Source organism: Psychrobacter sp. MES7-P7E (assembly GCF_002863645.1).
Taxonomy (GTDB): Bacteria; Pseudomonadota; Gammaproteobacteria; order Pseudomonadales; family Moraxellaceae; genus Psychrobacter.
In genome coordinates this window covers 1-53,677 of the sequence record NZ_PJBU01000098.1, presented here as the reverse complement: position 1 = coordinate 53,677, position 53,677 = coordinate 1, and the positions used below count along the sequence as shown (strand labels likewise).

General features: G+C 43.7%; 42 protein-coding genes and 2 pseudogenes. 21 read left to right on the top strand and 23 right to left on the bottom strand.

Going from position 1 to position 53,677, the window contains the following annotated elements:
• The first annotated feature begins 186 nt into the window (after positions 1-186).
• Positions 187-651, top strand: coding sequence for a YkvA family protein (locus CXF62_RS08245; RefSeq protein ID WP_102093821.1), 465 nt, complete (start codon positions 187-189; stop codon positions 649-651).
• A gap of 93 nt (positions 652-744) precedes the next feature.
• Here CXF62_RS08245 and CXF62_RS08240 read toward each other — a convergent pair whose 3' ends face one another.
• Both CXF62_RS08240 and CXF62_RS08235 read right to left on the bottom strand, forming a co-directional pair.
• Positions 745-1,050: a hypothetical protein gene (locus CXF62_RS08240; RefSeq protein ID WP_102093819.1), complete on the bottom strand. Its 306-nt coding sequence runs from the start codon at positions 1,048-1,050 to the stop codon at positions 745-747.
• Positions 1,051-1,142: 92 nt separating this feature from the next.
• Positions 1,143-1,688 carry a hypothetical protein gene (locus CXF62_RS08235; RefSeq protein ID WP_218870141.1) on the bottom strand — a complete coding sequence of 182 codons (546 nt, stop codon included), beginning with the start codon at positions 1,686-1,688 and terminating at the stop codon, positions 1,143-1,145.
• Between the two features lie 350 nt (positions 1,689-2,038).
• Here CXF62_RS08235 and dnaQ point away from each other — a divergent pair, with 350 nt between their 5' ends.
• The 8 genes from dnaQ to CXF62_RS08195 all read left to right on the top strand — a co-directional run bounded on the left by dnaQ (position 2,039) and on the right by CXF62_RS08195 (position 11,290).
• Positions 2,039-3,685, top strand: coding sequence for a DNA polymerase III subunit epsilon (gene dnaQ / locus CXF62_RS08230; protein ID WP_102093818.1), 1,647 nt, complete (start codon positions 2,039-2,041; stop codon positions 3,683-3,685).
• 147 nt (positions 3,686-3,832) lie between these two features.
• Entirely contained in the window at positions 3,833-5,515 is a 1,683-nt protein-coding gene (locus CXF62_RS08225; protein WP_102093816.1) for a hypothetical protein, read from the top strand.
• 259 nt (positions 5,516-5,774) lie between these two features.
• A complete protein-coding gene (gene nudC / locus CXF62_RS08220) occupies positions 5,775-6,713 on the top strand; it encodes an NAD(+) diphosphatase (protein ID WP_102093815.1) in 939 nt (312 codons plus the stop codon).
• A gap of 238 nt (positions 6,714-6,951) precedes the next feature.
• On the top strand, positions 6,952-7,797 hold the full coding sequence (locus tag CXF62_RS08215; protein ID WP_102093813.1) for an RnfABCDGE type electron transport complex subunit B: 846 nt from the start codon (positions 6,952-6,954) through the stop codon (positions 7,795-7,797).
• A 120-nt stretch (positions 7,798-7,917) separates the two neighbouring features.
• A complete protein-coding gene (gene nth, locus CXF62_RS08210) occupies positions 7,918-8,613 on the top strand; it encodes an endonuclease III (RefSeq protein WP_057760685.1) in 696 nt (231 codons plus the stop codon).
• A gap of 489 nt (positions 8,614-9,102) precedes the next feature.
• Complete coding sequence (metK, locus tag CXF62_RS08205) at positions 9,103-10,269, top strand: methionine adenosyltransferase (RefSeq protein WP_057760687.1); 1,167 nt, start codon at positions 9,103-9,105, stop codon at positions 10,267-10,269.
• A gap of 74 nt (positions 10,270-10,343) precedes the next feature.
• Positions 10,344-10,700 (top strand): DUF3144 domain-containing protein, encoded by a 357-nt coding sequence (locus tag CXF62_RS08200; RefSeq protein ID WP_102078350.1) that lies wholly within the window; start codon positions 10,344-10,346, stop codon positions 10,698-10,700.
• A gap of 233 nt (positions 10,701-10,933) precedes the next feature.
• Complete coding sequence (locus CXF62_RS08195; protein ID WP_228153201.1) at positions 10,934-11,290, top strand: hypothetical protein; 357 nt, start codon at positions 10,934-10,936, stop codon at positions 11,288-11,290.
• A gap of 103 nt (positions 11,291-11,393) precedes the next feature.
• On the opposite strand, the gene CXF62_RS08190 is transcribed toward CXF62_RS08195, so the two are convergent.
• The 8 genes from CXF62_RS08190 to CXF62_RS08155 form a co-directional block, all read right to left on the bottom strand.
• Complete coding sequence (locus CXF62_RS08190) at positions 11,394-13,046, bottom strand: BCCT family transporter (protein WP_057760694.1); 1,653 nt, start codon at positions 13,044-13,046, stop codon at positions 11,394-11,396.
• A gap of 242 nt (positions 13,047-13,288) precedes the next feature.
• Complete coding sequence (locus CXF62_RS08185; RefSeq protein ID WP_058025181.1) at positions 13,289-14,932, bottom strand: BCCT family transporter; 1,644 nt, start codon at positions 14,930-14,932, stop codon at positions 13,289-13,291.
• Between the two features lie 167 nt (positions 14,933-15,099).
• Entirely contained in the window at positions 15,100-16,377 is a 1,278-nt protein-coding gene (locus CXF62_RS08180; protein WP_102093812.1) for a PQQ-dependent sugar dehydrogenase, read from the bottom strand.
• Between the two features lie 207 nt (positions 16,378-16,584).
• Positions 16,585-19,182: an ATP-dependent chaperone ClpB gene (gene clpB, locus CXF62_RS08175; protein WP_102093810.1), complete on the bottom strand. Its 2,598-nt coding sequence runs from the start codon at positions 19,180-19,182 to the stop codon at positions 16,585-16,587.
• Between the two features lie 308 nt (positions 19,183-19,490).
• Positions 19,491-20,072, bottom strand: coding sequence for a L,D-transpeptidase family protein (locus tag CXF62_RS08170; protein ID WP_102093809.1), 582 nt, complete (start codon positions 20,070-20,072; stop codon positions 19,491-19,493).
• Positions 20,073-20,183: 111 nt separating this feature from the next.
• On the bottom strand, positions 20,184-20,975 hold the full coding sequence (locus CXF62_RS08165) for an SDR family NAD(P)-dependent oxidoreductase (protein ID WP_102093807.1): 792 nt from the start codon (positions 20,973-20,975) through the stop codon (positions 20,184-20,186).
• A gap of 72 nt (positions 20,976-21,047) precedes the next feature.
• Positions 21,048-22,763, bottom strand: coding sequence for an AMP-binding protein (locus CXF62_RS08160; RefSeq protein ID WP_102093805.1), 1,716 nt, complete (start codon positions 22,761-22,763; stop codon positions 21,048-21,050).
• Between the two features lie 304 nt (positions 22,764-23,067).
• Positions 23,068-24,198, bottom strand: coding sequence for a DNA topoisomerase IB (locus tag CXF62_RS08155; RefSeq protein ID WP_102093804.1), 1,131 nt, complete (start codon positions 24,196-24,198; stop codon positions 23,068-23,070).
• 182 nt (positions 24,199-24,380) lie between these two features.
• Here CXF62_RS08155 and CXF62_RS08150 point away from each other — a divergent pair, with 182 nt between their 5' ends.
• Positions 24,381-24,833, top strand: coding sequence for a GNAT family N-acetyltransferase (locus tag CXF62_RS08150; RefSeq protein ID WP_102093802.1), 453 nt, complete (start codon positions 24,381-24,383; stop codon positions 24,831-24,833).
• Positions 24,834-24,916: 83 nt separating this feature from the next.
• On the opposite strand, the gene CXF62_RS08145 is transcribed toward CXF62_RS08150, so the two are convergent.
• From CXF62_RS08145 to CXF62_RS08130, 4 genes are all read right to left on the bottom strand, one after another.
• Positions 24,917-25,201: a pyrimidine/purine nucleoside phosphorylase gene (locus CXF62_RS08145; protein WP_102093800.1), complete on the bottom strand. Its 285-nt coding sequence runs from the start codon at positions 25,199-25,201 to the stop codon at positions 24,917-24,919.
• Between the two features lie 77 nt (positions 25,202-25,278).
• Positions 25,279-26,374 (bottom strand): peptide chain release factor 2 gene (gene prfB, locus CXF62_RS08140; RefSeq protein ID WP_102078362.1). Its coding sequence is split into 2 segments (ribosomal slippage): positions 25,279-26,301 and positions 26,303-26,374, totalling 1,095 coding nucleotides; the frame shifts between segments, so codons are not numbered across the junction.
• A gap of 125 nt (positions 26,375-26,499) precedes the next feature.
• Positions 26,500-27,201, bottom strand: a complete 702-nt coding sequence (locus CXF62_RS08135) for an HAD family hydrolase (RefSeq protein WP_102091165.1) — start codon at positions 27,199-27,201, stop codon at positions 26,500-26,502.
• Between the two features lie 158 nt (positions 27,202-27,359).
• Positions 27,360-27,896 carry a gamma carbonic anhydrase family protein gene (locus CXF62_RS08130; RefSeq protein WP_102093799.1) on the bottom strand — a complete coding sequence of 179 codons (537 nt, stop codon included), beginning with the start codon at positions 27,894-27,896 and terminating at the stop codon, positions 27,360-27,362.
• Between the two features lie 502 nt (positions 27,897-28,398).
• Between CXF62_RS08130 and carA the strand changes: the two genes are divergently transcribed.
• From carA to CXF62_RS08110, 4 genes are all read left to right on the top strand, one after another.
• On the top strand, positions 28,399-29,640 hold the full coding sequence (gene carA / locus CXF62_RS08125; RefSeq protein WP_102093797.1) for a glutamine-hydrolyzing carbamoyl-phosphate synthase small subunit: 1,242 nt from the start codon (positions 28,399-28,401) through the stop codon (positions 29,638-29,640).
• Positions 29,641-29,793: 153 nt separating this feature from the next.
• A complete protein-coding gene (gene carB / locus CXF62_RS08120) occupies positions 29,794-33,057 on the top strand; it encodes a carbamoyl-phosphate synthase large subunit (RefSeq protein ID WP_102093796.1) in 3,264 nt (1,087 codons plus the stop codon).
• 330 nt (positions 33,058-33,387) lie between these two features.
• A complete protein-coding gene (greA, locus tag CXF62_RS08115; protein WP_057760725.1) occupies positions 33,388-33,864 on the top strand; it encodes a transcription elongation factor GreA in 477 nt (158 codons plus the stop codon).
• 471 nt (positions 33,865-34,335) lie between these two features.
• On the top strand, positions 34,336-35,229 hold the full coding sequence (locus tag CXF62_RS08110) for a hypothetical protein (protein WP_228153199.1): 894 nt from the start codon (positions 34,336-34,338) through the stop codon (positions 35,227-35,229).
• A gap of 189 nt (positions 35,230-35,418) precedes the next feature.
• On the opposite strand, the gene CXF62_RS08105 is transcribed toward CXF62_RS08110, so the two are convergent.
• Positions 35,419-35,970, bottom strand: a complete 552-nt coding sequence (locus tag CXF62_RS08105; protein ID WP_102093794.1) for a hypothetical protein — start codon at positions 35,968-35,970, stop codon at positions 35,419-35,421.
• Between the two features lie 245 nt (positions 35,971-36,215).
• On the opposite strand from CXF62_RS08105, the gene CXF62_RS08100 reads away from it, so the two are divergent.
• From CXF62_RS08100 to CXF62_RS08080, 5 genes and pseudogenes are all read left to right on the top strand, one after another.
• Positions 36,216-37,484, top strand: a complete 1,269-nt coding sequence (locus tag CXF62_RS08100; RefSeq protein ID WP_102093793.1) for a putative DNA modification/repair radical SAM protein — start codon at positions 36,216-36,218, stop codon at positions 37,482-37,484.
• Between the two features lie 75 nt (positions 37,485-37,559).
• A complete protein-coding gene (locus CXF62_RS08095) occupies positions 37,560-38,432 on the top strand; it encodes a TIGR03915 family putative DNA repair protein (protein WP_102093792.1) in 873 nt (290 codons plus the stop codon).
• A gap of 150 nt (positions 38,433-38,582) precedes the next feature.
• Positions 38,583-39,905, top strand: a complete 1,323-nt coding sequence (locus CXF62_RS08090) for a glycosyltransferase family 4 protein (protein WP_102093790.1) — start codon at positions 38,583-38,585, stop codon at positions 39,903-39,905.
• A gap of 53 nt (positions 39,906-39,958) precedes the next feature.
• Positions 39,959-40,150 (top strand): annotated as a pseudogene (locus CXF62_RS08085) (agmatine deiminase family protein); the annotation flags it as partial.
• Positions 40,151-40,294: 144 nt separating this feature from the next.
• Positions 40,295-41,668: an NAD-dependent succinate-semialdehyde dehydrogenase gene (locus tag CXF62_RS08080; RefSeq protein WP_102093789.1), complete on the top strand. Its 1,374-nt coding sequence runs from the start codon at positions 40,295-40,297 to the stop codon at positions 41,666-41,668.
• A gap of 78 nt (positions 41,669-41,746) precedes the next feature.
• Here CXF62_RS08080 and CXF62_RS08075 read toward each other — a convergent pair whose 3' ends face one another.
• From CXF62_RS08075 to CXF62_RS08065, 3 genes are all read right to left on the bottom strand, one after another.
• Complete coding sequence (locus CXF62_RS08075; RefSeq protein WP_102093787.1) at positions 41,747-43,189, bottom strand: APC family permease; 1,443 nt, start codon at positions 43,187-43,189, stop codon at positions 41,747-41,749.
• 325 nt (positions 43,190-43,514) lie between these two features.
• Positions 43,515-44,774, bottom strand: coding sequence for a 4-aminobutyrate--2-oxoglutarate transaminase (gene gabT / locus CXF62_RS08070; protein ID WP_102093786.1), 1,260 nt, complete (start codon positions 44,772-44,774; stop codon positions 43,515-43,517).
• A 201-nt stretch (positions 44,775-44,975) separates the two neighbouring features.
• Complete coding sequence (locus CXF62_RS08065) at positions 44,976-46,439, bottom strand: NAD-dependent succinate-semialdehyde dehydrogenase (protein ID WP_102093785.1); 1,464 nt, start codon at positions 46,437-46,439, stop codon at positions 44,976-44,978.
• Positions 46,440-46,659: 220 nt separating this feature from the next.
• Here CXF62_RS08065 and CXF62_RS08060 point away from each other — a divergent pair, with 220 nt between their 5' ends.
• Positions 46,660-47,430 (top strand): IclR family transcriptional regulator, encoded by a 771-nt coding sequence (locus CXF62_RS08060; RefSeq protein WP_102093784.1) that lies wholly within the window; start codon positions 46,660-46,662, stop codon positions 47,428-47,430.
• 53 nt (positions 47,431-47,483) lie between these two features.
• Here the strand turns inward: CXF62_RS08060 and CXF62_RS08055 are convergent, their stop codons facing one another.
• Positions 47,484-48,692 carry a CaiB/BaiF CoA transferase family protein gene (locus CXF62_RS08055; RefSeq protein WP_102093822.1) on the bottom strand — a complete coding sequence of 403 codons (1,209 nt, stop codon included), beginning with the start codon at positions 48,690-48,692 and terminating at the stop codon, positions 47,484-47,486.
• 205 nt (positions 48,693-48,897) lie between these two features.
• Positions 48,898-50,082: an acyl-CoA dehydrogenase gene (locus CXF62_RS08050; RefSeq protein ID WP_102091151.1), complete on the bottom strand. Its 1,185-nt coding sequence runs from the start codon at positions 50,080-50,082 to the stop codon at positions 48,898-48,900.
• 176 nt (positions 50,083-50,258) lie between these two features.
• Between CXF62_RS08050 and CXF62_RS08045 the strand changes: the two genes are divergently transcribed.
• Positions 50,259-51,086, top strand: a complete 828-nt coding sequence (locus tag CXF62_RS08045) for an IclR family transcriptional regulator (protein WP_102093782.1) — start codon at positions 50,259-50,261, stop codon at positions 51,084-51,086.
• 75 nt (positions 51,087-51,161) lie between these two features.
• On the opposite strand, the gene CXF62_RS08040 is transcribed toward CXF62_RS08045, so the two are convergent.
• The 3 genes and pseudogenes from CXF62_RS08040 to CXF62_RS08030 form a co-directional block, all read right to left on the bottom strand.
• Positions 51,162-52,148 carry a hypothetical protein gene (locus CXF62_RS08040; protein ID WP_102093781.1) on the bottom strand — a complete coding sequence of 329 codons (987 nt, stop codon included), beginning with the start codon at positions 52,146-52,148 and terminating at the stop codon, positions 51,162-51,164.
• Between the two features lie 19 nt (positions 52,149-52,167).
• Entirely contained in the window at positions 52,168-53,049 is an 882-nt protein-coding gene (locus CXF62_RS08035; protein WP_102093779.1) for an IS982 family transposase, read from the bottom strand.
• A 182-nt stretch (positions 53,050-53,231) separates the two neighbouring features.
• Positions 53,232-53,677 (bottom strand): annotated as a pseudogene (locus tag CXF62_RS08030) (hypothetical protein); the annotation flags it as partial.

The window sequence follows — 53,677 nt, the reverse complement described above, 5'->3', positions numbered from 1 at the left end:
TTGCTTTTATTTTTATGACTTGTGTTTTTAGACCTTGTGGCAGCATATTGTAGACGCTTTTCTGATGCTGATGGTTGCCTAATCTTTACCGATATTTACTTTTTCGCTACTGAGACACACAATATAGGTCGACTAGATTTGTTACTGTAAATACAAATTCATCGCAAAAAACAAAAGGTAATAATTATGTTTAATAAAAAAACCGATAAAAACAAGTCACTTGACTCTAATTTGGAATACTTGCTAGGTAAAGAAGATAAGCTGAAAGAAAAGTTAGAGGACAGCGGCTATCTTGAGCCGTTTAGTGATGATTTAATGCTATTTATGAGTCTTGTCAAAGATTATTACAAAGGTGACTACCGTAAGATTCCTTTTAAGACAATTTCAGCTGGCGTTATTGGTGCGCTCTATGTGCTAAATCCAATTGACCTCATTCCTGACTCTATTCCGTTCATCGGTCATATCGATGATGCGCTAGTACTTAAATTTTGTTTAAAGCAGGCCAGAAAAGATCTGCAAAAATACAAAGAGTGGAAGCAGGAACAATCAGCTACTAAGGATAAATTAGAAGATAAGAACGACACAGATAAGACTAGTAGTGATGAGAAAGATAGCGACGAGACTGGTACTAATCTGAAGAAAGCCTCATAAATATTAATACTTTCAGCTATTAAAAAAGCCACGACCGCGAATTAACATTTCGGTCGTGGCTTTTGTTATTTTTAGCTCATTCAATACTGTATTTTAATCAGGCACTTCATAATTAGCTTTTTCTGGATTAAGACCAAACGAGTAAACGAAGGTCGCAACAAGACTATTGACAATAATGAAAGGCAAATCAATCGCAGCATGACCAAGCGCATAGCGACCAAGCAGCCACGAGACGATCAACATGATAATAAAAAATGCACCCAAATATGCCAAAATTGCAGGATGTTTTAGATTATAAGGCTGCTCAGGTTTGGGTTGTTTTTCTAATACATATGTTCTTACCGCCCAACCAGCTGCATAAGAAAACCCGCCTAACACCACGTAACTAAAAAAATTCATATTGCTTAACTCTAATGGTATGACTGTTTATAACAAAATACTGTTTATACAAATATCATCGACCAACAATGATATTTATAGTCGATACTTATTTAAATACTATCATCAACATTATCGATAACAAGATTGGCATGTGGATTGGCTAAAATATCAGTATTCACCTCATCACATTCCACGCGATAGATCGTGTTGGCGCCTCGGTAAATGTACGACAAGTACTCACTGTCTAAGAGCGGATCAATATTTGCGTAAGCTGGTTTGACATGAGCCAACACAAGCACTCGATCAGGACGACCAATAACCGCATCGACATTGTCTGGATCGATAGAGAAGAACTGCGGTATGTCGCTATTTTCAATCACTTCTAACGGCTCTGGAGTATCCCAGACGCGCTTAGCAGTGACGGGTTCTTTCATCTGCATCACCCAAGTGTCGTCTTGCTGGCTGACCTTTATCTGAGCAGGCTCATCTTGACTCACCGTATAACAACCTTCAAAGACAGACAGATCTGCCGCAACTTCGGTATCTGCTTGAGGGCTGGTATCATTACAAGCGCTCAGAAAAATCGCGCTGCTAGCAGTCACACTGAGCATCAAATACGTCAGTCTCTTATTAAATAAATTCGAGCGTAAGGACATAATGGGGTTATCCTGCAATCATGCATTAAAAACTTTTATTAAGTGTACTATTATCAAAATGTCACTAGATAGCTGTATCAGAAAAATGCGCTTGGGCATCTTTGTAGCAAAGGCAGCTCTGTAACTAAAAACTAGAGCCTTTCAGAGAGCTTCGCTATTTTAACAGAAAACCAAGACGTTACTATTATGTTATAAGTTACCGTAAGAGTTTTCTGACTTTGTGCGTCACGACTGCCCATATTTATGATAGATTTGCTATACTCACAACGTCATCATCATCGTTCGAATAACGTAAACGAGATGCTCTAATACTACCCTATGCTTACCACTTATCAGGTCCATACTCCTTTATGTCAGACAACCGTAATTCAATGCCAAACACTCATAAAGACAACGCGATTGATCCATTGGCTGCTAAAACAAATACCACTGTGGCCTATACTGATGGTGCTTGCAAAGGCAATCCTGGCGCTGGCGGCTGGGGCGCACATCTTATATTTAGTGATGGCAGCACGCAAGATTTGTACGGCGGCGACAAAGAAACCACCAATAACCGTATGGAGCTAATGGGTGCAATACAAGCCCTGACCCATAGCCCGCATGAGCATACTCTTGAGATTTGGACTGACTCCAGTTATGTCAAAAAAGGCATCACTGAATGGATTGAAGGTTGGAAGAAAAAGGGCTGGAAAACTGCCAGTAAAAAGCCAGTCGCCAATCGAGACCTATGGCAACAATTGGATAAGCTCTGCCAACAGCGTGATGTTAGCTGGCATTGGGTCAAGGGTCACGCTGGACATGCTGGTAACGAAAAAGCAGATGAGCTGGCAAACTTAGGTGTCACATCAAACAGCAGCCATTCAGCTATAGTCAGTAAAGCAGATACGACTAAAAAAAAAGACCACATAGCGACTGATATTGATACTAATACTGACGCTAACACTGATACCTTGCAAAAATCGTCTAGCGCTGACTGGCTAAGTTTCGATCCATTGGGTCTAGATATGATGGACGATGAGTTTGATGAAGAGCTCTTAGAACCTGAGCCGCTAAAAGAAGATAGTCAGAGTACAGCTAACACCCTTAAGATGAATGAAGACATTGCTTTAGAATCTAACAGCTATCAAGACAATACATACAACCCGACGAGTACCAAAGCTATGCCCGATATTCAAACGCACCTAGATGATACCGTCGACAATGATATATTGCCAAGTGTAAAATCTGACGCCCCTAAGTTCGATGGGGATACTAGCCGTGCCAACCCACATTTCAAGCCGCTACTACCAAAGCCGATACACCGCCATGAAGCAGATCGCCAGCTTATCATGGATACAGAAACTACAGGGCTTGATGCACTAAAAGGCGATCGTATTATCGAGGTTGGTATTGTGGAGCTGGTCGGACGTAAGTTTACTGGTGAAAAGCTGCACGTTTATATCAATCCGCAGCGTGGTATGGATGATGAAGTCATTCGTATTCATGGTATCTCTGAAGCATTTTTGACCGACAAGCCGACCTTTGATCAAGTTGCTCAGTCTTTGTACGACTTTATGGATGGCGCTGAAATTATCGCTCATAACGCTACTTTTGATATGAACTTCTTAAACATGGAGTTTGCAAAAGTTGGTCTGAATGACTTTGCTAATCGAGTGCAAGTAACCGATTCACTGGCGATGGCCAAGCAGCAATACCCTGGGCAAAAAAACACGCTAGATGCCCTCGTGCGTCGCCTAGATGTTGGTAAGCAAGACCGTACTTTTCACGGGGCATTACTTGACTCAGAGATTTTAGCCGAAGTTTATTTGGCGATGACTGGTGGACAGGTCACGCTTGCCATCGAAGAGGATACAGATACCGATGGCGGACAAACCGCTCATGCAAGTTTCGCCAATTTAGCAAATTCATTGCTGGCATCAACGGTGGATGAAACTGCTGACCAAAGCTGGTATGCCGCTTTAGCAGAAGATTATCCTGCCCTAAAAGCTAGCATGTAATTGTCGTTCGAATTTTTATTGAACCGACATTTGTATAATTTAGTCTTGATTATTATGATAGAAAGCGTTAAAACATCACTAGCTAATACTTTCTGAATCAAATTTATAATATTGCTATTCTCATCAGTACATTATGGAAAAATACTTATGGACCAGTCTGCGCAAATGAAGCTAACCGCCCCAACGCTTAGTGTTACTGATTTTAACCTACCATCACTCCATTTACTGCATGATGAGGTTATAGCAACGCTTAAGGATACCGAGATTCATCTGGGTGAATTCAATGATGATAGTAGCCAAGCTCCTTTGTTGTCAGATTCTATCGAAGTATTAAAGCAGCTTTCTTGTATTTTTAAACTGATTTCTTTGGTCGGTGCAGAAGCATTGAATGATGCCATTGTTGGTGGTTTACAGAGACTTTATGACAATGGTGATAACAACGATACCGACTTGATCATGGATCTATCAGAAGCCATCATGACCTTAGATCGTTATGTCGAGTTTGTCCTCTTGACTGAATCGGTAGAGCCTACTCTACTCATACCTGTAATCAACAAGCTTAATGCGCATAGTCAAAAAGCTCCTATTACAGCAGACTATTTTGCAGCTTTTGGTAGTAGTAGTGTCATCATCGCCAATCCTGAACAAAACTTTGAATCTCTAAGCACGCTTAATCTAGACACAGAGCTGCTGACCAACGCATATCGTAGTGGCCTTGCGGTTGCACTACTCAATCAAGATGGCAACATTGACTCAGCAGACCAGCAAAAGTTGGATGCTATGAGCGCAGCCTGCGCATTAATTGCCTCAAATACTGATAGCTTATTTTGGCAAGCGGCGACTGCTGCCGTGGCTGATATCGCAGCAGTATTACCATTAAACTTGAGTCAAAAACACACACTTATCTATTTAGAGCAGCAATTTCAAAGCTATTTACCAGTCATGGATACCCGCTTTGCAGATTTAGTGAGCTTTGCCTGTCAACGTGATAACGAGCAAGCGCATCAACTACGTGAACAGTATGCCAGTAACCATTTAGAAGGTGCTCAGCTAGAACAAATGAAACGCTTTTTATTCGGTCCTAACCGCGAACTTACCGATACGTTAAACACAATTATTCAAAATCAGATCAATAATATTAAAGAACACGTCGATAGTTATGCACGTGGCGATTCAATCAACCCTATTGATATGCAGACCGCGCAAATTATCGAAGAGCTGACTGAGCTTAGTTCAGCATTACGTTTATTAGGTCTGTCCAACGCAGCCAATAGTCTTAGCGAAGCAGCAGAAGCTGTGAGCCATTGGCAAGCACCTTCCCCTGACGATTTTGATCATTTGCTACTAGCGTTGATGCATGCAGAGAACGCCGCCATTGCCATGGTAGAGATGCATACACCAGGGGCAATCTATCTGCCACTGAATAACCCGCATATCTCATTGCATCAGCTTAATACGGCTAATGATACCTTGATACAAGAAAGCCGAACTGCTATTGCTAGTGCCGAGCAAGCCATCAATGATTATTTGGCGGAGCCTGAGCGCGATATGCTCAATATCCAAAATATTCCTGGGATGATGCGTCAAGTAGCAGGCGCAGTACGCTTCTTACAACTGCCCACACCTGCCAGCATGCTGAGTCAGCTAGCCAACTACATTGAAAAGCGTATCGAAGGCGGACGACGTATCGAAGACAGTACGTTAGCCTGCATCGCTGATGTTATCATGGCGGTCGATCATCACTTAGATGGTTTTGAGAATAATCGCCCTGTCAGCAAACAAGCGCTTGATGTGGGGCAGCAAAGCTTAAGCCACCTACTTGCTGCTTAACTTTTCTTATTGTCATGGCATGGTTATTATCTCTTAGCCATGACATCTCATTTACGTATAAATAATTCAAGATAATGTAGGTACGAGTCAGGCACGTGAAAGCGCTACAGTCATTAGGTTGAACTAGCCTGGTCATGAGGCTGAACCAGCCTGACAACATATATGGGTATCTGGTTTACATAGAATTGATGATATTTTACTCTAAAACAGTCTGTGTCTACGTCGATGCGGACTTACTTTATAATGTTTGGAATTTTATATGGCCCATGCTTTTGTATTAAGTGATGACAGTATCTTATGCCGTCAAATGCCAGATGGTTGGTGGCCTTTGCAAGTTCAGCTATCGCCCGATAGTAATGACTTAAGCGAGCAAGCTTATCAGGTTGGTCACGTAACGCTGCACGAGAGCCTAGCACCAAATCATTGGTTATCAGACGACAGCACTGGTAACGATGCAGATGATACGGTTGATGCCAATATGGCTCATAGCTTTACTGCCCAAGCGACGAGCGCCATGACTTATGACTATGCAGTTGCTCATAACGTGACGCTACCAATTATTGCTGAAAGTAGTGGTAACACTTTTGTTCCTTATCGAAAACTGATGACTCATTTGCCAGTCGCCTTGTCAGATCAGATTAGCCAAGCAATACAACTATTAAGCTGGCAAGCAGATACGCAGTTTTGTAGTCGCTGTGCTAGTCCTACTGTACATGCTGACCAAGGCGAACGTGCCATGGTTTGTCCAGTATGTCGATTTCGCCAATACCCTCGCGTACAACCTTGCGTCATCACTGCTATTACTCGGTCAAATCCAGTGACGGGTGAGATGCAAATCTTACTGGCTCACCATCACCGTCATGGACAGCAAAACCTGCCGCCAATGTATGGTTTGATCGCAGGGTTTGTAGAAGTTGGAGAGAGTCTGGAGCATGCCGTAGTACGTGAAGTCGCAGAAGAGGTCAATATCAGCGTATCAGATATCCGCTATGTGAGCAGTCAGCCATGGCCATTCCCCTCTAATTTGATGCTTGGTTTTCGTGCATCGTATGCCAATGGCGATATTATCTTGCAAGAAGATGAGCTAGCACATGCTGATTTCTTTGATCTCTCAAACCTACCCAGAATTCCACCAAAGGGTAGTATCGCTCGCGATTTGATTGACCAAGTGGCTAAAGAACAAAATATAGATTTATAATCAGTCCTTATCTACAAATACCACATTACGCTATAGTATTGTATTTTCAATCTCATCTCTTTAAAATCGCTGCTTCTATGATAAACGTTTTACTTTAAACTTTATTTTTTAATAAGTAACACGCTAACCTGAGCAAGTGCTCTTATAAATACTGTTTTACAAAGACCGCTTTCTCAATACTTTATCTCTATTTATACTAATACCTATTCTTACGACTGGTATTAAGGTCCTTAATTAAATGCAAAGTAGCACCAATATACGCTTAGTCAATCTACCTATCTTATTCGATACATTACACATTGATACCTTGCCCGCTGACATACAGGCAAAAATTGCACGTGTGGATGCTTGTTTGCCACAGACGCAATGCGGACTATGTGAGCATCCAGATGGTTGCCTGCCATATGCCGCTGCAATTGTATTAAATGGCGAACCATATAATAAATGTGTACCTGGTGGTCAGCCAGTCACGGACGCGATTGCTCAGACTCTCGATATAGATACTCCTTACACTATGCTAACGGCGGTGCCTTCACAGTGGCCCATAGATGCCACCTCTGAACGTCCGACCGAGGTTCGTGCAGTTATTCGTGAAGATGACTGTATCGGCTGCACCAAATGTATTCCTGCTTGCCCAGTAGATGCTATCGTTGGTACTGGTAAGCATATGCATACGATTTTTACAGATTTGTGCACGGGCTGTGAGCTATGTATCGCGCCCTGCCCTGTTGATTGCATCGACTTAGTTACGATTGAGCGGGAAATATCTGAGCCTGAGCGAATAGCAGAGCAAGAGGATTTAAGACAACGCTACCACACTCATTTGAAACGTGTGACAGAACAGCTTGCTGATACGAGCAATAGTAGACCTGTCGTTAGTATGGTAGAGGCTAAGCTCAATAATGCAGCAAGCCAGTCTCTAAACATCAGTGAGTCGCAAGCGAAAAATACCATTGCGGCTGCCAAGCTCCGTACCAAAATCAAAAAACTGGAAAAGCAACTGAGTGTGCGTGCAAACGATAAGAAACAAGTAGAGCTCGAATCTTTACAAGCCGAGCTTGAGTCATTGCAAGTAGCGCTATAACGGTAATAGCTGATTACGCAATTAATGCGTTAATAAATTGATACTTTAATCATTAACATGAATGCTAACGCTAGCATATAATTTGGCACAATCATTCATCAAAATAATAGTCAAAATGCCATGAGTAAAACGGTCAAACATAAAACAGCTGACACGCCACCCTCTAGACGAATGCCCAATCGTGACGTGCGTCCATTCTTTGAAAAGCTAGCAGCGACTATTGATGAGCCTGTCACCGAACTTAATTATGATAGCAATTTTGAATTACTTATCGCGGTAATTCTGTCCGCACAAGCGACTGATGTCAGTGTCAATATTGCTACCAAGCAATTGTACCCAGTAGCTAACACACCTGAGGCAATACTAGCATTAGGCGAAGACGGTCTCAAATCCTATATCAAAAACATTGGTCTATATAATGCCAAAGCAAAAAACGTCATAAAAACTTGCCGTGATTTGATTGAGAAATTTGATAGCACTGTTCCTGATAACCGCAAAGATTTAGAGTCACTGGCAGGTGTCGGCCGTAAAACTGCCAACGTTGTATTAAATACTGCTTTTGGCCAGCCTACCATGGCCGTTGACACGCATATCTTTCGTGTGGGTAATCGTACTGGGCTTGCCACTGGTAAAACCGTACTTATCGTCGAAAAAAAGCTGGTTGAGCGCATCCCAGAAGACTTCATCGTAGACGCCCATCACTATCTTATCTTACACGGCCGCTATACTTGCCAGGCTCGTACACCCAAATGCGGCGCCTGTCCTGTCTATGAAGAATGCATGTTCAAAGATAAAGCTGCATTTTTAGAGTTGTAACGTATTGTTCATTTCAAGCAAACGCTACTGCTAGCTAATCACTCAGCTAGCTAAACCGCTATCCAGTAACCACCTTTGATTGCAGTGAACTGCTTGTTGAGCATTTCTTATAGTAGAGCAAGTGTTGCTCACTAGAGTTTTATAACGTTTCAAGGTAGAATAACCCTATTTTGCGTTAAGAGATTTTGGCCATTACCCTGCTTCTGATAAGGCAATCTGCACATTAGCGTTGTCTATTAGGGCAAGTACTGACTCAACTCATTACCGCCAAGACCATATTAGAGCGAGGCAGTATCATTTTATATATTGATTGAATGATAGTCAGCTCACCCTTTGGTCAAATTTATTAGCAAAGATTTTAGTCAAAACCGATTTTAAATTAAGAAATACCGATTATCTGCCGCGTAAATGCGTGGTCAAAATTAATTAGAGCAGCACCCAGATGTGCTGCTTTTCCTACCCTTATTGATTCAATTAAGCGATCCCATTATGCGTGAATACAACTTATTTACCTCAGAATCTGTGAGCGAAGGCCATCCTGACAAAATGGCTGACCAAATATCAGACGCTATCCTTGACGCTATCTTACGTGAAGATCTGCACGCACGTGTGGCATGCGAAACCTTAGTAAAAACAGGCGCAGTCATACTTGCAGGTGAAATCACTACAACGGCAAATATCGATTTAGAGCGTCTGGTTCGTGACACCGTAAATGGCATTGGCTATCACCATTCAGATTTAGGCTTTGATGGCGAGACTTGTGCAGTCATTAACATGTTGGGCAAACAATCTCCTGAAATCGCGCAAGGCGTCGATCGTAGCGACCCTGAAGAGCAAGGCGCAGGTGACCAAGGCTTGATGTTTGGTTATGCAAGTAATGAGACCGAAGTCCTGATGCCAGCGCCTATCGAGTATGCTCATCGTTTGATGGAGCGTCAGTCGGAGCTGCGCCGCGCAGGCGAGCTGCCATGGTTGCGTCCAGATGCCAAAGCGCAGGTAACCTTGAAGTATGACGGCAATCGTCCTGTCGCCATCGATGCTGTTGTATTATCAACACAGCATGATCCAAGCATCTCGCAGTCGGATCTACAAGAAGCCGTGATGGAATCTATCATCAAGCAAGTGCTACCAGCTGACTTATTGCACGCTGGCACACGCTATCATATCAACCCAACTGGCAAGTTTGTGATTGGTGGTCCTGTCGGTGATGCTGGTCTGACTGGTCGTAAAATTATTGTTGATACTTACGGCGGCATGGCACGTCATGGTGGCGGTGCGTTCAGTGGTAAAGATCCTTCAAAAGTCGATCGCAGTGCTGCTTACGCGGTACGTTATGTTGCCAAAAACATCGTAGCAGCAGGATTAGCTGAGCGCTGTGAAGTTCAGGTCAGCTACGCGATTGGTGTCGCTGAACCTACTTCTATTTCTGTCAATACCTTTGGTACTAGCAAAATCAGTAACGATGAGATCATTCGCTTGATTCGTACTCACTTTGACCTACGTCCTTACGGCATTACCCGTATGTTGAACTTACTACAACCAATGTATCAACAGACTGCTACCTTTGGACACTTTGGTCGTCCAGGTTCAGAGACTGCCTTTACGTGGGAAAAAACAGACAAAGCTGATATCTTAAAAGCAGACGCTGGTTTATAAGAGTCACTACTTTAAAACGTTTATCAACCATTTTTATACTAAAAACTACTGACACTTATTATTAGGAGTTGCTTATGTCTCAAGACAATATTCAAGACCAAAACGCTGATGCTAACATCGAAATCACCCCTGAAATGCAGGCATTCTATCAACGTGCTGACGCTATCATCGGTATCGCCAACAGTCAGCTAGGTCCTGAAGCACATTCAGGTCAAGTAGGTGCTTCTTTATTGTATGCTGCAGCACGCTATAGCGCATCAGTTGCCTCTATCGGCTTCGTCAAAGGCGATGATTTCGCCAAAGAAAAAGACGATATCGTCGAGTTTTATGTCAAACAGTATCGCCAAATGCTGAGCGACAATTTGACTGATTATGCTCAAAACTTTGACAAGTACGTGCAGCTAAACCAAGATGACAAACCAGCTGAATAAGCGAAGGTCGTCAGTCTAGATGTCTTTGATTTAGACATACTGTCATAAAATCAGTATTTGATGGCAGAAAACAAAACCCCAAACTCAATTGAGCTTGGGGTTTTTTGTATGGTGTTTAAGTAGATAGCTATTGATAAATGAGCTACCATAAATACTTAAGCGTTTGTCATCAGTAGGTAAATCCATCATCGATAACAGGACGCTATCGAATATTATGAATAAGGACATTTCTTATGAAACAAACTCTATCTACTTGTCGATTTTCCACAATTAATCAATCTTCGTTCAAACCGTCATTACTGATACTGACTTTAGCTTTAGCAGTAACTGGCTGTAGCTCTATGTTTAATGTAGGCACGTCTGGTCAAACATCTACCCCATCCAACCCTGATATCAGCCAGCCATTTGAAGGTGCTCTTACTCAATGCCCGCCCGCTAACCCTGCCAACAATATCTGTACGGCACAATATGAACCCGTCTGTGCAAAGACGAAAGTTGGATCAGTTTTTAGCTACCGAACGGCTAGCAATGCCTGCTCAGCCTGTAATATTCCTGCAGCTATTGGTTATGCAAAAGGTGAATGCCGTTAAGCTATGAAGCTATTTTATGACCAAATATGTTTTGAGCATCTATAAAAATACCCAGCTTATGACAAGCTGGGTATTTTTGTAGCTAAGAAATAAACTCTAAAGCTTAAGCATCTTTCTCAAGTGCTGGTGGGCCTTTTAGCAACTCTTCATCACGGAATTCATTGGCCGAGTTATGCTCTGCCGACTCTTCTGTGGTGAACCATTGCTGATTACGATACAGTATCAAACGATCTCGACTGAGACCGCGCAATAGAGAATACATCATCACGACGATCACAATAGCAAAAGGAAACCCTGAGACAATCGATGCCGCTTGTAATGCACTCAAACCACCTGCTGCCAATAATACAGCGGCGATAACACCTTCAGAACCTGCCCAAAATAAGCGCTGAATCTTTGGCGGATTGGTATCACCACCTGATGTCAGCATATCTATAACAAAACTGGCTGAATCTGACGAGGTAACAAACCATAATACAATCATCACCACGATGAGCAAGTTGACCGCACCTGTTAATGGATAAGATTCCATCAATTTAAAGATAGCGCTACCTGTATCGGCTTTGACCGCTTCGATCAGACCTGGGCTAACTATGTTAGGGTCTGCTGCTGCTACCAACTCCATATTTACCGCAGAACCACCAAAAGCAGTAAACCACAAAAACAAGATCGTAATAGGAATTAATAATACGCCTAATATAAACTCACGGATGGTACGGCCACGAGAGATACGTGCAACGAATACTCCAACGAATGGTGACCAGCTAATCCACCATGCCCAATAGAAAATCGTCCAAGAAGCTTGCCAATTTTCTTCGCCTCTATAAGACTCTGTCCATAGACCTAACGGCACGATTTGATGCAAATAGTTGCCGATGTTTTCTACGAAGCTGTTAAAGATAAACTGCGTAGGTCCAAAGATAATCACAAAACTTAGCAATATCACAGTGAACAATATATTGGTATCACTTAGACGCTTGATGCCTTTATCCAACCCCATAAACAGAGATAACCCTGCTAGCATGGTGATAAGGCCAATCAAAATAATCTGCACCGTAATATTATTGGGTATACCAAATAACGTCTCAAGGCCTGAGTTAATCTGCAAGACGCCAAGACCTAACGTGGTCACTACCCCAAACATCGTACCAAATACGGCAAGCGTATCTACCGTATGCCCCCAACCGCCGTAGATCTTTTTACCCAATATTGGATAAAGTGTCGAACGGATAGCCAGTGGTAAACCTACTCGATAATGAAAATATGCCAGCGATAGCGCAACCATGCCATATAGCGCCCATACATGTAGACCATAATGTAGGAACGAGATATTCATCGCTTGCTTGGCAGCGGCAACTGTCTCCGCCTCGCCTAATGGTGGTGCCATGAAGTGATACAACGGCTCAGCAGTGCCCCAATAAAGCAGCCCGATACCGATACCTGCTGAAAACAGCATACCAATCCAAGAAACCATATTGTACTCTGGCCTCTCATTCTGATGACCGAGTCTGATATCGCCGTAGCGGCTAAATATCATATAAATACTCATGACCAATGTTAAATTGACCACGACAATAAAGAACCAGCCAAAGCGCAAAGAGACAAATGCTTTTGCTTGGTTAAATACGACTTCTGCTTGTTCATTGAATAAAGCGCCAAAAATAATGAACGCTAGTATCAAGATTGCTGAAGTCAAAAATACAGGTTTACTTACCCGCGGAAAAGGGCCTAATCGGCCAACTTTTACATGATCCATAGGTATATCCCCAAAAAAGTGCGTAACCATACCAAGGTATGAACGAATTATCAAATATAACACCTTGTAAATACTGCCGAATGTATAGAAATGGTAGTAACATTTCGGTAATAATTTTCAGCAATCCGAATCTGTCCTGAATAAATTTAAGTATCTTCACCCAATAAAGAAGCCCCAATTTAAAAATAAATTGGGGCTTCTTCTGTTAAAAGCTTGAGTAGTTGTCTTACTTTCACCTGCTTTTAGTCACCTTTTACAATCTTAGGTGGCCCTTTTAGTAGATGCTCGTCAACAAACTCATCAGCTGAGTTATGATCTGCTGATTCATCTGTGATAAAGCTTTGCTGCGCTCGATATAGAATCAAACGGTCACGGCTAAGGCCCCGCAACAACGCATACATTATGACAAAAACCACTAAAGCAAATGGCAATCCTGCTACGATGGCAGCTGCCTGCAAAGCAGACAATCCACCAGCCGCTAACAATATGGCAGCGATAACGCCTTCTGTGGTTGCCCAAAACAAACGCTGAATCTTTGGTGGATTGGTATCACCACCAGCGGTCAACATGTCAATAACAAAACTGGCTGAATCTGACGAAGTTACAAACCAAAGCATAATCATGACAACAATCATTAACGTAATCGGTTTGGCTAGTGGGTAGTACTCAACCAGCTTAAAGATTGCGCTACCCGTGTCTGCTTGTACTGCTTCAACCAACCCTGGGCTAATACCTGTCACAGCAGAGGCAAGCTCCATGTGAATCGCTACGCCACCAAAGGTCGTGAACCAAAAGAACAAGATAAGCATAGGGATTAATAGCACCCCAAACGTAAACTCACGGATGGTACGGCCACGAGAGATACGGGCAATAAAGATACCAACGAATGGTGCCCAGCTCACCCACCATGCCCAATAAAATATCGTCCAAGCACTTTGCCAATCTGTTCCACTATAAGACTCGCCCCACGTACCCAAAGGCACGATCACGGTCAGATAGTTGCCGATATTTTCGATAAAGCTATCAAATATAAAGAGCGTTGGCCCTAAAGCAACCATGAATACCAATAAAACGATTGTAAAACCGATATTGATATCACTAAGGCGCTTAATACCTTTATCCAGACCCATCATAACGGAAGCGGCTGCAAGCGCTGTGATGAAAGCTATCAAACCGAACTGTACAGTGAGACTATTCGGCATGCCAAATAGTTTCTCAAGTCCCGCATTGATCTGCATCACTCCAAGCCCGAGTGAGGTGACCACACCAAACATCGTACCAAACACGGCCAAGATATCGACCGTATGCCCCCAGCGGCCATAGATTCTTTTGCCAAGTAAAGGATACAAGGTTGAGCGAATCGATAAAGGCAAACCGCGACGAAAATGAAAATACGCTAACGACAGTGCCACAATCGTATAGATGCCCCAAGCGTGTAGACCCCAATGCATAAATGAGATATTCATCGCTTGCTTTGCGGCTTCAACCGTTTCGGCCTCGCCCATTGGTGGTGCCATAAAGTGATACAACGGCTCCGCTGTACCCCAATAGACGAGACCAATACCAATACCCGCAGAGAACAACATGCCAATCCAAGAAAACAGATTGTACTGCGGTCGCTCCGTTTGATTGCCTAAACGAATATCACCATAGCGACTCATTCCTAAGTAAATGCAAAGCCCGAGCGCTGTATTCACTAAGATAATAAATAACCAACCGAACTTATCGGTAATAAAATTCTGTAAAAAACTAAAAACTGCCCCTGCTGTTTCAGTGAAAAGCGCACCGAAAATAATAAATCCAACGATCAACAGTGACGATGTAATAAACACAGGTTTACTCACCCGTGGAAAAGGTCCTAATCTGCCTACTTTTACTTCTTCCATGTGCAAGTCTCAAAATTTAAGGAATATTACCTTAACAAAATAGGCTTTAACTATCAATCAATTACAAAATAAAACTTGATAAAACCTTTAACTTATTCTAATAAGATTGATAGTTTTTTTTAAAATGTCTACATAAATACAGATGTAAAAGCAGCTTTATCATGATGTTACTTAGGCAATAATCTGAGTAATCGTCCACCATCACCATCTTCCAATGCCCAGACCTGCCCATCAACAGCCAGTACGCTGCGGACACGCTCACCCATGTCATAACGATAGCGTTCAGTAGCACTATCATCTTCATCGATACTTACGACAATAAGCGCTTTTGAAGATAAACCACTGATTAAAAAATCGCCTTGTAATGCTGGAAAGTCATTGTGGCTACCAGCCGTATATAGACTCAGTGATGACGGTGAAATAACGGGCGTCCATGTGATTTTGGGCATTTCAAAATCAGGACGAGTGTCGTGATCTGGGATTGGTGTGCCTGAATAATTACGACCATTTGATACAATCGGCCAGCCGTAGTTTTTGCCTTTTTTAATCAGATTAAATTCATCACCACCTTTTGGTCCCATTTCATGCGCCCAAAGCTGTCCACTATCGTCAAATGCCATACCAAGCACATTGCGATGTCCGATGGTCCAAAACTGTTTGGCCAACTCATTATCAGTAAATGGATTGTCTGTCGGAGTGTTACCATCAGGACTCAACCGTATTATCTTACCCAGATTGCCATTCATGTCTTGTGCTGGGTCTTTGTCTTGACGCTCGCCTGAGCTGATATATAGATAGCGCCCATCAGGCGAAAACAGCAAACGATGACTATAATGTCCCTGCCCTGTGACTTTCGGAGACTGTTGCCAAATAGGTGTGATATCTTGCAATATAGGTGTGGCTGTCTCTAATCCTGAAAGTATCGCTTTGATAACTTTAGCACCAAATTTATTGCTATCACCTCCTGTTCCTGCTTCTGCGTAGCTAAGATAAACGGTATTGGACGTCGCAAAATCTGGAGCCACGATGATGTCTCCTAAGCCGCCTTGACCACCGTAAGCGACTGTAGGCATGCCTTCGATTTTGGTCTTATTACCCGTCGCTGTATCTACGATAAATAGCTCACCTGTTTTTTGTGTTACTAGTAATTTTGGCGCTTTGCTATCTGTAATAGGTAACGCTGTCATAGCCCAAGGCTCATCAAAGGTAGCGATTGCTTTGGTCGTAAAGTCAGGCTTGCTAGTCTTTGTTTGTGTAGTGCTTTTTGTGGCGGTTTGAGTATCGTTATCTGAAGTAGAAATCTCTTTAGACTCTGTTGTGGTACTTTTATTATTACTAGTACTTACTGCTGAAGGATTGGAGCACGCAGCAGTGCTAAACAATAATGCTGCAATGATTAGTGGCGAAGTTAAAGGTATATTTATACGTTCAATATGGGCTGTCATCGTTCTGTTTCTCCATTCAGTTGATACTGATACTATTATTCATTGATTTAGTTATAGCATAGTCCTGAGACTCAAGGGATATCGAAATGGTAAAAAAACAGTAACGTAAAACGCGTCTTATAAATAAAAACCCCTTACCTACGATTGTAGATAAGGGGTTTGTTTTAAGCGTACAGTTGGGTTATAAAGATGTCAAGGATAAACTGATTAGCTCATTCTAAGCTTATCAAAAGTTAGCTTGTCATCGGCACCCACATCGACTTTGATAATATCACCAGCGACAAAATCACCTGCCAATAGCTTCAATGACAATGGGTTTTCGATCTCTTGTTGAATGGCACGCTTCAAAGGACGAGCACCATAAACAGGGTCATAGCCCACGGCAACCAATTTATTCATCGCATCTGCTGATAGCTCAATATCCATCTCACGCTCTTGGATACGCTGACGCAAACGATTCAATTGAATATCGGCAATACCTGCCATCTGCGACATACCAAGCGGATGGAATACTACGATTTCATCAATACGGTTGACGAACTCTGGACGGAAATGCTGCCCAACAGAATCCATTACTTCCGCTTTGATATCCTCGTAGCTCTCGCCAACCATTTCCTGAATCTTGTGCGAACCCAAGTTACTGGTCATGATAATGACGGTGTTTTTGAAATCTACCACCCGACCTTGCGAATCGGTTAAGCGACCATCGTCCAATACTTGTAGCAAGATGTTGAACACATCTGGATGCGCTTTTTCCACTTCATCGAACAATATGACGCTATATGGCTTACGGCGTACCGCTTCAGTCAACGTACCGCCTTCTTCGTAACCAACGTAACCTGGAGGTGCCCCTACAAGACGACTGACACTATGTTTTTCCATATATTCACTCATGTCGATACGTACGATTGCATCTTCAGAGTCAAATAAGAAGTTCGCTAGTGATTTGGTCAGCTCTGTCTTACCAACGCCTGTAGGTCCTAAGAATAAGAACGAGCCTGAAGGACGGTTGGGATCAGATAAGCCTGCACGGCTACGACGTACCGCATTGGCCACCGATTCGACCGCTTCGTTTTGACCGATAACACGCTCATGGAGCTTTTCTTCCATTGCGATCATCTTATCACGCTCGCCTTGCATCATTTTGCTGACTGGAATACCAGTCGCGGCCGCAACCACTTCGGCGATTTCGTTGTCTGTCACCTTATTACGTAGCAATTTGACACCGCTACCTTCACCTGTCTGCTCTTTTTGCTCAGCCAAGTCAGACTCATGAATACGGCGCTCAAGCTGCGGAATGGTCTCATATTGCAGCTTACTCATGGTCTCATAATCGCCTTCACGACTGGCTTTGTCATAAGCGATACGGGCTTTATCCAGCTCGTCTTTTAGCTGTTGACTGCCTTTGACCAACGCTTTCTCTGCCTGCCAAACTTCATTAAGATCAGCGTACTCTTTTTCCAATTCTGCTATTTGCGCATCGAGCACTTTACGCTCAGCTTGCGCGCCAGCATCTTCTTCGTTTTTGAGCACCTCACGCTGCATTTTTAGCTGAATGAGGCGACTATCGAGTTTACCTAATGATTCAGGCTTGCTGTCCATCTCCATACGCAAGCGGCTGGCTGCTTCGTCAATTAAATCAATCGCCTTATCTGGTAGCTTACGGTCAGTGATATAGCGATGGCTCATGCGCGCAGCAGCAATGATGGCGCTATCTTGAATATCGACGCCATGGTGCAACTCGTAACGCTCTTTTAAACCCCGTAATATCGCAATGGTATCTTCGACTGTTGGCTCATCGACCAAAACCTTTTGAAAACGACGTTCAAGCGCAGCGTCTTTTTCGATGTACTGGCGATACTCATCAAGGGTGGTCGCACCAACGCAGTGCAGCTCACCGCGTGCCAAAGCAGGTTTTAGCATATTACCCGCATCCATCGCACCTTCAGACTTGCCTGCACCAACCATCGTATGCAGCTCATCGATGAACAGAATGACATTGCCTTCTTGTTTGGCCAAGTCGCTCAATACGCTTTTGAGGCGTTCTTCAAACTCACCACGGAATTTTGCCCCTGCAATCAGCGCGCCTAAATCTAATGACAACACTTCTTTGCGGCGCAGACCTTCTGGTACGTCGCCATTGATGATTTTTTGTGCCAAGCCTTCGACAATCGCCGTTTTACCAACGCCCGGCTCACCGATGAGCACAGGGTTGTTTTTGGTACGGCGCGACAGTACCTGAATGGTACGGCGAATTTCTTCGTCACGGCCAATGACTGGATCTAGCTTGCCAAGCTCTGCTTGTTCAGTCAGATTAATCGTGTATTTGTTGAGTGCATCACGCTGATCTTCGGCGTTTTGGTTATTGACGGTATCATCACCGCGCAGCTGCTCAATGACCGCTTTTAGTTTGCTTGCCGTCACGCCTGCACTTTCAAATATTTTTTTGGTTTCGCCTTGTTCGGCGAGTGCCAACATCACCCATTCTGTTGCGATAAAATCATCGCCTTCTTTTTGCGCCTGACGATCTGCCAAATTCAAGATTTTTACCGAGTTTGGATTTAGATTGACGTCACCTGTCGGCTCCGAAATCGTTGCTTGGTTATCCAATGCTTTAGCAACGCCATTTTTTAACGCTGGAATAGAAGCACCTGCTTGTTGGCAGATAGATAAATTAGACTCATCTTGTAGCAACACGGCAAGCAAATGCACAGGATCAATGCCCGTATGATCACGACCTAACGCTAGGCTCTGAGCTTCTTGAATGGCGGACTGCAGTTTTTGAGTAAACTTCTCAAATCTCATGTCTATATCCTTTTATAATTGGTATTCTCAATAGCACCTCTAAGGATTATCTTAGTCTAGTGCCTACTGTTATCTGTCACTTATATAAGGTATATATACATCTATTTCAAGACAATTACTAAATAAAACCTTACTTAAAGCAATGATATTTATTATTAATAATATTTAAATGGGCTATTAATATCAGTTAAAGGTAGTTAGTAGATCAGTTGTGCCATTTTATTAGTGCAAATGAAAGATAAACCTCCATTAAATACGTTAATGAATAGTGCATCTATTTAGTATGGATTAGATAAAATCCGACTGTTCTACTCCACGATTTCGATAGGAGTACCAAGTGTCACTGCATCCATAATTTCATCCATCTCATCATTGGCAACAGCGATACAGCCATCTGTCCAATCACGTCGTTGATTAAACAATGCCAAATATCCAAAGCCATTCATTTGCCCATGAATCATGATATCGCCACCTGGATTGACCCCCAATGACTTTGCTCGTGCCTTGTCCTCATCATTGGGATAACTAATATGAATAGAACGATAGGCAATGGAGTTTTCATTCTTATAATCTAATGTATAAACCCCAACTGGCGTACGTTGGTCACCTTCTTGTTGCTTATGACCTGATGGACTGCCTCCTAGCACAATACGATACGACCTAATAACTTTACCATCGCTCATCAGTTTTAAGATACGGTCTGATTTGTCGACAAAGACTCTATCAATGATTATAGAAGGAGGAATGGGGGTTTCTGGTTTTGAGGTGCTTTTGACATAAGCAATAGCGCTTGTGCTGACAATGGCAGCAAGACTAAGACCAATAATGATAGGCAGCCAAGGCGTAGGCTGCTCATTTGATGGATAAGATTTTTTATAAAAAAATAGCATAAACTCTGATTCCCATAATTAATTTTTTGTCATTAATCATATGTATCAAAGCACTATGCCAGATTCTGTAGATACGTTTTGTGCAAAAATGATGAATCACTCACTAAACTGTTACACCATGCGAATCGCACCATCTAAGCGAATCACTTCACCATTTAGGTAAGCATTATCGATGATATGAGTCACCAATTTGGCAAACTCATTGGGTGCGCCTAAACGTTTGGGATATGGCACACCTGCCTCTAGCTGCTCGCGTGCCTTTTCAGGAATGCTGTCCATCATCGGCGTAGCAAAGACACCTGGTGCGATGGTCATAACGCGTATACCATGACGCGCTAGCTCGCGAGCAAGTGGCAAGGTCAGACCAACCACGCCTGCCTTGGACGAAGAATAACTGGCTTGACCGACTTGTCCGTCAAAGGCTGCGATAGAAGCTGTATTAATGATAATACCTTGATCTATGTTCTTCTCTACATGGTCGCCTGCACTACTGTCATTCGCTATGCGCTTGGCAATGCTAGCAGCAACCAAACGAGCGACGTTAAATGAACCAACCAGATTGATATTGACTCCGCGGCTAAATGCCTCAAGGTCTGCCGGATTGTTATCGCGATCTAGCAGTTTTTGTACCACTACGATACCAGCACAATTGATTGAACCTTGTAGGCCGCCGAAAGCTGATTCTGCCATTTCGACCGCTGATTGTACTTCATCACCATTAGTGATATCACAGCGCACAAAGCGCGCACTATCACCTAGCTCAGCGACCAGAGCTTGTCCAGCAGATTCATTTAAATCAGCGATAATGACGTTGCCACCTTGACCTACAATCGCCCGAGCCACTGATTCACCTAATCCTGATGCCCCGCCTGTGACCAAAAAGCTGTTTTCTTTAACTTGCATGATTATTCCTTTAAATTTTTGCTTCTTATTAGATATTTTTCTATTGAATGTATAGACGCTTTGCCAAATTATTTATGCGGCAGACAGACTACGCAGCAAAAAGCGTTGTATCTTGCCACTTGGCGTTTTCGGCAGTTCTGTCACAAACTCGACCTCACGCGGATAAGCATGAGTGGATAGGCGTTTGCGTACTAGCTCTTGGATTTCTTTGGCAATTTGCTCACTGCCTTCGATGCCATCTTTTAGTACCACATAAGACTTAATAGTGTGACCGCGCACTTCATCTGGCACGCCTACCGCCGCAGATTCTGCCACTGCTTCATGCTCTAATACAGTGTTTTCGACATCAGTAGGCCCTACGCGGTAACCTGCGGTAATAATAATGTCATCATCACGGCCTGAGAACCAGTAACTGCCGTCACTATGACGCTCGACCACGTCGCCTGTCAGATAGTAATCATCTACAAATGCTTGTTTTTCATTCCAGCTATAGCCTCGGAAATAGAACGCAGGTGACTGACTGACCACGACTGCTAGCTGCCCTTGCTCACCATCCGGTAGCACATTCATATCATCATCTAGTACGACTAACGTATGACCTGGTAGTGCCATACCCATCGAGCCAACAGGACAATCATGCGCCAGTGCATGATGTGCACAGCACGTCATGCCAGTCTCTGTTTGCCCATATTGGTCTTTGACTTGGCATTCTAAATAGGTTTCAACCCAGTTGACCACTTCGGTGTTTAGCGTCTCACCTGCCGAGTTGGCACAGCGTAAAGACAGCTTAGCATTAGTATCGTTATGAGCACCTTCATTAATACTATCAAACACACCACTAGATTTCATCATTCGAAATGCGGTTGGTGAAGAGGCCAAATTGGTAATCTTATGACGCACCATAAAGTCATGGGTATGGGTCGCATCGAATCCTGCTTCATTAAAATAAGTGGTGATGCCCAGTAACAGAGGCCCTGTGATGGCATAGTACAAGCCATACGCCCAGCCTGGATCGGCCATGTTCCAATACTGATCATCTTCGCGTAGGTCGATGGCATAACGCATATATAGGTAAAAAGCAGGTAACGCAGCCAATGGAACGCTGACGCCTTTTGATTTGCCAACCGTGCCTGAGGTAAACATTTGCAAAAATGGCGCATCCGTATCAAGCATCATAGGTTCAAACGTTTGCAGCTGTGCTGCCATAGACTGGATATAGTGATCATCACCCCATGTCTGGGCATCCTCCACACTGCCGACCAATACCATTTTGGTTTGCTCAGCCAAATCTTCAAACTTGCTGCGATTTTCTAAGTTAGTAAAAACGACTTTGGTATCGGCTTTGTCCATCCGATACTTGATTGAGTCATAGCCAAATGCGGTAAATAGCGGCTGATATACCGCGCCGATGCGCCAAGTTGCTAATACGACGGTTAGCAGCTCAGGCGTGCGCGGTAGCATCGTCGCTACCTTGTCACCCGCTTTTACCCCATACGACTGTAGCAAGTTAGCGATTTGAGCACTCGCTTTGTCAAGCTCACCAAAGCTCATGCGTGTTATATTGCCTGCGGTATCTTCGTGTACTAGCGCGGCATTGTCAGCGCGGCCGTCACGTACATGACGACCACAGCAAGCCATATAAGCATTTAGTCGATCACCTACCTGCTCGCCAAATATTTCTGACAGCAGTGTATCCATATCAAAATTATTATAATAATCGGTATAGTTTTTGGGCGTGGCGGTAGTGTCTGTATCAATATTCGTCGGGGTTTGAGAGGCGGTGTTCATAAGCTAATCCTTTAGCAATAGCAGGTAACTGGTAAAATGGTATTTATGATTAAAAAACGGCCACATCCTATAGACCGTTTCATAGGTTCGTATTTATCATGCTCTATTAGTAACGCATTTTTACGTTTATTTCAATACATAACGTATCATTTTTATTTTATAGAAATAAAGATAATCTATAACTAATTATTATTAATTCGCTATAAGTCCACGAAGACACCTACATTAGCTAAGGTACTGCCACATATTTTCAATTTCCTATTAAAGAATTAACACCTTAATATTATTATCTAAAACCTCACACTTAAACATCAGCTCTTAAAAACCCTAATAACGCTTTCTCTTCACAGCTTTGGTACTTCTTGGTTCGTCCACGGCGTGCTTGTTTGTAAGTCTCAAAGAACTGCCCTGTCAAAAAACGCTCAATGACAATGGGATGAATATAAGAGGCACGGCATACGGTTGGTGTGTTGCCTAGCTCTGCTGCCACGCTTTTTACCATATCAGTAACTAATTGCTGTCGCTCAGTGCTTTCTGGCGCACTGGTTAATATGTTAGCGCCTGCAGTCGTTTGTAGCTCATCATATAGATAGCTTGCTGCGAGTACACTGGCCATCCATGTACGAAAATCTTTTGCGCTGTACAGTTTGCTTTCGCAGTCCATGCCGCACGTATGCACCCGTAAGTAGTCATTGATATCATTACTGTCAACGACTTGCTTATGTCCGTTGTCATCTAGATATTTGAATATTTGATAACCGGGCAGCTCAGAACAGGCCTGCACGATGTCAATCAATCGCTCGTCTTGTAGCTCAATGTGGTGTTCTTTCGCGCTTTTTCCGACGAAATCAAACGCCAGTCCATTGTCGGTTTCACTGACATGCTTGCTGCGTAGCGTACTCAGACCATAACTTTTGTTTTGTTTGGCGTAGCGGCTATTGCCAATACGAATCAAAGTGGTCTCTAGCAATTTAACAACGGCAGCAAGCACATTGGTGCGTGACAACGATTCTGCTTCCAAATCTGTCTCGACCTGCGCGCGTAAATTGGGCAGCGCCTCTGCAAACCCTATCATCGCATCAAACTTTGCTTGGTCACGAATATTGTTCCATGACGGATGATACAGATACTGCTTGCGAGATTTTTCGTCTCGCCCTGTTGATTGTAGGTGGCCTCTTTCGTCTTTGCATATCCACACCTCTGACCACATGGGCGGTATCACCAACGCATCAAAACGCTGACGCAATGCTCTGTCTTTTACCGTGTTACCCGTTGCATCACGATAAGTAAAGCCGCGACCCCAGCGTCTGCGCTCGTAGCCTGGTTCGTCGTCACTCACATAACGCAAATTGGCACGGCGTGCGAGATGCTCGTAATCATGACGCACGTCTTTGGTCATTGTCTGCTGGCTAGTCTGTAATTTTGCCTTTGTCATAAACCTATATACCTTTAAGAATTCATGGTTTTAGCATAATTAATGGCGGTAGTTTTTGCTGTTTATTTGGCACAGACAAAGTGTAATCGATGTGTAAAATAAAATTGAAATTATGGATGCTAAACGATGCGTTTGTGAGGCATAATTTAGCACTACTCACGACTTAAGTTTATTAAAATAAAATGTACCCTTCATCTGTAGAAATAAAACCCCTAGCTCGCGCCGATTACGACTTTTGGTTAACATTATGGCAAAGCTACCTAACCTTTTATGAGACCAGTTTGCCCATGAGCACGACTGATACAACATGGCGCAACTTGCTCAATAACGACGTCGCTACTTATGGAATTGGGGCGTGGAAGAATGGTACATTGGTAGGTTTTACCCATGTCGTAATACATCCAACGTCTTGGAGTAGTACGGCATGTTGTTATCTACAAGACCTCTATGTCGATGAGTCTGTACGTGGACAGAGCATCGGACGAATATTAATTGAAGCCGTATATGGTTTTGCTGATGAAAAAGGCTGTAATCACGTTTATTGGAAAACTCAAGAAAGTAATGCTAATGCACGCCAACTGTATGACAAAGTCGCAAGCTTAACGGACATGGTGCAGTACCGTAAAAACTTATAGTTTTTTATAGTTCGGAAATAAAAAAAGCCAAGCATCAAATACTTGGCGTTTTTCGTTTTGATACTGCTATAACTTAGAAGTCATTATTTACCGTATACACATAGATAAGCGGTTTCGACGTCTACTTTTACTTGGAACTTCTGATTGGCTTCGACGGTAAACTGCTTGCCAGCGTTAAAGGTTTGCCACTCATCACTCTCTGGTAGCTTGACAGTCAATGCACCGCTCACCACACTCATGGTTTCAAATTCACTGGTGCCAAACTCATACTCACCAATTTCCATAACGCCGACAGTTGCAGGCTTAGTAGCCGTTTGAAAGGCAATAGAAGTCACTTTATCATCAAAATAATTATTAACGCTTGGCATAATTTTCCTTAATTAAATATTGGTTACTATTTCAATTAGTTACTATTTTAAAACGGCTGCTTATTTAAAACGGCCTTTTACAGTCCTGCTTTTAAACTCGCTTCGATGAACTGATCGAGGTCACCATCTAGTACGGCACCAGTGTTAAAGGTTTCAACACCCGTACGCAAGTCCTTGATACGAGAGTCATCGAGCACGTATGAGCGAATTTGACTGCCCCAGCCAACATCAGACTTACCGTCTTCTACCGCTTGCTGTGATTCCATACGTTTTTGCATTTCAAGCTCATAAAGCTTAGCACGTAGCATCTTCATGGCGGTGGCTTTGTTACCATGTTGACTACGCTCATTCTGACAGGTCACTACCACGCCCGACGGCTCATGGGTAATACGTACCGCAGAATCTGTCGTGTTTACGTGCTGGCCACCCGCTCCAGATGAGCGATAGGTATCGATACGCAAGTCAGCTGGATTGATATCAATCTCGACGTTATCATCTATTTCAGGTGAGACAAATACCGCTGCAAACGAGGTATGACGACCATTATTACTATCAAATGGTGACTTACGCACCAAACGGTGGACGCCAATCTCGGTACGCAACCAACCAAACGCATAATCGCCTTTGATCTCAATCGTTGCCGACTTAATACCAGCCACGCTGCCTGAAGATACTTCAATCACATCTACTTTAAAGCCATGAGCTTCTGCCCAGCGCGTATACATGCGTAGTAGCATTTCAGCCCAATCTTGCGCTTCAGTACCGCCACTGCCCGACTGAATATCTAAGTAGCAGTTATTTGGATCCATCTCACCGCTAAACATCCGGCGGAATTCTAAATCAGCAACACGTTTCTCAGCGCTATCTAGCTCGCTCTGCACGTCGGCTAGCAAGGACTCATCTTCTGCTTCGACTGCCAACTCTAGCATGGCAGACGCGTCTTCTAGTGTGGTTTCAAGAGAAACCACCACATCGATGACACCATCAAGGTGACTTTTTTCTTTGTTGATTTTGGTCGCGCGCTCTGGATCGTTCCATAGCTCAGGGTTTTCTAATTCCAAATTGACTTCTTCTAAGCGTTCTTGCTTACCATCGAAGTCAAAGATACCTCCGCAAATCCTGCCCACGCTCTGATAAATCTTTAATTTGCTCTTGATACGGATTGATTTCCATAAATGTTCCTGTTTTTCTAATAAAAATAAATAACGAATGTGGCGCTATTTTAAATGAGATTGAGACTAAACGGTTCACTAATTAATGCTATTGCCAATGTTGCTACTATTATTAGATTGGACAGTCTATATTGACCAATCTTCTACTGCCCAGCGATGTGCCAAAGCATGCGCATGTAACGCATCATCAGGTGATACGCAAACGGCCACATCAGCCCATTCGAGTAACGGAATATCATTTTTGGAATCTGAATACGCATATGTTTTTTCAAAGGTAATGCCAGAGGCTTGCTGTTTATTTAGCCATTTATCCAAATGGTATATTTTGCCCGCTTGGAAGTTTGGTCTGTCAGTTAGCTTACCTGTGTAGCGATTGTCTTTGATCTCGAGTGGCGTTGCCAATACATTGGCAGCTTCAATACCAAACCGCTTAGCAATGGCCGATACCACAAAATCATTGGTCGCAGAAATAATTACCACATCGTGTCCTTGCTCAATATGCTGACACAATGCTTCCATCGCTTTTGGGCGAATATGTGGCTCGATTTCGCTTTTGATATAGTCTTCTCTTAGCTCATCAAGTCTATCAAGCGGCAGACTGCTTAAAAACTGCGCAACGAATTCATTATACTCTGTCGCGTCTAGCGTACCTTCGATATAGTCATTATAAAACTTCTGATTGGCAGTGCGGTACTGCGCCTCATCGACAAGGTCATGCTTTACGATATACTCGCCCCAGAGATAATCGCTATCGACATCAAGTAATGTATGATCTAAATCAAATAATGCCAGCTGTTTTTGTTTTGTTTGTGCTTGATTTGCCTGCATGGTGAGACCTTATCGTTGGTTGCGAAAAAATATGAATCGTTTAATAAAATTGGGTACAGTTATCTACTAAAGCTGAGCACATCACTTAAATAGCATGTAAACGAAATAAGCCTGTACCTTGTAATCTATCCCTTTAGAATTGCTTAGACTATTTACCTTTAGTCAGGCATCGCTATTTCTGTTAAGCCTGTTTTAAACTTTTGACAACGCTCAGCATAATGTAGCGCTGACATTTTTAGCATCGCTGCTTGCTCATCTGTTAGCGTCTTGACTACTTTTGCAGGCGCGCCCATCACTAGCGAGTTATCAGGAATCACCTGACCTTCAGTAATCAAGGCTTTCGCCCCTATCAGACAGTTTTTACCGATTTTGACATTATTGAGCACCACAGCACCAATACCAATCAAGCTATTATCACCGACTTCACAGCCATGTAGCATAGCCAGATGGCCGATAGTCACGTAATTACCGATTTTCACCTTAATACCTGCATCGGTGTGAATCACACTATTTTCTTGTACATTACTATAGTCACCGATATGGATACGATCGTTGTCACCGCGTATCACTGCACCGAACCAAATATTGGCTTGATGACCTAAATATACATCGCCCATCACTTGCGCTGAATCTGCTACCCAACCGTTGAACGGTGCAGCAAATTCAGGGGTTTTGTCTAAATACTGATAAATCATAACGACTCCTTGTCATCTTCATTATTGTTATAACAAACGATTATAAAAATTGGGTCTAGCGCTGCGCTGTCCATTGTGGCAAAGCCAACTGCGAAAATCCAGCGCTATCAATATACGCTTAATGTCGAATTCGATAAAAGAGAAAGGAGTTAATATCCGCTTAGGCTATTTTATAAAGTGAATATATTTATAAAGACCTCATTATTAGCTATGAAATGACTATTAATCCAGTAAATCGGCTAGCTATAACCGTCTATTTTGTATATAATACGCAAAATCTGTGCCTAAGCGAGCGGACATGATGCAAGTTACCTATTCACTATCTAGTGGGTTTTGTAGTTTTCATCAATAATGTCTTCTCGCTTTTTTGTGGAAAATTTTTGTGTATCGCCCTTTTTTTACTTTTATATGACAACAGTCAAATGCCGTAAATAAAAGGATACGGAGCAATTTTAGACCAACAAAACACGATGGCACTCACCAATAACAGCGGAGGCAATCCTTGAATTCATCGGCAGAAATACAAGCAATTTTGGCACTAGCAGACGGTACAATCTTTCGCGGTGTCAGTATCGGCAGCCTAGGTCATCGTATTGGTGAAGTGGTATTTAACACAGCCATGACAGGGTATCAAGAAATCCTAACCGATCCAAGTTATGCCCGCCAGCTGGTGACTTTGACTTACCCTCACATCGGTAATACAGGCACCAATAGCGAGGACACAGAATCTGGCAATGGCCACAAAGTATGGGCAGACGGTCTTATCATCCGTGATGCCACTATGGCAACCTCTAACTTCCGTAACTCAGAGTCACTTAGCAACTATTTGCAGCGTAATGAGACAGTGGCTATCGCTGAAATTGATACCCGTCAGCTAACACGTCTATTACGTGATAAAGGTGCACAGAACGGCTGTATCATGACTGCATCAAACGGCGAGACGATCAGTAGCGACGATGAGCAAAAAGCGATTGAGTTAGCAAAAGGCTTTGCAGGCCTAAAGGGCATGGACTTGGCAAAAGAATGCTGCACTAAAGAAAACTTCGAGTGGACAGCAGGTACCTGGGATTTATCAGACACCCTACTCAACCGTGATATCCCTGGTAGTCATGATAGTGGTACTGGCGGCTTCTTTAAGCAACTCGGCACTCATATCGATTCTAAATACAACGTCGTCGCTTATGACTTCGGTAGCAAAACAAACATCTTGCGCATGCTCGTCGATCGCGGTTGTCACGTAACGGTTGTCCCAGCACAGACCCCTATCGCTGATGTGCTAGCGATGAATCCAGATGGCATCTTCTTATCAAACGGCCCTGGTGACCCTGCAGCTTGTGATTACGCTATCGATGCGGTACGCCACATCATTGAGCAAACTGACGTGCCAACGTTTGGTATCTGCTTAGGCCATCAGCTGATTGGTCTGGCTAGCGGTGCAAATACTATCAAAATGAAAACAGGCCATCATGGTGCCAACCATCCAGTACAAGATTTGGCGACTGGCACGGTTATGATTACCAGTCAGAACCATGGTTTTGCAGTCGATGAAGACACGCTACCTGACAACGTTAAATCTACTCACCGTTCACTGTTTGATGGTACTAACCAAGGTATCGAACTGACCAACAAGCCAGTCTTTAGCTTCCAAGGTCATCCAGAAGCCAGCCCTGGTCCACATGACTGTGCGCCATTGTTTGATAAGTTTGCTGAGATGATGGCAGCGTCTAAAACTGCCCAAGCGTAAACGGTTGATTATAACTACATAATAAGTAAACGCTTGAATTGTCCATAGCGGTTCAAGCGGCATTAAATCAAGCACTGCAAGTATAAAACGCCATGAGCGTTATCAAAAATAAAGATTACTCAAATTATCATCCAAACGAAGGTAGCTCGAACTATGCCAAAACGTACCGACATAAAAAGCATTCTTATCATTGGCGCCGGCCCTATCGTCATCGGCCAAGCGTGTGAGTTTGACTATTCAGGCGCACAGGCGTGTAAAGCACTAAAAGAAGAAGGCTACCGCGTCATCTTGGTCAACTCAAACCCAGCGACCATCATGACCGACCCTGTCATGGCTGACGCGACCTATATCGAGCCGATTACTTGGCAAACCGTTGAGCAAATCATTGCCAAAGAACGTCCTGATGCCATCTTGCCAACGATGGGCGGACAGACAGCACTAAACTGTGCGCTAGAACTAGACAAGCACGGTGTATTGACCAAGTATAACTGCGAGTTGATTGGTGCAACCAAAGACTCAATCGAAATGGCAGAAGACCGCAACTTGTTTGATAAAGCCATGAAGCGTATCGGCCTTGAGTGCCCTCGCGCTGAAACGGCTGAAACCATGGAAGAAGCCTTTGCTACTCAAGAAAAAATGGGCTATCCATGTATCATTCGTCCATCATTCACCATGGGCGGTTCAGGCGGCGGTATCGCTTATAACCGCGATGAGTTCATCGAGATTTGTGAGCGCGGTTTTGATTTGTCTCCAAACCATCAGCTACTCATCGATGAATCATTGATTGGTTGGAAAGAATACGAGATGGAAGTGGTTCGTGACAAAAACGACAACTGCATCATCATCTGTGCCATCGAAAACTTTGACCCAATGGGCGTGCATACTGGTGACTCAATCACCGTCGCGCCAGCACAGACTTTGACGGATAAAGAATACCAAATCATGCGTAACGCATCACTCGCGGTATTGCGTGAGATCGGTGTAGAAACGGGTGGCTCAAACGTACAGTTCGGTATCAATCCTGATACGGGCCGCATGGTTGTCATCGAGATGAACCCACGTGTATCACGCTCGTCTGCCCTCGCCTCAAAAGCCACTGGTTTCCCGATTGCCAAAATCGCGGCAAAACTGGCGATTGGTTACACGCTAGATGAATTGCAAAATGATATCACGGGTGGCAAAACGCCAGCGAGCTTTGAGCCTGCACTTGATTATGTCGTCACTAAGATACCGCGTTTCAACTTTGAAAAATTCCCACAAGCGGACAACATCCTATCGACGCAGATGAAATCGGTCGGCGAAGTGATGGCGATTGGTCGTAATTTTCAAGAGTCTATGCAAAAAGCACTACGCGGTATGGAAACAGGTGCAGATGGTTTCGATGAGCAAATCGACTTATCAAAAGTCAGTGCTGAAAAAGCACGTAGCGAAATCATCAATCGCTTAACCATTCCAACACCTGATCGTATCTACTACGTTGCTGATGCATTCCGCGTTGGTATGAGTGTCGATGAGGTATTTAATTACACCAAGATTGACCCATGGTTCTTGGTACAAATCGAAGACATCGTGAAAACTGAAGACATCGTGAAATCACTTGGCTTTGGCGGATTGAACGAGAAAAATCTACGTAGCTTTAAACGTAAAGGCTTGTCAGATTTGCGTTTGGCTAAATTGCTTGGTATCTCACAAAAGCAGCTACGCAAAAAGCGTTGGGATCTAAACGTCTATCCAGTCTATAAGCGTGTTGATACCTGTGCAGCAGAGTTTGCTACTAGCACGGCTTACATGTACTCGACGTACGATAGCGAATGTGAAGCGAATCCAACAGACAAAAAGAAAATCATGGTTATCGGTGGTGGTCCTAACCGTATCGGCCAAGGTATCGAGTTTGATTACTGCTGTGTACATGCAGCGCTTGCCATGCGTGAAGATGGTTACGAGACCATCATGGTCAACTGTAACCCTGAAACGGTTTCCACCGATTATGACACTTCTGACCGTTTATACTTTGAGCCAATCACGTTAGAGGACGTGCTAGAAATCGTCCGTATTGAAAACCCTGATGGCGTGATTGTACAGTTCGGTGGTCAAACGCCATTGAAACTTGCTCGTGCACTAGAGTCAGCAGGCGTTAAAATCATCGGTACTAGCCCAGATGCAATCGACCGTGCCGAAGATCGTGAACGCTTCCAGCACATGATTCAGCAGCTGAATTTAGTACAGCCATCAAACGCTCTAGCGACCAGCTTAGAAGACGGTTTGGTTAAAGCAAAAGATGTAGGCTATCCATTGGTTGTACGTCCATCTTATGTACTAGGTGGCCGCGCGATGGAAATCGTCTATAACGAAGACGAGCTAAGACACTATCTACGTACTGCGGTACAAGCATCGAACGAAGCGCCTGTCCTACTAGATCGTTTCTTAGATGATGCTATCGAAGTCGACGTAGACTGTGTATGTGATGGTACTGATGTCGTCATCGGCGGTATCATGCAACATATCGAACAGGCTGGCGTTCACTCAGGTGACTCAGCATGCTCACTGCCACCATACTCACTGTCTAAAGAGTTATGTGACGTGATGCGCGCACAGACAGTCGCTATGGCAAAAGAGCTAGGTGTTATCGGTCTGATGAACGTACAGTTCGCGGTAAAAGGTGAAACGGTATATATCCTAGAAGTGAACCCACGTGCTGCACGTACAGTACCGTTTGTTTCTAAGTGTATCGGTACTTCGTTAGCACAGGTTGCTGCTCGCTGTATGGCTGGCACTTCGCTTAAAGATCAAGGCTTTACTACTGAGATTGTCCCAGCATTCTATGCGGTCAAAGAAGCGGTATTCCCATTCGCCAAGTTCCCAGGTGTTGACCCAATCTTGAGTCCTGAGATGAAATCAACGGGCGAAGTTATGGGCGTGGGCAAAACCTTTGGCGAAGCATTCTACAAGGCCATTATCGGTAGTAATGAGCGTCTGCCAGGTCTACCGACTGAAGGCGAGACAAAAACGGTCTTTATCTCAGTTCGTGATAGTGACAAAGCCCAAATCGCTCCGATTGCTCGTCAGCTTGCAGACTTTGGCTTTAAGATTGTCTCGACCACTGGCACGCAAAAAGTACTGAGCGACGCTGGTATCGAAAGTCAGCAAATCAACAAGGTCACTGAAGGTCGCCCGCATATCGTTGATGCCTTGAAAAACGGCAAAATCGACCTTATCATCAATACTACTGAAGGTAAGCAAGCTCAAGAGGATTCGTTCTCTATTCGCCGTAGTGCGCTACAGGGCAAAGTATTCTACGTCACCACGTTAGGTGCCGCTGATGCCGTCTGCAAATCTTACGCGATTGACTTACCGTTTGATGTCTATAAGTTACAAGATTTGCATGAGCAAGCAAAGTCTATTGACGTGGCTGAATAATTTCAGTAGATTAAGCATAACCGTTAGGCTTGCCTAAAAGCTCACTCAAGTATCGTTGTTTGCTTTAAATATAGCCAACCATGCTTGAGGAACGATACCTTTACCGTGATAGACCTAAAAAGCATAGTGGCTAAATTGCGACTATGCTTTTTATTACGTAAGCTTAAGTGCGACTATGCTTGAATTTAGGTGAGATACACTCATAAATGATGGCCAACTTATTCATTACATCGTCTTAATTATCACTCTTTTATATTTTATATCCATTGCAACAACACTGACACCATCTCATTATGAGGTGGTGTGGTGTTATTGGTTTAAGGAAAAAACATGCAACGTTACCCAATGACTCCGCAAGGACACGCGGCTCTAGAAGCCGAATTAAAACAGCTAAAAAGTGTCGACCGTCCACGCATCACAGCATCGATTGCTGAAGCACGCGAACACGGCGATTTGAAAGAAAATGCTGAATACCATGCTGCCCGTGAGCAACAAGGTTTTTGTGAAGCACGTATTCGTGATATCGAAGCCAAACTTGGTGGCGCTCAAGTCATCGATCCTTCGACACTGCCAAAAGAAGGCCGTATCGTGTTTGGTGTCAGCGTCGTGATCGAAAACATGGACACCGAAGAAGAAAAACAATACAAAATCGTTGGTGATGATGAGGCTGACTTTAAAGCTGGCAAAATCTCAGTCAACTCACCAATCGCTCGTGGTCTGATTGGTAAGTTCGAAGGTGACGAAGTGCGCATCGAAACGCCAAAGGGCGTGGTTGAATATGAAGTCATGAAAGTTATATACGACTAATAACTACACTGCGTTCTAATCTAGAATTTTGATGTTCTCAAAGATAGACAGTTCGAGAAATGACTTTTAGATAATAGTTTTTATGAAAATGATTGTGACTAGCGACTTAGTTATGCAATTCCATAGATGAAAGCCGTACTACACATAAATAGCATTTATACCATTTCGGTTACATAATGCTGCTTTTATCCATGATTTGTTTTGGCGCATAATTATTTGAGTTTAAGGGCACAACAGCTTCAATATTAAGCCTATTCAATAAGAAATATTTAAGATTGAATAGCTTTTATACAAGTTAGCACTGCTGCGCTCTTACTAAAAATAATGATGGTCTGATCGCATACATAGGCTAATATCAGCACTACTACCCTCGTTATTTGGCATATTTTTCGGTGTCATTTAGCGGGGGTTTTGTTCATCTAAGCATTATCTATTGTTGTATTACTTACTATTATTTTTGAGGAGTCTTTTATGATTATGAACAATAGTTTTCAAGCATCAACTGCTAAAACAACTATGGCAAAAAATGCAACTATACCTGCAATTCTAGCAGGTATCATGTTGGTCGCATCATCGGCCAATGCTGCCCCTGAGATTGCCATTAGCTCATCTGCGAGCGGTAGCACCACTGTTGTTGAGCAATACTCTGATGGCAAAACTGCTACGATTACGGCGACGCCAAACGGTATCATCATGCAAGACGGCATGCCGTACGCGGTAACTCAGGTGACCACTGTGCCACGCTATGTCATGCGTCAGTCTCCTGTTGTCCAAGGTACGACGACCGTTACTAGCGTACCAGTGACTAACTCTATTACCAATAAAGTCACTAAAGTAGATGTGATTACTACGCCTGCCAGCAGCGTGACACAAGTACTACCTGTCGCAACTAATGTCACCCCGCCAGTGATTACGCAGCAGCCAGTGACCAATCAAGTAACGACAACGACGACCACGTTAGATACCTTGCAATTGACCCCGACTTTTAGTACGCCTGGCGTGGTCAATGCCAATACCAAAGTGATAAAAATTCTAAAAAATGCTGATGGACGTGAAGTTGCCGTTCCTGCCAATCATATTGACCCTGGTGACGTGATCGAGTATCACACCACTTATACCAATACCACGGCACAGCCAGTCAATGACATCAACGCCATGATCTCATTACCAAGTGGCGTCCAGTTAGTCTCGTTGAATAGTCCTCTGCCGACACTTGCTACCACTGGCGGAGACAGCTATCAAACCATTCAGCAAGTTGGCAATACGGTGGTTGCCCAAGAAAACTACTCTGGTCTAAAATGGAACTTGGTGAACTTTGACGCCAATGCGGCCAAAACCGTGGTCATACGTGCCAAGGTTCAATAAACATTAAACTGTCGCGTATTATTATTTAACGGTTATCGGTATATGTAAAAGGTCTTGTGGACTAGTCAGCTAGTCGACAAGACCTTTTTTGTGTCGGCGGCTTGGTTTTGAGTGTGGTAAAGCACTGCTTTAAGCTTAGGATATAAATGCTTGATGCAGTGGCAGAAATAGATGAGCTTTTAGAGAAGATCATTTTTCTTTATACAGAATAGGCCGATTAATTAGATTATTAAGTTTTGTCATAAAAAAGATAAAACCAAAACCAAAGATTGACGTAGTGAGCACTCTTATCATGTTTTGATCGAACATTAGGTTTTTGGTATCTTCGTAAGTTATTTGCAGATCTTCCTCTGATTCTCTAATGTCTAAGCTGACTAATTGCGGTAAATTATTCGATACGCCTAAAAAATTGGGCTGATAGTACCAACCAACTCTTGCGTACTTGCCAAGCCTAGGTTCAAGGTATGTAGGACCCATACATGACCCAGTATTAATAAAGCCAAATACATTATAGCTACAGCCGTAAAGCGTTATTTGTTTAGGATTTTCGATAGATTGCAAGGCTATACTAAATCCCTTATCAGTGATAATTCCTTCACTGTATTGTAGCTCCGACTCCTGCGGAAAATCTCTACCCTGCCATTCCAAAAAATTGAGTGCAATGAAAAAAGATATAAACGAGACATTTAGAAACGTATCGAACTTTTGAGACGCTGATTTTTCTTTAAATTTTTTGAGCATAAAATTTCTCTAAAAGACCCTTTTATGGAATGTTTGAAAAAATCTATATTTACCCTTAAAAAGTGAATATATTAAGCCACAGAGTTTAGCCTTTAAATAAACCTCAAACTACTGTTTACTATATTAGACATGAATCATACGACACTATTTGTCGTGTTGTTTTTAGAATTCTCCTATTAATACAATGACTTAATGAGTATTTTGGTAAAATAGTCTTTCATCAATTAATTGGTAAAACGCGACTTATGGCAAACATCAATTATGAAAGATTACAGGGCAAACTCAATATCTTGGCTGATGCTGCCAAGTATGATGTTTCCTGCTCATCCTCCGCTGGTACTCGTAAAAACCAAGGCGGCGGATTAGGCGATGCATCAGCAACGGGTATCTGTCACAGTTATACCGAAGATGGTCGCTGCGTCAGCTTGTTAAAGATTCTTTTGACCAATCACTGCATTTACGACTGCGCTTATTGCACCTCGCGCAAGAGTAATGACACGCCACGCGCTGCTTTTAGTGTCGAAGAAGTCGTCGATTTGACCATGCAGTTTTATCGCCGTAATTATATCGAAGGTCTCTTTCTCAGCTCTGGTATCTTCAAAAGTGGTGACTATACGATGGAGAGACTGGTCGAAGTCGCCAAACTCTTGCGTACGCGCGAACGCTTTAATGGTTACATCCATCTAAAGACCATTCCAGGTGCGTCAAAAGAACTGCTGCTAGAAGCAGGATTATATGCGGATCGTTTGAGCGTCAATATCGAGATTCCGACCAAATCAGGGTTGGCGTTGCTTGCGCCAGAGAAATCACATGACCAATTAAAAGCCCCGATGGAGACGGTAAAAGAGGAAATCATCACCATTCGTGAAAGCCGTAAAACTCATAAAAAAGCGCCTAAGTTCACGCCAGCAGGTCAGACCAGCCAAATGATTGTTGGTGCGAGTAACGAGACTGACTTGCAGGTGATTCAGCTATCGAGTCACTTCTACAAAACGTATGATCTCAAGCGTGTCTATTACTCAGGTTATGTACCTATGCTCTCTGACAATCGCTTGCCTGCGATTGGAACGCCTGTGCCGATGGTACGGGAGAATCGTCTGTATCAAGCAGATTGGTTAATGCGTTTTTATGGTTTTGGTGCGCATGAGATTGTGGAGCCGGAGTCACCATTCTTAGATTTAGACTGCGATCCAAAACTGGCTTGGGCAATACGCCATCGCGAGCATTTCCCAGTCAATATTCAGACAGCGACTTATGAGATGATTCTACGTATCCCAGGTATCGGTACAAAGACTGCTAAAAAAATCATCAAAGCACGTAAATTCAATCAATTGACGCTATACCATCTAAAAAAGATGGGCGCTGCGGTCAATCGTGCTAAATACTTCATCGCGACCACTGGCAAAAACGAACACCTTGCACATCTAACACGCGATAATTTCCGTCAGTATGTATTGGCTCAAACGCAAACCAAATTTAACGATCAGCGTAGTGGGCAGTTGGCTTTATTTTAGAATGGCTCTAGATAGCATGTGTTAAAAAACCTGCTATCTCGCTACTGTATTTATGATAGAAATGTAGGATAAAACATGTCAACACTTATGCAAAATGACTCTTACGCTGTCAGTCAATTGACGCCTAGCATTGTACTGTATGAGCCTAGCTTTGAAGGTTGGCTGAGTGCGGTGTTTTATGTCTATGCCAATCGTCTACAAAACGATATGTCACTAAAGCTAACTGCTCAAGATTGCTATGTGCCCTCACTCATCGCTCAGGCAACTAACGTGGCAACTGATGAGGATAAAGCCGAGCGCGTGTTGGTCAAATTAAATACCTTATTGGGTCGATCAGGTATGCGAAATATCTTGTGGGGTTTTTTATCAGAGAAGGACGATATTGGCACAACATTGTTTCGTGTGGTCAAATACGCCATCGACTACCCTAGCCGTCAGATCATGCAGGATTTGGGTAATTTGGACGTGCTTGAGCTGGTGCAGACAGTCAAATCGGTCGGCCGTGAGAAACACCGTATGGAAGCGTTTGTACGTTTTGAGCATACGGCTGATGATATTTATTTTGCACGTGTAGAGCCTGATTTTAATGTACTGCCATTGATTGGAGAGCACTTTCGTCAGCGCTATCAAGATCAACACTGGGCGATCTATGATCTAACGCGAGGCTATGGCATCTATTATGATAAAAGTAATAGCACACCATCACGCCCAGCAAAGCTGCAAACCATCACCGACCTCGATGATGCGGTACTACGCAATCCTGCCAGCATCCATAGTCCTGATGAGCAGCGCTATCAAAAGTTCTGGCAAGGTTACTTTACCAACGTCAATATCAAAGAGCGCAAAAACCCTAAGCTGCATAAGCAATATCTCCCGCAGCGCTACTGGAAATACTTGAGTGAAAAACAAGTGCTGCCCAATGCTGAGCACTTACAAAAACGACGCTAACGGCTTTTGGTGTTTATTAATCCACGTCTTACGCTTATATAGTCTAAAAACCCCCTATCTGACCTCATCTTTTTATCTTGATGGTTGAGTTTTAATCGCTTTTAACTGACAATAGCAAATTGATATTACTAACCGGTGACCAACGCTATTATGAAAGTTATGCGCTTACTGTCGTCTCTAAAGCATGATGAATCCGAGCGCGGCATTTTTCATCTTGGGCGAGCATTGGTCAAAAATGAGCACACCTCTATCATTGTTTCGAGTGCCGATGAAGACAACGACTTGGTTAGACGTCTCAAACGTGATGGCAATATATACCATCAGCTGCACGTGAATAAAAAGTCCTGGCTATCGCTATTGCAAGTCTCTGCACTGCGGCATTTGATAGAAAAGTACGAACCTGATGTCATTCATGTACATTCACGTACCCCTGCATGGATATTGCATTTGGCACTGCGCCGTGCTCGCGTTAGACGTTTTCCCAAACTGGTCTCGACCATGTATGGTTTTTATCCAATCAATAAATATTCTCAAGCCCTACTCAATGTTGATACGATAATCACCGTATCTGATAGTGTCACTCAATACTTAAAAAAAGGACTGCGCATCGAAGACGTAGATCCTAAAGTCATCACGCGTATCTATCGTGGTATCGATACTCGGCGCTACCCTTATCGTCATAATCCGTCGGTTTATTGGTTACGTCATACCTTTGCTGAATACCCTGAGCTTGAGCACAAAAAATGGCTCGTATTCCCAACTGTCATCGGTAATGAGTACGGGCAAGAGTGGCTCATCGATATCTTGGGTAACCTGCAAGAGCAATTCCCAAATATTCACGTCATTATTATGGATGAAGACTATAAAGACGGCGATGTCGCTCATGAAGATTTTCGCCAACGTACTAATAGCTTAGGTTTAGCTGAACGCATTACCTATGTGGGTAGCAAGCGCAATGATATGCGAGAATGGCTATCGGCGGCCAATATTGTCATGGCACTTGCTAATGAGCCCGAGTCAATCGGTATCAATGCCCTACAAGCCATACATCTAGGTACGCCAGTTATTGGTTGGGATCAAGCTGCCTTTAGCGAGATTTTACAACCGCTCTACCCGCAAGGACTGGTAAAAAAGTACAATGCCAATGCGCTTTGTAAAGCGGTTAGAAATCAGTTAGAAAGTGTGACGCGTCCTGAAATGACCAACAAATTCACCATGCGTGAGATGATTGAAAAGACGCTTGAAGTCTATCAAAGCTTACATGATGCGGCGCTTGCCGAAGAACAAGCCGAAGCAGATGCTATTGCGGTTCGACGCATCAAACGCAGTTTAAAAAAAGCATCTAAACCTGCCCTGAATGTCGCTGTGAAAAATATCGAACCTGTTGCTAAAAATCCAAAAATAAAGCTAACCAAAGAAAAATCGAAGGCAACGGATAATGTCGATACGACAGAAACAACTGAAGACAATTAACCACTGTAGACACTCTCCAATCTCATGATACCAAACCTCGCCTAACGGGTGATGTTTGTATCGCCTCCTATGCCAATTTTTTGATTTGTAATGACGCGGTCATCGTACCGCAATATGATGATATAAATGATGCACTCGCCATCGAGCAGCTTGAAAAAATCTTTCCGCAGCATCAGGTAGTGGGAGTACGCACAAAAGAGATTGTCTATGGCGGCGGTAATATTCATTGTATTACCCAGCAATAACCTGTAACCAAAGCGTCACTCTAAAACACGCCGCTTGGTATAGAATGAACCCTAATAAATCGCACTTATTAGCAACTGAAAGTATAAGCATAAACCCAAAAATGGATTTTAAACCCAAAAACACGCTAAAAATAAGGAAAAAGTATGAGCGATTATCAAATCAACAATCCAGCCACTGGCGAACTAGAAGCCACTTACCCTACCGCCACTGAACAAGATATCCAGCAAGTCATTGAACAAGCCGACACCGCTTATCAAGATTGGCGTAAAGTGCCATTAAATGAGCGCAGTGCATTACTGCATAAAATCGCTGATATCTATCTTGAGCGTCAAGACGAGCTGGCTCGTATCGTGGCGGGTGAGATGGGTAAACCCGTTGCACAAGCCAAGGGTGAAATCGGTCTGGTCGCTGAGATCTATCGTTACTATGCAGACAATGCTGAGCAGCTACTCGCGCCGAATACCATTGACGTTGACTCAGGATCAGCTTCGGTAGAAAAATGTCCTGTTGGCGTTCTACTCGGTATCATGCCGTGGAACTATCCACATTATCAAGTGGCACGTTTTGTCGCGCCAAACTTTATGGCAGGTAATACTATTATCTTAAAGCACGCGCCTCAATGCCCTAAGACTGCAGAAGTTATCGCTGATATGTTCAAAGAGGTCGGCGTACCTGAAGGTGTTTATAACAATATCTTTGCCACCAACGAGCAGGCAGCGACTATTATTCATGACAAGCGTGTACAAGGTATCTCACTCACTGGCTCTGAGCGCGCTGGACAAGCCGTTGCAAAAGAAGCTGGCGGCGCACTCAAAAAAGTCGTTTTAGAATTGGGTGGTTCAGATGCCTTTATCGTCGCAGCCGATGCCGATATCGAACAAGCGATACAAGGCGCTATCTCTGGTCGTTTTGGTAATACTGGACAAGCCTGTAACGCAGCCAAGCGTTTGATCGTCATTGAATCCGTCTATGACAAATTCGTCGAAGGCTTTACCAATGCGGTCAGCAACATGACTTTGGCCGACCCGCTTAAAGAAGATACGTTTATTGGCCCAATGTCATCAAAAGCCGCTGCGGTCAACTTGCAAGCGCAGTTAGACAGTGCTATCCAAGCAGGTGCGACAGTATTAGTAGAAGGCGGCATGGACAAAGACAAGCCTGGTGCTTGGTTTAAGCCTGCGGTACTGACAGGTGTAACTGAATCCATGGATGTATATCGTGAAGAGCTGTTTGGTCCTGTAGCAGTCGTCTATAAAGCAAATGATATCGACCATGCTATCAAGATTGCCAACGATGTGCCTTTCGGTCTTGGTGCCTCTATCCAAACGCAAGATGCTGCCCTAGCTGCTGACATTGCTGACAAATTGGAAGTGGGCATGGTCACGATCAACGCACCTTCTGGTACGGAAGCAAACACACCATTTGGCGGCGTTAAACGTTCAGGATTTGGTCGCGAGCTTGGCACACTTGGTATCACTGAATTCTTAAACTATAAACTGATTCGTGATAAGTCTTAATAGATTAAAACCTTAGTTAAATAAAAAAAGCCTAACGTTTGACGTTAGGCTTTTTTATGAAAGGTAATTAAAGTAAGTCTACTTTTTATATGGATTTTCTTTTAACCACTGCTGGTTAGCCGTTTTTAGCTCGCGCAGTTCATGATCCATAATGTCTTTACTCTTACCAGGATTCTTCATCGTAGCATAACCGTACAATACCCCACCAAGTACGATCCAGCCAAGGAAAATCCACCACTCAATAGCGACAAGTGCTGATGGCATACCTGGTAGATATAGTGCCAACATACCAAGACTCAAGATAATAGTGATAATACCAACCAATTTACCTGCTGGTACTCTAAACGGACGTACCATATCAGGCTCACGGTAGCGCAGCACTAAGAATGAAAGAGCCACACAAGTATAAGCAATAACAATACCGAACCCGCCAGCATCTACAATCCACACCAGCATTTTACGACCAAATAATGGCGCAAGTGTCGCGAGACCACCGATTAATAAAATCGCATTGACGGGCGTATTATATTTCGGATGCAGTTTGCATAAAAACTGTGGCAACATGTGCGTTTTGCCCATAGCATATAGCAGACGACTACCACCGATAAGAAACGCATTCCAGCTCGATAAAATACCCAGCACACCGCCAATAACCAGCAAGGTACCAGCCCATTTGCCATTCCAAGCATTTGTCATCGCATCAGCCGTTGCCAATGTTGAGTCTTGTGCTTGTAATAGCGGTAAAGTCTTGCCCACACTCCAAGCGACTGCTACATACCACAGCACCGCGATAATAATAGAGACAATCAAAAACTTACCGATGTTCGGACGAGATAGATTGATTTCTTCTGCAGCTTGGGGAATGACATCGAAGCCAACGAACAAGAACGGTACCATCACCATCACCGTCATGATGCCACCCATACCGCCAATAAAGTTAGGCGCTTGTACGGTATTAGAAGTTTCAGGACTAAACAGTAACGCACCCACGAACAGTAATATACCTACACAGAAAATACCAACGACTGCTGTTTTTTGGAACCACGCACTGACTTCCATACCGCGTATGTTCAGCCAAGTAACAATCACTGAGCCAAGCATCCCGACGCCTACCCAAGTGGCGTAAACATCCCAGCCAGCAACATTCCAAAGATACCCTTGGCTATAATTAGGAATAATGTATTCGACGACGGTGGGCAGTGCTACTGCTTCAAAAGCAACGACGGAAAAATAACCAAACAAAATACTCCATGAGCAAATAAAGGAGACATTGACTCCTAACGCTCGATGGGTATAAGTATGCTCACCGCCAGTAATTGGCATGGAGGCCGCAAGTTCAGCATACGTCACACCAATCAATACGACTACCAGACCGCCTATTAAAAAGGCGCTAATTGCGCCCCATATACCTGCCGAGATGATCCAACTACCTGCCAGTACAACCCAGCCCCAACCGACCATTGCACCGAATGCCAGTGCAATGATATCGAACACCCCTAGCGACTTTTTTAATTCAGACATAAACTACTCCTTGTCTGTGTTTCATCCGTGTGAGCCTGTTACAGCTACACTATTTTTGTTTCATGGGATCATACCCATCATGTTTGTTGTGTCTGTCGCGTCGCCGAAAAACTTGTATTTGCCGTCGGTATAGTATTCAAACAGCAAAAACAAAAACGGCGTCTTGACTTGCAAGGCGCCGTTAAAAAACTCACTCAAAGCGAGTGTTATAAGGGCAACCCTTGCCGTTATCTTTCATACAATCTTTTAACCAATATCGGTACTTGAACTAGCTGTACTTGGTTAAAAGCGCTCCATCGCTAAAGTAAATAACACTCAGTATTGCTTATGCCGTTAGAATACCTTTGATGATATCAAGGCCTTCTTGTAGCACTTCATCTTCAACCGTCAATGGCACCATCACACGAATGGCATTGCCATACATACCACAAGACGCTAGTAGCAAACCTTGCTCAAATGATTCTGCTTTTAGATTGGCAGCAGCGGCAGCATCAGGTTTGCCTTCGCTATCAATCAATTCAAACGCTAGCATAGCGCCCTTATGACGGATATGACCGATACTGCTTAGGTTCAAGCCTTTTAAGAATGAAGCAATGGCATTGCCAATCTCGATACTACGCTCAAGTAAGTTCTCTTCTTCGATCACTTCCATAACTGCAAGTGCGGCCACACAAGCCAGTGGGTTACCAGAATAAGTACCACCCAAACCACCGACTTGCGGCGCATCCATAATGTCAGCACGCCCAATGACCGCAGAGATAGGATAACCACCAGCCAAACTCTTCGCGGCAGTCATTAGATCAGGCTCAACCCCTAGCTGTTCACCTGCAAACAAGGTACCGGTTCTCGCAAAACCACACTGTACTTCGTCAAAAATAAGCACGATGCCATGCTCATCACAGATGTCACGTAGCGCTTTAGCGAATGACGGCGTTACTTGATGGAAACCACCCTCGCCTTGGACTGGCTCAACGATCATTGCTGCCACTTCACTAGGATCGATGTCTGCTTGGAAGATCATGTCAAGGCTATGTAGCGCTTGCGCTTCTGTTACGTTCAGCTCTTCTGCAGGGAACAACGCATGGAATACTGGTCCTGGCATCGGGCCAAAGTTCTTTTTGTATGGTAATACTTTGCCTGTCAGGCTCATACACATCATGGTACGACCATGCCAGCCACCAACAAAAGAGATTACGCCTGGACGACGGGTTTTAGCACGAGCAATCTTGATGCAGTTTTCAACCGCTTCTGCGCCAGTGGTCAAAAAGAACGCTTTAGTATCGCCGCTGATAGGCGCTTTTTCGCATAGCTTTTCAGCCAGATCCACATAGCATTCGTAATTAATCATTTGCGCCGCAGTGTGCGTAAACTTGTCTAGCTGCTCATGGACACGTTGAGTGATTTTTGGATGGCTGTGACCCGTGTTCAATACTGAGATACCACCGACAAAGTCGATATAGCGCTTGCCTTCGATGTCCCAGATTTCTGAGTTCTTTGCTTTTTCTGCAAAAATAGGAAAGGCAACCCCAAGTCCTGTTGGTAAAACAGCTTTGCGGCGCTCAAGTAATGATTGATTGGTAGTCATGGGAATGTCCTTTTCTTTGTTCGTAACATAAGTGCCATCTAGAGATTGGCGGTTTATTTGATGTTTGTCTTTGTACTCAGTAGATATCAAATGGTGCTTGTTTGACTCAAAACACCACAGACATCTAAAAATTTGCGCTAGTTGATGCGTTGCTAACTGTTACTTTGCTAGTTATTAAGCCAACTAATTAGGTTATGGCTATTAGGTGATATCAGAGCACCAGTATTTGGTCGTGATATAGTCTTCGATACCATATTTTGAGCCTTCACGGCCAAAGCCAGACTGCTTCACACCACCAAATGGGGCAACTTCTGTAGAAATCAAACCCGTGTTGTGACCGATGATGCCGTACTCAAGACCTTCGGTAACGCGCCATGAGCGGGCATAGTCGCTACTATAGAAGTAAGCGGCCAAGCCATAGATAGTATCGTTAGCAGCACGGATAACTTCTGCTTCGTCTTTGAAGGTAAAGATGGTCGCAATCGGTCCGAAGATTTCTTCAGAGGCGATGTCCATATCACTGCTAATATCTGTAATAACCGTTGGGTTATAAGTCAGTTCTGATGCGTCATTGACACTACCACCAGTGACCAGTTTTGCGCCTTTATCCAGAGCATCTTTTAGCAAGGCTTGGATTTTATCTAACGCTTTTTTGTTGATAAGAGGACCAATATCGACACCCTCTTCTAGGCCGTTACCTACTTTTAATTCAGCGACTTTTTTGACAAATACGTCTAAGAATTTATCTTTGATGCTGTCTTGCACGTATACGCGGTTGGCACAGACACAGGTCTGACCAGCATTACGATATTTAGAAGCGATTAAACCAGCAGCGGCTTTCTCTAGATCGGCATCATCAAAGACGATAAATGGCGCATTGCCACCCAACTCTAACGATAGCTTCTTAATAGTTGGCGCGCATTGTGCCATCAGCGTACGACCTACTTCTGTAGAGCCTGTAAATGATAGTTTATGGATGCGTGCATCACCCGTTAGGATGTCGCCGATGACAGAAGACTTACCGGTTACGACCTGAATGACGCCAGCAGGAATACCCGCTTGCTCTGCCAATACACCTAGTGCCAATGCAGAGTAAGGTGTCTCGGTAGCAGGTTTGACGATAATCGTACAGCCTGCTGCTAGTGCAGGAGCAACTTTGCGCGTGATCATCGCAGCTGGGAAGTTCCAAGGCGTGATAGCAGCACAAACACCGACTGGCTGCTTAAGAACGACATGACGTAGCTGTGTGCTATTGGCAGGAATCACATCACCATAGACGCGCTTGCCTTCTTCGGCAAACCAACGGATAAAGCTGTTGGCATAACCTACTTCACCACGTGATTCAGTCAGCGGTTTACCTTGCTCAGCGGTCATAATGATGGCCAAATCTTCTTTATTGGCATCGATTAGATCAGCCCATTTTTGCAATAACTCTGCACGCTCTTTGGCTGTTTTTGCTGCCCAGTCTGCTTGGAAATCATGAGCGTAAGCAACGGCTTCGTTAACATCTTCTGTGGTGAGACTTGGTACAGTACCAATGAGCTCACCATTAAAAGGATTGTTGACATCAAGCACAGCTTCATCACTAGCAGCATGCCAGCCGTCTTTAATGAAGCAAGATTGTTTGAGTAAATCTGGATTTGATAACTGCAGCGCGTGTGACATGTTGACGCTCCTTGTCATATAGGTATGTTTATAAGAGTGGATATAATAGTAATCATGAGATAATGATTGATAATTGTTTTTTTGTTCAATATACTGAACACGTATTCTATATACGAGACATCATTATAAGAACGATATGACGCGATTTGCAACCCTTATTCTCATTATTTTAAAAATTATCTTGTATTTTCTGATTTTCTTTTATTTTTATAGGTTACTTATGAGCTCGACTGCCGTGCCTGCGCTAGACAAAACGTTTCAGATTTTGGACTTGATTACTGATAGCTCACAGCCTCTGACAGCGGCTCATATCGCAAAAGAGCTTGGGCTACCACGTAGCTCCACTCACAATATCTTGCAGAGTCTATTGTCCAAACATGTCATTTACAAAGACCCTGAAAGCCGTTTTTATTTGGGTTCATATTTGATGTACTGGGCAGGTAAGTACGAGCAGCAGCAAGGCGTGGTGCAGTTATTTAAAGATTTGATTGTGCAGTATCCGGTACTTCTTCAGCACACTGTTACCTTGTCAAAACTTGATTTGGGCGAAGTGGTATTTTTGGCTTGTCATGAGTCACCTGCGCCGCTTGGCTTTACTTTTCGTGCAGGCGTTCGCGTACCTGCCGTATTTTCTGCGACAGGCAAAGCCATGCTATCCACGTTGTCGATGGACAGTATCAAATCATTATACAAAGACACGTTTCCGACGCCGATGACCCAGTATGGGGTCAAGAATTTTACCGATTTGGCAACTGAGCTTGCAGCGATACAAGAAAGCCGAGTGTCTCTCGATGATGGACAGTTGCGCGATGGGATGTACTGCTTGGGCACTTACATCCGTAATGCATCAGGCAATGCGGTCGCTGGTATGGCAGTGAGTTTTTTGCAAGGAGAGTATGAGTCTAAACGGGCTGAGGTCAGTGCGGTATTGATTGAATTGGCGGAGCAAATTGAGCAGCATTTAGGCTTCAATCCTAACGCTGAAAGGTAGCGTTAGGACTAAATACCAGTGTAGGTCTAAAAAATATAATCCAAAAAATTCTGCTAAACAATTCCATCGGCTTTTAGCTTTGCGATCATCTCGCTGTCATAGCCCAGTTTAGCAAGTGTGCTATCAGTATGCTCGCTCAACTGCGGTGGCGGCGTGCGATAGCTGACTGGTGATGCGGATAACTTGATAGGGTTACCAAGTGCGCGTACTGGACTGCCTTGCTCGGTGAAATTAACAATCATATTCCTTGCTTGCGCTTGCGGCATGGCCAGGGCTTCAGCCACGTTATGAATCGCACCGCATGGAATACCTGCTTGGTCTAAAACCTCTAGCCAATAGGCGCGTGGCTGATTAGTAAAATGCTTAGTCAGCTCACCGCACAGCAGTTCGCGATTGGCAACGCGTTGTGGATTGGTCGCAAAGCGCTCATCGGTATGCCAATCAACTGCTAGCACCTCACACAGTTTGGCAAACTGACTGTCATTACCACAGGCTAAAATAAAGTGCTGCTCGCCCTCGCCCGCAAATACTTGATACGGCACGATATTAGGATGCTGATTGCCCAACCTTGGCGGTATCTTATCGGATGCCAAATGATTCATGCCGACATTGGCTAGCATGGCAAGCGCACTATCAAGCAACGCCACATCAACGTGTTGACCAACACCAGTATTTTGACGCGCCAGCAGTGCCGCCTGAATACCAATCGTTAGCTGCAAACCTGCAAATAAATCGACGACTGCCACGCCAACTTTGTGCGGTTCGCCATCACTAGGGCCTGTGATGCTCATCAGTCCTGATAATCCTTGGATAATATAATCATAACCAGGGCGCTTGGCATCTGGCCCTGTCTGACCAAATCCTGTCAATGACGCATAAATCAGCCGCGGATTGGACTGTTTTAGGCTGTCATAGTCTAAGCCGTATTTTTTCAGGCCACCGACTTTAAAGTTCTCAACCAAGATATCACTCTCAGCGATTAGCTGTTTAATGATGGTTTGCCCTGTCGGCATAGTGATATCTACCGTCAGCGATTTTTTATTGCGGTTAATGGTAGCGTAATAAGCAGAGGTATCATCGCTGAATGTTGGCGGTGCCCAATGACGCGTCTCATCACCGATATGAGGACGCTCAACCTTGATGACTTCGGCACCCAGATCAGCAAGTACTTGTGTGCAAGAAGGGCCAGCCAGCACTCTCGATAAATCGAGCACCTTGATACCATGCAATGCGCCCTTTGGCATATTAGCCATATCAAACATATCTGTCATGAGATTCCCTTACTCTGTCGCGTATTTTTTGACTTTTTAATCATAAAATTGTTATTCAGGATGTAACTACTTAGCAATTACATCCTGAATAACAACTGAAAAACGTACGCTACTGTTAATGCTCTTTTGATAAAAAGCCAAGCAGTAACGTACGTCATAAAATACAGTTGTATCAAAAATTATTAGCTAAAAACGCTTAAAAGAACGCTTGAATGCCTGTCTGTGCACGGCCTAGGATAAGCGCATGAATATCATGTGTACCCTCGTAAGTATTGACGGCTTCCAAGTTCATCACGTGACGAATGATATGGAATTCATCAGAGATACCGTTACCGCCATGCATATCACGAGCGATACGAGCGATATCAAGTGCCTTGCCGCAGTTGTTACGCTTAATGAGTGAAATCATCTCAGGCGCAGCGTTGTCTTCATCCATCAAACGACCAACCCGTAGCGCTGCTTGTAGACCTAAGGTGATTTCTGTCTGCATATTGGCAAGCTTTAGCTGTACCAGCTGCGTTGCCGCTAGCGGACGACCAAACTGTTTACGATCGAGCGTGTACTGACGGGCGGCTTTCCAGCAGAATTCAGCCGCACCCATCGAACCCCAAGCGATACCATAACGGGCTTTATTTAAGCAGCCAAATGGCCCTTTTAGACCACGGATATCTGGGAAAGCATTGGCTTCAGGAACGAACACTTTGTCCATGACTATCTCACCCGTAACTGACGCACGTAATGAGAACTTGCCCTCGATTTTCGGCGCAGATAATCCTTTCATACCTTTGTCTAAAACAAAACCGCGAATCTCGCCAGCATCGTCTTTTGCCCACACGACGAATACGTCAGCGATAGGACTGTTGGTGATCCACATTTTATTGCCAGTCAGCTCATAACCGCCATCCACAGCGCGCGCACGAGTAGACATCGATGAAGGATCAGATCCTGAATCTGGCTCAGTCAGACCGAAGCAGCCTACATACTCACCTGTGGCAAGCTTTGGCAAATACTTTTCTCTTTGCTCTTCTGTACCATACGCCCAAATAGGATGCATAACCAAGCTTGATTGCACGCTCATCGCTGAACGGTAGCCCGAATCAACGGCTTCCACTTCCTTGGCAATCAGACCGTAAGCAACACTCGATAAGCCAGCACAGCCATAACCTTCAATCGTGACACCAAGTAAGCCCATCTCACCCATTTGACGCATGATATTACGATCGAAATTCTCGTTGCGATTAGCCTCGATAATGCCAGGCATCAGCTCTTTTTGAAAAAACTGACGCGCGCTGTCGGTGACCATGCGCTCTTCTTCAGTGAGCTGGTCACGTAGTAAAAAAGGATCTTCCCAATCAAAGCGTGGGCTAGTAGATGTTGCCATGTGGATCTCCTTGGTATCAGTCATCCTGACTGACGAATAGTGATTGATATATCATTTGGTCTAACAAGTCATTGACTTTATTATTCCGCTGTGCGAAACTTAGTTTCATAATTTAAAACCATTTAACCAAACTTTCGCTGCCCTGTAAACCTTTATCAAAAAAAGATGAGTATAAAATGACGAAACCCTTATCAACAGCTACTCCACTACTCGGACGAATGGATCACCTGATGGGTCAAAGCAAGGAAGAGAACGATCGACAGTTTGTGACGGCACTAGGTCGTGGATTGGTTATACTGGCTGCCTTTGAACACCATGAGCGCCTTACCCATCAGCAACTATGTCAGATGACCAAACTGCCAAAAGCGACCATTAGTCGCCTGATTCATACCTTGACCACGCTTGGGTTTTTGCGTACTAATGAGCACGGACAGTATCAACTGGGCAGTAGTGCAGTACGTCTCAGTGCGACCGCATGGAGTCGTCATGACATGGTGGCATACGCTGAGCCATTACTGCGACAGTTCGCTAGTGAAAACGAAGTATCGGTGAATTTGGCAACCGAAGTCGAAGGAGAAATGCGCTATCACGCCTGTTGCCGTAGTCCTGCTCGCCTATCAGTCAACTTGCAGGTTGGCTCCGCCGTACCTGTCGCACGCACTGCCATTGGACGTGCTTTTTATGCGGTAAGTACGCAAGCGAGAAAGGCGGTCATCATTAGTAATCTACAAGAGAATTTGTCTGTTGAAGATTATAACCATGCGCAAACTGCCCTAGCCAGTGCGGCAGAGCATTATGAAAAATACGGCTATACCGTGTCTGATGGGGAATTTTCTACTGATATACTGGCAGTCGCGGTCGGGGTCTATGATGTTGCAACAGGACAATACGCGTATTCGCTGAATGCCAGTGTGCCAAGTGCTAACTGGGAAGCGGATGAGTATGCTGCGATGATCGTGCCAAAATTACAGGCGTTAGCGGAGCGGATTGGTGGTGGGATTTAGAATAGTAATATGATGAAGATATAAGCCTTCTAGCCAGTCATAACACTTTTCTATTGATATAAACTAAAGAGCTGGTTAATTGGCTGGCTCTTTAGCGTCCAGTACCCACACCGCATCATGCCCGACAAAATAAGTATGATGATTCGCGACTTCTATATTATAGACATGATCCTCATAAGAGTTAGGGCAAGCGTCATAGTAATTCTCCATTTGCTCATGGATACTTTCCTCTGTTAAACCTTTTGCATTACCATATTTTTTAATTCCACGTACATTATTCTTATATATGAATTCGTCGGAAATCTTATTTTCTCTTATTACCTTGCCATTAAACATCAAAGGCGCGTTTACATATTCAATATAACTTTCTACTGAATGAGTATAAGAAACATTATCCTGTAATAGACGAATGTTCAAAGCCTTATATAGCTCTGGGTCAACTAAGAACGGTGCTTTTTGATTGATCAGCAACTTGGCATCAGAGGTTTTCCAATTAAGTGTTTTAATTTCTTCTTTGAACGCTTCTTCTGTATTAGCTAAACTAACAAACTGATAGCCACTATCTGAAAACTTCACAAACTGAACCAGACCATCTTCCTCCCAAAAGTCTTTATCTTGTATACTTTGTAGATAGGCACAGCCTTCAGGATAGTTCGGCAAGGTACGCACAGGGATAAACGAGTAATCATCAAGTGCAATCGTATCACCATGAGCAGACGTTAGATATCCAGCTGGTAAACGCTCCGCCGATAACCACTCACCCTCTAAATCTTCAGGCTGCCGAGTTACCCAAAATGGGTGGTTGCTGGTACATAAGATATAGTTTCTACCCTTCTCACCTTGCTTGGCTACCGTTTCGTTAAAGTATTCAACTTTAAAGATTCTTTCCTTTTTCGGGGATGTAAACGTACTTATGACAGGCTTATACTCTATATCACCGCTACCATCTTCAGGCTTGAAGAGTACAGGCTTTGATAAAATTAAGTCGCCCACTTTGATATCTTGGATTGGCACTAGACCCTTATCCGTATGTACCAAACCCCAGTTCGGGATAAGCCACATTGTAACTCATTGATACTATTTACAATATGGCTACCTGTCCCTGCTGAGGCATATTTTTGATGGTGGGTTTATAGGGAAACCAGCAATAAGCAATTAAACCTGACAGCAAGTTTGTGATAAACCCCGTGACACTACGATGGCGTGAGTGTTCGATTTGGCACAAGTTTTTAAGCTCTCCAAACACCGTTTCAACCAAAGAGCGATGATTGAGTAGTGCCTCATCCATAGGCTCAAGTAATTGGGGTTTCATATTACGCCGAAGTTTGGTTATCAACGTGGTATCACTGTGTTTTGTGAGCCACTCGTTTAAGGCTTTACTGATATAGCCTCTATCCCCAAACACCTTGCCAAACACAGGCGTTGCCATATCCTTAACAGGCACTCTGTCATCCGTATTACCCGCAGTGACTTTAACAGATACAAGCTCGCCCTTATGATTGATAATGGCGTGTAGCTTAAAGCCATAGAACCAGCCCATGCTGCTTTTGCCTCGGGTTGCAAGTCCCTTAAAGACTTTATGACGGTAGATACGCTTGTTATGACAAACTGCTATCTTGGTTGAATCAATATAGCTGATACCCGTACAGTCGCCCATCATGCTTTGCAAGTAGGCACACAGTGGCATGATACTGCGCGGCACAAGCTCTATAAATCGCGAGTAGCTCGGCAGATTTGGAAACGCCCGTTTCATCATGCCAAGCATGTGATGGTAGTAAAACGCCTTAAACTGTCGATAACGTAATTGATGAAACAGTACCAAGATGGTCATAATCTCTGCTACACTTATCTGGCATGCTCTTAACCTTTGGTGTCCCGTTGCGATTAAATGAGCGTCAAACTCAGGTTTGAATTGCTGATAAAAGTCGTCAATATGGCAGTATAGTTCGGTTAGGTTGTCCATGTAAGAAGTCCTTTTTGCTTAAGTGGTCTTGGTAAACTTACTTTAGCAACTTTGGACTTCTTTTTTTATCTTTTTTTGAGCCCTTATCCCGAACTGGGGTTACCAATGTACCTGCGACAAATCCTGGAACGTTTTTATTCATATTATCAACTCACTGAGATTATTTATTATAAAATTCACCGTCATACACCCAAATGCCTTTTTTTTCCTACAAAATAAGTATGAGTATCGGCGACTTCAATGTTATAGACATAATCAGTGAAGGCATTGGATGTAGCTCTGGAGTCATTCTCCCAATCTGGCACTCTGTAGGCTGCAACTAACTTACTATAGTACTCTATCTCGACACGATTCTCAGGATTGTCTTTGTCTAAAAACTTATGAAACTTCGCATAAGGTTCAGAACCATCCTCCGAATGTAAGTCCCTACCTAAAAGACTATTGTCATCATTAGTAAACACCTCTACAGCTTCACCATTCCTAAAGTCAATCACCCCTATATCAATTTCACCTGGATCTGCATGCTTATCTTGACAGCTGTGCATATACAACCCAACCTTTGGATCGCTAGTTGCTATGACATACTTTCCTCCAATTTGATAAGGATCATACACCTCTTCGTGATATC

Coding starts and splice junctions, on each gene's coding strand:
- CXF62_RS08245 (WP_102093821.1), top strand. CDS start 187: ATGTTTAATAAAAAAACCGATAAAAACAAGTCACTTGACTCTAATTTG.
- CXF62_RS08240 (WP_102093819.1), bottom strand. CDS start 1,050: ATGAATTTTTTTAGTTACGTGGTGTTAGGCGGGTTTTCTTATGCAGCT.
- CXF62_RS08235 (WP_218870141.1), bottom strand. CDS start 1,688: ATGTCCTTACGCTCGAATTTATTTAATAAGAGACTGACGTATTTGATG.
- dnaQ (WP_102093818.1), top strand. CDS start 2,039: ATGTCAGACAACCGTAATTCAATGCCAAACACTCATAAAGACAACGCG.
- CXF62_RS08225 (WP_102093816.1), top strand. CDS start 3,833: ATGGACCAGTCTGCGCAAATGAAGCTAACCGCCCCAACGCTTAGTGTT.
- nudC (WP_102093815.1), top strand. CDS start 5,775: ATGGCCCATGCTTTTGTATTAAGTGATGACAGTATCTTATGCCGTCAA.
- CXF62_RS08215 (WP_102093813.1), top strand. CDS start 6,952: ATGCAAAGTAGCACCAATATACGCTTAGTCAATCTACCTATCTTATTC.
- nth (WP_057760685.1), top strand. CDS start 7,918: ATGAGTAAAACGGTCAAACATAAAACAGCTGACACGCCACCCTCTAGA.
- metK (WP_057760687.1), top strand. CDS start 9,103: ATGCGTGAATACAACTTATTTACCTCAGAATCTGTGAGCGAAGGCCAT.
- CXF62_RS08200 (WP_102078350.1), top strand. CDS start 10,344: ATGTCTCAAGACAATATTCAAGACCAAAACGCTGATGCTAACATCGAA.
- CXF62_RS08195 (WP_228153201.1), top strand. CDS start 10,934: ATGAAACAAACTCTATCTACTTGTCGATTTTCCACAATTAATCAATCT.
- CXF62_RS08190 (WP_057760694.1), bottom strand. CDS start 13,046: ATGGATCATGTAAAAGTTGGCCGATTAGGCCCTTTTCCGCGGGTAAGT.
- CXF62_RS08185 (WP_058025181.1), bottom strand. CDS start 14,932: ATGGAAGAAGTAAAAGTAGGCAGATTAGGACCTTTTCCACGGGTGAGT.
- CXF62_RS08180 (WP_102093812.1), bottom strand. CDS start 16,377: ATGACAGCCCATATTGAACGTATAAATATACCTTTAACTTCGCCACTA.
- clpB (WP_102093810.1), bottom strand. CDS start 19,182: ATGAGATTTGAGAAGTTTACTCAAAAACTGCAGTCCGCCATTCAAGAA.
- CXF62_RS08170 (WP_102093809.1), bottom strand. CDS start 20,072: ATGCTATTTTTTTATAAAAAATCTTATCCATCAAATGAGCAGCCTACG.
- CXF62_RS08165 (WP_102093807.1), bottom strand. CDS start 20,975: ATGCAAGTTAAAGAAAACAGCTTTTTGGTCACAGGCGGGGCATCAGGA.
- CXF62_RS08160 (WP_102093805.1), bottom strand. CDS start 22,763: ATGAACACCGCCTCTCAAACCCCGACGAATATTGATACAGACACTACC.
- CXF62_RS08155 (WP_102093804.1), bottom strand. CDS start 24,198: ATGACAAAGGCAAAATTACAGACTAGCCAGCAGACAATGACCAAAGAC.
- CXF62_RS08150 (WP_102093802.1), top strand. CDS start 24,381: ATGTACCCTTCATCTGTAGAAATAAAACCCCTAGCTCGCGCCGATTAC.
- CXF62_RS08145 (WP_102093800.1), bottom strand. CDS start 25,201: ATGCCAAGCGTTAATAATTATTTTGATGATAAAGTGACTTCTATTGCC.
- CXF62_RS08135 (WP_102091165.1), bottom strand. CDS start 27,201: ATGCAGGCAAATCAAGCACAAACAAAACAAAAACAGCTGGCATTATTT.
- CXF62_RS08130 (WP_102093799.1), bottom strand. CDS start 27,896: ATGATTTATCAGTATTTAGACAAAACCCCTGAATTTGCTGCACCGTTC.
- carB (WP_102093796.1), top strand. CDS start 29,794: ATGCCAAAACGTACCGACATAAAAAGCATTCTTATCATTGGCGCCGGC.
- greA (WP_057760725.1), top strand. CDS start 33,388: ATGCAACGTTACCCAATGACTCCGCAAGGACACGCGGCTCTAGAAGCC.
- CXF62_RS08110 (WP_228153199.1), top strand. CDS start 34,336: ATGATTATGAACAATAGTTTTCAAGCATCAACTGCTAAAACAACTATG.
- CXF62_RS08105 (WP_102093794.1), bottom strand. CDS start 35,970: ATGCTCAAAAAATTTAAAGAAAAATCAGCGTCTCAAAAGTTCGATACG.
- CXF62_RS08100 (WP_102093793.1), top strand. CDS start 36,216: ATGGCAAACATCAATTATGAAAGATTACAGGGCAAACTCAATATCTTG.
- CXF62_RS08095 (WP_102093792.1), top strand. CDS start 37,560: ATGTCAACACTTATGCAAAATGACTCTTACGCTGTCAGTCAATTGACG.
- CXF62_RS08090 (WP_102093790.1), top strand. CDS start 38,583: ATGAAAGTTATGCGCTTACTGTCGTCTCTAAAGCATGATGAATCCGAG.
- CXF62_RS08080 (WP_102093789.1), top strand. CDS start 40,295: ATGAGCGATTATCAAATCAACAATCCAGCCACTGGCGAACTAGAAGCC.
- CXF62_RS08075 (WP_102093787.1), bottom strand. CDS start 43,189: ATGTCTGAATTAAAAAAGTCGCTAGGGGTGTTCGATATCATTGCACTG.
- gabT (WP_102093786.1), bottom strand. CDS start 44,774: ATGACTACCAATCAATCATTACTTGAGCGCCGCAAAGCTGTTTTACCA.
- CXF62_RS08065 (WP_102093785.1), bottom strand. CDS start 46,439: ATGTCACACGCGCTGCAGTTATCAAATCCAGATTTACTCAAACAATCT.
- CXF62_RS08060 (WP_102093784.1), top strand. CDS start 46,660: ATGAGCTCGACTGCCGTGCCTGCGCTAGACAAAACGTTTCAGATTTTG.
- CXF62_RS08055 (WP_102093822.1), bottom strand. CDS start 48,692: ATGTTTGATATGGCTAATATGCCAAAGGGCGCATTGCATGGTATCAAG.
- CXF62_RS08050 (WP_102091151.1), bottom strand. CDS start 50,082: ATGGCAACATCTACTAGCCCACGCTTTGATTGGGAAGATCCTTTTTTA.
- CXF62_RS08045 (WP_102093782.1), top strand. CDS start 50,259: ATGACGAAACCCTTATCAACAGCTACTCCACTACTCGGACGAATGGAT.
- CXF62_RS08040 (WP_102093781.1), bottom strand. CDS start 52,148: ATGTGGCTTATCCCGAACTGGGGTTTGGTACATACGGATAAGGGTCTA.
- CXF62_RS08035 (WP_102093779.1), bottom strand. CDS start 53,049: ATGGACAACCTAACCGAACTATACTGCCATATTGACGACTTTTATCAG.